45 protein-coding genes and 1 rRNA gene (1 of these 46 running past the window's edge) are annotated in these 57,671 nt (G+C 30.6%); 12 read left to right on the top strand and 34 right to left on the bottom strand.

Annotation, left to right across the window (positions count from 1 at the left end; translation table 11 throughout):
• The 13 genes from BMY86_RS00225 to BMY86_RS00165 form a co-directional block, all read right to left on the bottom strand.
• Positions 1–170: the start of an acyltransferase gene (locus BMY86_RS00225; protein WP_091463484.1), read on the bottom strand. 436 nt of this gene lie to the left of the window's left edge; only the first 170 of its 606 coding nucleotides appear in the window; it begins with the start codon at positions 168–170; its stop codon lies beyond the left edge, outside the window.
• Positions 163–1,464: an oligosaccharide flippase family protein gene (locus BMY86_RS00220; RefSeq protein WP_091463482.1), complete on the bottom strand. Its 1,302-nt coding sequence runs from the start codon at positions 1,462–1,464 to the stop codon at positions 163–165. The genes BMY86_RS00225 and BMY86_RS00220 overlap by 8 nt, the downstream gene beginning before the upstream one ends.
• A complete protein-coding gene (locus BMY86_RS00215) occupies positions 1,461–2,615 on the bottom strand; it encodes a glycosyltransferase family 4 protein (protein WP_091463478.1) in 1,155 nt (384 codons plus the stop codon). The genes BMY86_RS00220 and BMY86_RS00215 overlap by 4 nt, the downstream gene beginning before the upstream one ends.
• A gap of 8 nt (positions 2,616–2,623) precedes the next feature.
• Positions 2,624–3,361 (bottom strand): FkbM family methyltransferase, encoded by a 738-nt coding sequence (locus BMY86_RS00210; RefSeq protein ID WP_091463475.1) that lies wholly within the window; start codon positions 3,359–3,361, stop codon positions 2,624–2,626.
• Positions 3,362–3,363: 2 nt separating this feature from the next.
• Complete coding sequence (gene wecC / locus BMY86_RS00205) at positions 3,364–4,572, bottom strand: UDP-N-acetyl-D-mannosamine dehydrogenase (RefSeq protein WP_091465518.1); 1,209 nt, start codon at positions 4,570–4,572, stop codon at positions 3,364–3,366.
• 4 nt (positions 4,573–4,576) lie between these two features.
• Positions 4,577–5,704, bottom strand: a complete 1,128-nt coding sequence (wecB, locus tag BMY86_RS00200) for a non-hydrolyzing UDP-N-acetylglucosamine 2-epimerase (protein WP_091463471.1) — start codon at positions 5,702–5,704, stop codon at positions 4,577–4,579.
• 2 nt (positions 5,705–5,706) lie between these two features.
• Entirely contained in the window at positions 5,707–6,990 is a 1,284-nt protein-coding gene (locus tag BMY86_RS00195; RefSeq protein ID WP_177177095.1) for a nucleotide sugar dehydrogenase, read from the bottom strand.
• A gap of 1 nt (position 6,991) precedes the next feature.
• Positions 6,992–8,380 carry a UDP-glucose 6-dehydrogenase gene (locus tag BMY86_RS00190; protein WP_091463467.1) on the bottom strand — a complete coding sequence of 463 codons (1,389 nt, stop codon included), beginning with the start codon at positions 8,378–8,380 and terminating at the stop codon, positions 6,992–6,994.
• Complete coding sequence (locus BMY86_RS00185) at positions 8,373–9,365, bottom strand: SDR family oxidoreductase (protein WP_091465514.1); 993 nt, start codon at positions 9,363–9,365, stop codon at positions 8,373–8,375. Before BMY86_RS00185 ends, BMY86_RS00190 begins: the two co-directional genes overlap by 8 nt.
• Before the next feature lie 15 nt (positions 9,366–9,380).
• On the bottom strand, positions 9,381–11,855 hold the full coding sequence (locus BMY86_RS00180; protein WP_091463465.1) for an exopolysaccharide transport family protein: 2,475 nt from the start codon (positions 11,853–11,855) through the stop codon (positions 9,381–9,383).
• Positions 11,856–11,861: 6 nt separating this feature from the next.
• On the bottom strand, positions 11,862–12,662 hold the full coding sequence (locus BMY86_RS00175) for a polysaccharide biosynthesis/export family protein (RefSeq protein WP_091463463.1): 801 nt from the start codon (positions 12,660–12,662) through the stop codon (positions 11,862–11,864).
• A 51-nt stretch (positions 12,663–12,713) separates the two neighbouring features.
• Positions 12,714–13,334, bottom strand: a complete 621-nt coding sequence (gene recR, locus BMY86_RS00170; RefSeq protein WP_091463460.1) for a recombination mediator RecR — start codon at positions 13,332–13,334, stop codon at positions 12,714–12,716.
• Between the two features lie 74 nt (positions 13,335–13,408).
• Entirely contained in the window at positions 13,409–13,897 is a 489-nt protein-coding gene (locus BMY86_RS00165; RefSeq protein WP_091463458.1) for a hypothetical protein, read from the bottom strand.
• A gap of 81 nt (positions 13,898–13,978) precedes the next feature.
• Here BMY86_RS00165 and BMY86_RS00160 point away from each other — a divergent pair, with 81 nt between their 5' ends.
• Positions 13,979–15,478 (top strand): sodium:solute symporter, encoded by a 1,500-nt coding sequence (locus BMY86_RS00160; protein ID WP_091463455.1) that lies wholly within the window; start codon positions 13,979–13,981, stop codon positions 15,476–15,478.
• Here BMY86_RS00160 and BMY86_RS00155 read toward each other — a convergent pair whose 3' ends face one another.
• On the bottom strand, positions 15,479–15,835 hold the full coding sequence (locus tag BMY86_RS00155) for a CoA-binding protein (RefSeq protein ID WP_091463453.1): 357 nt from the start codon (positions 15,833–15,835) through the stop codon (positions 15,479–15,481).
• 109 nt (positions 15,836–15,944) lie between these two features.
• Between BMY86_RS00155 and BMY86_RS00150 the strand changes: the two genes are divergently transcribed.
• Positions 15,945–16,586 carry a MarC family NAAT transporter gene (locus BMY86_RS00150; protein ID WP_091463450.1) on the top strand — a complete coding sequence of 214 codons (642 nt, stop codon included), beginning with the start codon at positions 15,945–15,947 and terminating at the stop codon, positions 16,584–16,586.
• Between the two features lie 83 nt (positions 16,587–16,669).
• On the opposite strand, the gene ctlX is transcribed toward BMY86_RS00150, so the two are convergent.
• Both ctlX and rocF read right to left on the bottom strand, forming a co-directional pair.
• Positions 16,670–17,608 carry a citrulline utilization hydrolase CtlX gene (gene ctlX / locus BMY86_RS00145; protein WP_091463446.1) on the bottom strand — a complete coding sequence of 313 codons (939 nt, stop codon included), beginning with the start codon at positions 17,606–17,608 and terminating at the stop codon, positions 16,670–16,672.
• Between the two features lie 3 nt (positions 17,609–17,611).
• The gene (rocF, locus tag BMY86_RS00140) at positions 17,612–18,565 is read right to left on the bottom strand and encodes an arginase (protein ID WP_091463443.1); all 954 of its coding nucleotides are present in this window, start codon (positions 18,563–18,565) and stop codon (positions 17,612–17,614) included.
• Between the two features lie 188 nt (positions 18,566–18,753).
• On the opposite strand from rocF, the gene BMY86_RS00135 reads away from it, so the two are divergent.
• Entirely contained in the window at positions 18,754–19,128 is a 375-nt protein-coding gene (locus BMY86_RS00135) for a hypothetical protein (RefSeq protein ID WP_091463439.1), read from the top strand.
• A gap of 32 nt (positions 19,129–19,160) precedes the next feature.
• Here the strand turns inward: BMY86_RS00135 and BMY86_RS00130 are convergent, their stop codons facing one another.
• The 9 genes from BMY86_RS00130 to porU form a co-directional block, all read right to left on the bottom strand.
• Entirely contained in the window at positions 19,161–20,219 is a 1,059-nt protein-coding gene (locus BMY86_RS00130) for a mannose-1-phosphate guanylyltransferase (RefSeq protein ID WP_091463438.1), read from the bottom strand.
• A 39-nt stretch (positions 20,220–20,258) separates the two neighbouring features.
• Positions 20,259–20,861, bottom strand: a complete 603-nt coding sequence (locus tag BMY86_RS00125; RefSeq protein ID WP_091463436.1) for a SprT-like domain-containing protein — start codon at positions 20,859–20,861, stop codon at positions 20,259–20,261.
• 1 nt (position 20,862) lies between these two features.
• Positions 20,863–21,546 (bottom strand): SDR family NAD(P)-dependent oxidoreductase, encoded by a 684-nt coding sequence (locus BMY86_RS00120; protein ID WP_091463434.1) that lies wholly within the window; start codon positions 21,544–21,546, stop codon positions 20,863–20,865.
• Positions 21,536–22,525 (bottom strand): M28 family metallopeptidase, encoded by a 990-nt coding sequence (locus BMY86_RS00115; RefSeq protein WP_091463432.1) that lies wholly within the window; start codon positions 22,523–22,525, stop codon positions 21,536–21,538. Before BMY86_RS00115 ends, BMY86_RS00120 begins: the two co-directional genes overlap by 11 nt.
• 81 nt (positions 22,526–22,606) lie before the next feature.
• Entirely contained in the window at positions 22,607–24,214 is a 1,608-nt protein-coding gene (locus BMY86_RS00110; RefSeq protein ID WP_091463431.1) for a pyruvate dehydrogenase complex dihydrolipoamide acetyltransferase, read from the bottom strand.
• Between the two features lie 3 nt (positions 24,215–24,217).
• Entirely contained in the window at positions 24,218–25,219 is a 1,002-nt protein-coding gene (gene pdhA / locus BMY86_RS00105; RefSeq protein WP_091463429.1) for a pyruvate dehydrogenase (acetyl-transferring) E1 component subunit alpha, read from the bottom strand.
• Between the two features lie 131 nt (positions 25,220–25,350).
• Positions 25,351–25,833 carry a cytidine deaminase gene (gene cdd / locus BMY86_RS00100; protein ID WP_091463427.1) on the bottom strand — a complete coding sequence of 161 codons (483 nt, stop codon included), beginning with the start codon at positions 25,831–25,833 and terminating at the stop codon, positions 25,351–25,353.
• 92 nt (positions 25,834–25,925) lie between these two features.
• On the bottom strand, positions 25,926–27,122 hold the full coding sequence (gene porV / locus BMY86_RS00095) for a type IX secretion system outer membrane channel protein PorV (RefSeq protein ID WP_091463425.1): 1,197 nt from the start codon (positions 27,120–27,122) through the stop codon (positions 25,926–25,928).
• A 92-nt stretch (positions 27,123–27,214) separates the two neighbouring features.
• The gene (gene porU / locus BMY86_RS00090) at positions 27,215–31,090 is read right to left on the bottom strand and encodes a type IX secretion system sortase PorU (RefSeq protein WP_091463423.1); all 3,876 of its coding nucleotides are present in this window, start codon (positions 31,088–31,090) and stop codon (positions 27,215–27,217) included.
• Between the two features lie 195 nt (positions 31,091–31,285).
• Here porU and gldJ point away from each other — a divergent pair, with 195 nt between their 5' ends.
• The gene (gene gldJ / locus BMY86_RS00085) at positions 31,286–33,022 is read left to right on the top strand and encodes a gliding motility lipoprotein GldJ (RefSeq protein WP_091463421.1); all 1,737 of its coding nucleotides are present in this window, start codon (positions 31,286–31,288) and stop codon (positions 33,020–33,022) included.
• 66 nt (positions 33,023–33,088) lie between these two features.
• On the top strand, positions 33,089–34,372 hold the full coding sequence (locus tag BMY86_RS00080; RefSeq protein WP_091463419.1) for a UDP-N-acetylmuramoyl-tripeptide--D-alanyl-D-alanine ligase: 1,284 nt from the start codon (positions 33,089–33,091) through the stop codon (positions 34,370–34,372).
• A gap of 41 nt (positions 34,373–34,413) precedes the next feature.
• On the opposite strand, the gene BMY86_RS00075 is transcribed toward BMY86_RS00080, so the two are convergent.
• Positions 34,414–37,953 carry a reprolysin-like metallopeptidase gene (locus tag BMY86_RS00075; protein WP_177177094.1) on the bottom strand — a complete coding sequence of 1,180 codons (3,540 nt, stop codon included), beginning with the start codon at positions 37,951–37,953 and terminating at the stop codon, positions 34,414–34,416.
• Positions 37,954–38,593: 640 nt separating this feature from the next.
• On the opposite strand from BMY86_RS00075, the gene BMY86_RS00070 reads away from it, so the two are divergent.
• Positions 38,594–43,783: an Ig-like domain-containing protein gene (locus tag BMY86_RS00070; protein ID WP_091463415.1), complete on the top strand. Its 5,190-nt coding sequence runs from the start codon at positions 38,594–38,596 to the stop codon at positions 43,781–43,783.
• Between the two features lie 68 nt (positions 43,784–43,851).
• On the opposite strand, the gene BMY86_RS00065 is transcribed toward BMY86_RS00070, so the two are convergent.
• Positions 43,852–44,991 carry an acyl-CoA dehydrogenase gene (locus BMY86_RS00065; RefSeq protein WP_091463413.1) on the bottom strand — a complete coding sequence of 380 codons (1,140 nt, stop codon included), beginning with the start codon at positions 44,989–44,991 and terminating at the stop codon, positions 43,852–43,854.
• A 95-nt stretch (positions 44,992–45,086) separates the two neighbouring features.
• Here BMY86_RS00065 and BMY86_RS00060 point away from each other — a divergent pair, with 95 nt between their 5' ends.
• The gene (locus BMY86_RS00060; RefSeq protein WP_091463411.1) at positions 45,087–46,151 is read left to right on the top strand and encodes an anhydro-N-acetylmuramic acid kinase; all 1,065 of its coding nucleotides are present in this window, start codon (positions 45,087–45,089) and stop codon (positions 46,149–46,151) included.
• 187 nt (positions 46,152–46,338) lie between these two features.
• On the opposite strand, the gene BMY86_RS00055 is transcribed toward BMY86_RS00060, so the two are convergent.
• Complete coding sequence (locus tag BMY86_RS00055) at positions 46,339–47,175, bottom strand: alpha/beta hydrolase (RefSeq protein WP_091463409.1); 837 nt, start codon at positions 47,173–47,175, stop codon at positions 46,339–46,341.
• A gap of 50 nt (positions 47,176–47,225) precedes the next feature.
• Positions 47,226–47,819, bottom strand: a complete 594-nt coding sequence (locus BMY86_RS00050) for a TetR/AcrR family transcriptional regulator (RefSeq protein WP_091463407.1) — start codon at positions 47,817–47,819, stop codon at positions 47,226–47,228.
• Between the two features lie 105 nt (positions 47,820–47,924).
• Here BMY86_RS00050 and BMY86_RS00045 point away from each other — a divergent pair, with 105 nt between their 5' ends.
• The 3 genes from BMY86_RS00045 to pepT all read left to right on the top strand — a co-directional run bounded on the left by BMY86_RS00045 (position 47,925) and on the right by pepT (position 51,721).
• Complete coding sequence (locus BMY86_RS00045; RefSeq protein ID WP_091463405.1) at positions 47,925–49,151, top strand: Glu/Leu/Phe/Val dehydrogenase dimerization domain-containing protein; 1,227 nt, start codon at positions 47,925–47,927, stop codon at positions 49,149–49,151.
• 242 nt (positions 49,152–49,393) lie between these two features.
• Positions 49,394–50,389: an energy transducer TonB gene (locus BMY86_RS00040; protein ID WP_245745573.1), complete on the top strand. Its 996-nt coding sequence runs from the start codon at positions 49,394–49,396 to the stop codon at positions 50,387–50,389.
• 84 nt (positions 50,390–50,473) lie between these two features.
• A complete protein-coding gene (gene pepT, locus BMY86_RS00035) occupies positions 50,474–51,721 on the top strand; it encodes a peptidase T (RefSeq protein ID WP_091463403.1) in 1,248 nt (415 codons plus the stop codon).
• Positions 51,722–51,831: 110 nt separating this feature from the next.
• Here the strand turns inward: pepT and yajC are convergent, their stop codons facing one another.
• The 4 genes from yajC to BMY86_RS00015 form a co-directional block, all read right to left on the bottom strand.
• Positions 51,832–52,104 carry a preprotein translocase subunit YajC gene (yajC, locus tag BMY86_RS00030; protein WP_091463400.1) on the bottom strand — a complete coding sequence of 91 codons (273 nt, stop codon included), beginning with the start codon at positions 52,102–52,104 and terminating at the stop codon, positions 51,832–51,834.
• A 6-nt stretch (positions 52,105–52,110) separates the two neighbouring features.
• Positions 52,111–52,560: a DUF1573 domain-containing protein gene (locus tag BMY86_RS00025; protein ID WP_091463398.1), complete on the bottom strand. Its 450-nt coding sequence runs from the start codon at positions 52,558–52,560 to the stop codon at positions 52,111–52,113.
• 11 nt (positions 52,561–52,571) lie between these two features.
• Positions 52,572–53,513 carry a transcription antitermination factor NusB gene (nusB, locus tag BMY86_RS00020; protein ID WP_177177093.1) on the bottom strand — a complete coding sequence of 314 codons (942 nt, stop codon included), beginning with the start codon at positions 53,511–53,513 and terminating at the stop codon, positions 52,572–52,574.
• A gap of 80 nt (positions 53,514–53,593) precedes the next feature.
• Positions 53,594–54,700: a Glu/Leu/Phe/Val family dehydrogenase gene (locus tag BMY86_RS00015; RefSeq protein WP_091463394.1), complete on the bottom strand. Its 1,107-nt coding sequence runs from the start codon at positions 54,698–54,700 to the stop codon at positions 53,594–53,596.
• Between the two features lie 176 nt (positions 54,701–54,876).
• Between BMY86_RS00015 and BMY86_RS00010 the strand changes: the two genes are divergently transcribed.
• Together BMY86_RS00010 and BMY86_RS00005 are read left to right on the top strand one after the other, a co-directional pair.
• A complete protein-coding gene (locus BMY86_RS00010) occupies positions 54,877–56,640 on the top strand; it encodes an ABC transporter ATP-binding protein (RefSeq protein ID WP_091463392.1) in 1,764 nt (587 codons plus the stop codon).
• A 70-nt stretch (positions 56,641–56,710) separates the two neighbouring features.
• Positions 56,711–57,091 (top strand): PUR family DNA/RNA-binding protein, encoded by a 381-nt coding sequence (locus tag BMY86_RS00005; RefSeq protein ID WP_091463391.1) that lies wholly within the window; start codon positions 56,711–56,713, stop codon positions 57,089–57,091.
• Positions 57,092–57,585: 494 nt separating this feature from the next.
• Here the strand turns inward: BMY86_RS00005 and rrf are convergent.
• Positions 57,586–57,671 (bottom strand): 5S ribosomal RNA (gene rrf, locus BMY86_RS13225); the annotation flags it as partial.

The following is a 57,671-nucleotide window of genomic DNA, read 5'->3' as shown; positions in this document are numbered from 1 at the left end:
AAAGTAATATAAGTATTTTTCCCAATTCTTGCCCCTTTTACAATAGCAATTTGCCTATTAATTTCAGCCAAAAAATGATTATAAAAACGGGGTAAAATACCAATTAAAAACTTTAAGGTAGATCTAGATTGAATTTTATTTTTATAATTAGAATAATCTATATTATTCATTTGCTTTAGAATTATAGTAATATTTTAAACTTGTTAATACTAATATAGCAATAAACATACTTAACATATATCCCATACCACCTAAATTAGCATAAGATAAATTTACATAAATTAAAGCGATAAATATACTATTCCAAAAAATAGAAATATAGAAATTCGTCCAAGCTTTACCTTTTGCAATTAGACTTTGATCCATAACACTAGCAATTACGAAAAAAGGAATGGATATATAAGCATAAAAAGAAGTCCAAAAGTCGACTTGAAAATCTTTACCAAAAAGTTTCATTATATCATTTGAAAAAAACAAAAACGGAATAATACAAATAAGTGCAATTCCGAAATTTAACTGCATACTTTTTTTCAAATAATTTTTATATTGATTATTATCATCATTCTTTGAAAGTGTGTTACTCAAAAGTGGCAACGTTACTAAGCTAATATAACTTGGAATAATAAGGATCAAGCTTCTAATTTGCATTATTGCTCCAATTTTTCCATTTTCTATCATACCTGCAAATGTTACCAACAAAACTTGTGAATACCAAAAGAATGGAGCTTCAATAATTGATGCCAACAAAATTGGAATTGACATCTTAGACAATTGTGAAAAATGAAAAATATTTGAGTCAAAAACAAATAAAGAAATATGTTCTTTTTTCAATTTTACATACAAATAAACTGCAGTTATGAGTGTCATAAACACTGTAAAAATCAAATATCCTAAAATAGCTCCATACACACCTTTACTCATAGAAAATAGAGGCACAAACAGTAAAAAAGAAATAGCTCCAATGGCTTGAACTATCCCTAAAGCTTTAAACCATTCAAAACCTCTAAAAACAGCTTCATTTAACGGATAAATAACACCAAAAAACAAAACAACAACACTTAATTGAATTTCTTCAGTAAGTTGAGGCGTTTTTAAAACAGAAGTACTTAAATAGGGTGCGATGAAATAAACTACAACAGCCAAAACTACAGTCATTATTAAAACAAAAACATAATTTTGAGTTACTAACTGTGCGCATTTTTTTTTGTCAGATTCTCTAAACTCTGAAATATATTTGGTTAGAACTGTTCCGATATTTAGACCGGCAATCGTTAAAATTAAATTGATTGTACTTCTTGTAATTCCGAATTCCCCGTATTTTTCAACACCTAAAATATTAGCACACCAAACAGTACCAATCATCATAAATAAGCGAGAAAATCCATTACCAAGAAGCGTCCAAAAAACACCCGAAAGCAATCTAGAGTTATTAATTCTATTTTTAAGTTGTACAATCAAACTCATTTTATTTCGATATTAAATTTCAATAATTCGTTTGAAAGTATTTTTTCAAAATTTGCTTCAGAATAATCATTTATTCTCAATAATGCATTTTCTGAAAATTGTTTTAGAATTTCTCTATTTTCGTTTAAATACAAAATTCTTTTTACTATAGAATTCGCATCATCTTCAATAAAACCATTGCTGTTTTCTTGTACAACTGTAGCACAATTTGGACTGGCAATTACAGGAATTCCATAAGACATCGCTTCTAATTGAACCATCCCAAAACCATCACATTGAGTTGGAAAAACCAAGACATCCATATTTTGATAGGCTACACTAAGATTTTTCATTGACATATGCCCTGTAAATTTTATAAATTCAGAAGCATTATCAATATAGTTTTCCGAAAAATGCGATGTTCCAATTGCTGTAAAGTTACAAATACCTTTCAATTGTTTAGCGACATCTAAAAAAATAGGAAAACCTTTCATTTCGTTAATATTTCCAACGAATCCTATTGTTAAAACAGGATTAAAGTGTTTCTTTTTGATATTAGAAGTTACGTTGTATATTAGAGGTACAACAATTATCTTGTCAGCATTAACCTGATATTTTTCTAAACATTTTTTGGAAAATTCTGAATTCACCAAAATCGCATCGGCTAATTTCCATTCTTCTTGAATGTTTTTTAAAAATTGTTCTTTGTAAGTAGAATTTTCACCATTTTCAATATCATAATACACAATACCTGGATCAATTTGGTTGTGTAAAAAAAAGACATTTTGATTTTTTTTAAGTCTTTTCAATATTTTCAAATTTCCTCCTGTATAACCCCATAAGAGTATTTTTTCAGTTGAATCTATTTTATTTAATATTTTTTTTAATGCAAAGTTTGTAAAATAGTTACCGGTAAAATTCCAAATTCGGAATTTATTAGACATTAATTTTATACAAACCTCAACAAAAAAAATTTGTAAAATAGAATACGAAATAATTTGATTAGATTGAATGTTTTTATTGAATCTTCTAGAAAATTTATTAGTAAAAAAAGTAGATTTAGAACGTTTCCAATAATCAGTTATCAAACAAAGTAATAGATTTCTTTTAGAGAAAAATTCTCCAATACTATAATAATCCCTTGCACCAATATGATAAACAATTATTTTCATTTATACCTTTATTTTTTGGCAACAATGTTTCCAGCATATTGATCAACAATTGTAAATCCAAATGCTTTCATTTTAGCAATCATCGTTTCAGGTGTTATTAAATTACCATCTATTTCAATGTCATGTAATTCAATAATAATCATACTACAATTTTTAAAAACTGATTCATCCGAATTTAACAAAACAAAATATTCTGCACCTTCAATATCAGAAATTAATACAAAATCATCATCGATTTTATATCGATCTAAAATATCATTTAAATTAACATTTTTAGAATTGTTTTGATTGGACTTTTGAATTTTACCTTTTGTATTATCTTCACCAATAAAGAATTCATACCCATTTACGCCAATAATTTCATTAAAAGCACTAACATTTGTAATGTTATTAATTTTATGATTATTTTGAATTATTGGGATAAATCTAGAATCTGCTTCAAAAGCTAAAATCTTAGAATTCGGATTATTTTTAGAAATAAAAGAAGACATCACGCCAATACTTGAACCTAATTCTATAATTGTTCCAGAATAATTATTTAAATATTTTTCAATAAATCTAATTTCAGAAGATTCGTAGGTTTTGAAAAATAAAGCAGCTGCTATTTTCTTTCTAATAATTTTATAATTAATATTAATTTTTAATCCATGAAAAGTAATTGTTCCTTTATAAAAAAGGAACAATAAAAATCCAGTTATATTATTTACTAATAACTTTGAGATTAAAATTTTAATACGCAATAACATAATTAAAAATTTGAATGTACTCCACAAAAATCTAAAACAACTTTATCCGATTTGATATCTAAGTTTTTAAATTCTTGATGATTAACTAAAAACACAATTATATCTGCTTTTTCTACAGCTTCTTTATAATGGGTTAATTTGAATACTTGATGTGATGTAATATTTGGCTCAACAATATAAAACTCTTCATTTTGAGCATCTTGTAAAACTTTTTGAGCTATATATTTTGCTGGAGATTCTCTTAAATCGTCGATATTTGGTTTAAAAGCTAATCCCATTAAAGCTATACTTGGTTTTTTGCCATGTTTCAATTGAAATTCTAACTTCGTAGTTTTCACTTTTTCGGCACACCAAAAAGATTTATAATTATTAATTTCCCTTGCTTTTCCAATTAATTGTGACTCCATTGGATAGTCGGCAACTATAAAATAAGGATCAACTGCAATACAATGTCCTCCTACTCCACAACCAGGTTGTAAAATATTAACTCGAGGATGTTTATTAGCTAAATTTATCAATTCCCAAACATTAATATTTGCTTTATCACAAATTAATGAAAGCTCGTTGGCAAAAGCAATTTGAACATCACGAGAAGAATTTTCAGTTAATTTGCACATTTCAGCAGTTCGTGCATTAGTACCATGTAAATTACCGTTTACAAAATGTTTATAAAACGCTAATGCTTTTTGTGTTGAAATATCATTTACACCACCAATTACTCTATCATTATGTACTAATTCGTACATTATATTTCCTGGTAAAACTCGTTCAGGACAATAAGCAATAAATATTTCGTTTGTAAGTTCTGGTCTTTCTGAAAAGATTAAATCCATCATTTTTTCAGTAGTTCCAATTGGAGATGTAGATTCGATAATATATAAATCTCCTTTTTTCAAATAAGGGATAACTGCTTTAGTTGCAGCACTAACGAAAGAAATATCTGGTTCATTTTTCGATTTAAATGGAGTTGGAACAACTATTAAATACACATCACCAGATTCAATAGAAGTACTAGCTTTTAAAAATCCTTTTCTAACAACTTCTTCTACAACTTCTTCTAAAGATGGTTCTACAATATGAATTTTTCCTTCATTAATTGTATGTACAACATTTTCATTTAAATCTACTCCATGAACAGCAATTCCATTTTTAGCAATTAATGCTGAAGTTGGCAATCCAATATATCCTAAACCAAGAGTTACAACTTTCATAAATTTAATTAATAAATTGATTTTCAATAAACTCAATTATTTTTTTACTAGCTAAGCCATCTCCATAAGGATTGTGCGTTTTAGTCATTTTCAAATATATTGAGTTATTATCTAATAATTCTGAACAAGTTTTAATTATTGCATTTTTATCTGTACCCACTAAAATAACTGTTCCAGCTTTTACGGCTTCAGGTCTTTCTGTTGTATCCCTTAAAACTAATACAGGTTTACCTAAACTTGGTGCTTCTTCTTGTACACCACCACTATCTGTTAAAATTAAATATGATTGATTCATAAGCCACACAAAAGCAGGATATGATAATGGATGAATTAACTTAATATTAGAATGATTACCTAACATTTCATTTACTGTATCCTTAATATTTGGATTAAGATGAACTGGATAAATGATTTGAACTGTATCTTTATAAGAATTAGCAATATCAATTAAAGCATTACATATATTTTGAATTCCTTTACCATGATTTTCTCTTCTATGACCTGTAACAAGAATTATTTTCTTAGATGAATCGATAATTTCTTCTAGAAAATTTATTTCATCATTTTTATAGTTAAGTAATTTGCTTTTACTAAACAACAGAGCGTCAATAACCGTATTTCCAGTTACAAGAATAGAATCATTTTTTACATTTTCAATTAGTAAATTATTTTTAGATTCAATAGTTGGAGAAAAATGAAAATCGGCAATTCTACCTGTAATTTGTCTGTTCATTTCTTCTGGAAAAGGCGATAATTTATTATTTGTACGCAATCCAGCTTCCACATGGCATACTTTAGCTCCACTATAAAAAGAAGCTAAACTTACAGCCATAGAAGTTGTTGTATCTCCATGAACATAAACAAAATCAGGCTTAAACTCTTCTAAAATAGGTTTTAGATTTATTATGATATCTGAAGTTAATGAAAATAAGTTTTGGTCTTTTTTCATTAAGTTTAAATCGTAATCAGGAATGATTTCAAAAAAATCTAAAACCTGATCTAACATTTCTCTATGTTGCGCCGTAACACAAACTTTAGTATGAAAATTTTTATTTAATAAAAAATTTTTCACCAAAGGAGCCATTTTTATGGCTTCTGGTCTTGTTCCAAAAACAATTAAATTTCTTATCATAATTATAATCTACCATCAACTTCAGTTGAAAGGAAACCTTTAACATCATAAATAACATTATTTTCTTTTGTTAAAGAACCGATATTTAATTCATTGAAAACCTCATGAGAAACACCTAATACAACAGCATCATATTTTGTTTCATTATTTAGTTCGGAATGACAAACAATTCCATATTCATGAAGCACTTCTTCTGGTTTTGCCCATGGATCATAAATGGTAATATTAATTCCGTATTCTTTTAAGGAATGAACGATATCTACAATTTTGGTATTTCGAACATCGGGACAATTTTCTTTAAAAGTAACACCTAAAAGTAACAATTCGGCTTTATGTAAAACGATTTCTTTTTTGATCATCAATTTTACTACTTCAGAAGCAACATATTCTCCCATACTGTCATTCATTCGACGACCTGCCAAAATAATTTCAGGATGGTAACCCGCTTCCATCGCTTTTTGTGCTAAATAATAAGGATCCACACCAATGCAATGACCGCCTACTAAACCTGGTTTAAAAGGCAAGAAGTTCCATTTTGTGCCAGCGGCTTCTAAAACATCTTGGGTATTAATATCCAAAATATTAAAAATTTTAGCTAATTCATTTACGAAAGCAATATTGATATCTCTTTGAGAATTTTCAATAACTTTTGCCGCTTCTGCTACTTTAATTGTTGGTGCTAAATGAGTTCCAGCAGTAATCACACTCTTATATAAAGCATCTACTTTTTGTCCGATTTCTAGAGTGGAACCAGCGGTTACTTTTAAAATTTTATCAACAGTATGTTCTTTATCACCTGGATTGATTCTTTCAGGAGAATAACCAGCGAAAAAGTCGAAATTAAATTTTAATCCTGATAATTTTTCTAAAACAGGCACACATTCCTCTTCTGTAACGCCAGGATACACGGTTGATTCGTATATAACTATATCACCTTTTTTCAACACTTTAGCTACCGTTTCACTGGCTTTGTAAAGAGGTGTTAAATCGGGCTTATTATGTTTATCTACAGGTGTTGGAACTGTAACGATATAATAATTACAATCGGCAATATCTTCTAATTTATTAGAACATAAAAGATAATTGGAACTTGAAGAATTTTGACTTTTTAAAACTGATTTTAATAAATCTTCTTCAACTTCTAAAGTTAAATCGATACCATTATTTAATTCGGAAATTCTTTGTTCATTGATATCAAAACCAACAACTGGGAATTTCGTAGCAAACAATCTTGCTAACGGAAGTCCAACATATCCTAATCCTATAACGGCAATTTTTATATTCATGTTATTTTCCAATTGCTTGATAAATAAATCCAATTTTTTCTAATTTTTCTCCATCTAATAAGTTTCTACCATCAAAAACAAAAGCTGGTTTTAACATATTATCATAAATTTTTTGCCAATCGTAAGATTTAAATTCATCCCATTCAGTTAAAATAGCAATAGCATGTGCATTTTTACAAGCATCATAACCATTACTTTCAATAGCAATGTATTTTTTATTTTCAGAATCTGAACGTGTTTCCAAATAATTTAAGTCGAAATGAATTTGATCAGCTTCAACTTTTGGATCGAAAACTGCCACATTTGCTTGTTCACTAATTAAATCATCAGCAACATAAATGGCTGCAGATTCACGAGTATCATTGGTGTCTTTTTTAAAAGCCCAACCTAAGAAAGCAATTTTCTTTCCAGAAACAGTATTATATAAAGTACTGATAATATTTTTTGAGAAACGACGTTTTTGGTGGTCGTTCATAATAATTACTTGTTCCCAATAATCTGCAACTTCGTTTAATCCGTATGATTTTGCGATATAAACCAAGTTTAAAATATCTTTTTGGAAACAAGATCCACCAAAACCTACAGAAGATTTCAAAAATTTTGATCCAATTCTACTATCTAAACCAATTGCTTTTGCAACTTCATTAACATCTGCACCCGTTTTTTCACATAATTCACTCATCGCATTAATAGATGAAACACGTTGTGCTAAGAAAGCATTTGCAGTTAATTTTGATAATTCTGAAGACCAAACATTAGTGGTTAAAATATTATCTCTGTTTACCCAATTTGCATAAACATCAACTAATTTCTGAATTGCCTTTTGACCTTCTGGACTTGTATCGCCACCAATAAGAACTCTATCTGGAGCAAATAAATCTTCAATAGCTGTTCCTTCTGCTAAAAATTCTGGGTTAGATAAAATTTGAAAGTTAACTCCGTTGCCAGTATGATCCAAAATATCCTTAATGGCTTGAGCTGTTCTTACTGGTAAAGTTGATTTTTCTATTACAATTTTATCCGATTTAGCCACGCGAGCAATTTGTCTGGCACATAATTCAATATATTTTAAATCAGCAGCCATACCTTTACCAACTCCATAGGTTTTGGTTGGTGTATTTACTGAAATAAAAATTGCATCTGCTTCATCAATCGCTTTATCTACTTCAGTTGAAAAGAATAAATTTCTTCCACGTGCTTCACCAACAACAGTATCTAAACCAGGTTCATATATAGGTAACAAACTTAAATCTTCATGATTCCAAGCATTTATTCTATCTTGATTTAAATCTACTACTGTAACTTTAATATGTGGACATTTTTGAGCAATAACTGCCATTGTTGGTCCACCAACATATCCAGCGCCAATACAACAAATATTTTTAATCATTTTGTTCTTTTTTTAAATTTTTCCAATACCAATCGATAGATTCTTTCAATCCTTCTTTAATTGAAAATTTCGGATTATACCCCAATAAATCTTTAGCTTTATCAATACTTGCTAAAGAATGTGGAATATCTCCACTTCTATTCGGACCATAAACACAAGAAATAGTTGCAATTTCAGAATCGTATGGTGTTAGAAATTCTTTTATATATTTTATTAATTCGTTTAAAGTTGTACGTTCTCCAAAAGCAGTATTATATACTTGATTAATCGCTTCTGAATTTTGAGCCTGCAAAGCTAATTCATTCATTTGAATTACATTGTCTATATAGGTAAAATCTCTTGAATAATTTCCATCTCCATTTATTACAGGACTTTCGTGATTGATAAATAAGGAAATAAACTTCGGAATTACAGCTGCATAAGCTCCATTCGGTGTTTGATGTCTTCCGAAAACATTAAAATAACGTAACCCTATTGTTTCAATTCCATACGTTTTACTAAATACATCTGCATATAATTCATTTACATATTTTGTGATGGCATAAGGAGATAATGGTTTCCCTATTTTATCTTCTACTTTAGGTAAAGCTTCTGAATCACCATAAGTGGAAGAACTAGCTGCATAAACAAATCGTTTTACATTGGCATCTTTTGAAGCTTGTAACATGTTTAAAAATCCAGAAACATTTACTTCGTTTGATGTAATTGGGTCATTTATGGAACGAGGAACACTTCCTAAAGCAGCCTGATGCAATACATAATCTGCGTTTTCAACAGCTTTTTTACAAGTTTCAAAATTTCTAATATCACCTTCAATTAATGTAAAATTAGGATGATTTAAAAAAGGTTCAATATTATGTTTAAATCCAGTTGAAAAATTATCTAAGCAAACAATTTGGTTATTTTGGTTCAAAAAATAATTACACAAATTAGAGCCGATAAAACCGGCTCCACCTGTAATTACAATTTTTTTATTTTGAATAATATCACTCACTTTTTATTAATCTCTTCTTTTTGGAAAATTGATATAATCTAAAAATTTCTCTTTTAATGTTTTAGGCTTTTTGTCTTCTTCATAATAAGCACCATATCCATATCCGTATGCACCATATCCATATCCGTAACCATAACCATAACCATATTTAGCTTTATTTTGGAAACCATTGAAAATGATGCTTACATTTTTAAGCTCTCCTCTCAAGTGTTTTTCATTTACAACAGAAAGCATTCCACGTTTTGTATATGCTTGTCTTACAACATACAAAGTAGCGTCAGCATAATGAGATAATTCTAAAGCATCAGCAACTAAACCAACTGGCGGTGTATCTAAAATAATGTAATCGTATTTCGTTTTTAATTCATTAATTAAATCTTCCATTGCTTCACTCATCAATAATTCAGATGGGTTTGGAGGAATTGGACCTGATGTAATAATATCTAAATTCGGAATATGAGATTTATAAATAATTTCATCCACTGTTTTTTGTCCGACTAAATAATTTACAACTCCAACATTATTATCCACTTTAAAATCACCAAAAATCTTTGGTTTTCTTAAATCTAGTCCAACAATAACGGTTTTCTTTTCACTTAAAGCAAAAACCGTTGCTAAATTGATGGAACAAAATGATTTACCTTCTCCAGAAATGGAAGATGTTAACATTAATATTTTAGTACCTTCTAAATTATGTTTTTTAGACAAAAACTGTAAAGAAGAACGTACCGCTCTAAATGATTCTGCTAAAGGCGCTTTTGGTTTTTCAAAAACAGATAAATTATTTTCAGTATTTTTCTTACCAATAACACCAATAATTGGAATTTTTGTTAGTTGTGTAATTTCCTGAGTAGTATTAATATTTGTATCTGATAATGCTTTGATTAATACATATAAAAAGGGTAAAAAGAAACCAACTATAATGGCTAAAACATAATTAATTGATCGCTTTGGACCTCTAAATCCGCCACCCACATCTTTAGCAGAATCGATAAATTCTATATCAGAAACACTTGCCGCTTTTACGATATCTGCTTCACTTCGTTTTTCTAAAAATGTACTATAAATTTTTTCTTTTAAATCGTATTTTCTAGAAATATTAATATAATCTTGTTGTTTATCTGGCAACTGACTAATAGAACCTTCTGCTTTATTAATTCTATTATTAATACTTTTTAAATCAATTGATAAAGCACTTTTAGAACTTTCAATATTATTTAAAAGTACTTTTTTTACAGATTCCATTTGAGAATCTAATTCTTTGTATAAATTTTGATTTTTAACTGTAAATGTTTTTTCAGCTCTATCAATAGATAATTGAATTAATTTAGAAACATTTGAAACAATATTAGGATCATCAATTCCTGCTACAGCAGGTGCTGGTAATTTAGAATAATCGGTATTTTTTTCTAAATAACTTTTTAAGAAATTATAAAAAGCCAATTTTCGCTTAATATTGTCTTGTTCTAAATCTAAATTTGATATTTCTTCAGTAAATTTTAAACCACCAGTTTCTAATTCATAAACATTAGTATTTTTTCTAAAGTTTTTTAAATCAGATTCCGTATCTTTTAACTGTCCTTCTATTACATTTAAAGTACTATCAATAAATCTAATGGTATTTACTGCAAATAAATTTTTACTATTTAATTCATTTTCTCTTAGGATATCTACTGTAGAATTTAAATATTCAACTAAACGAGCTTTATTAGGTCCTTGCATATCTAACACAATAACAGAAGCTGCTTTTGCATCAGCATTTACACCTATTCCTCTATAAGAACCAACTGTTCCATTAAAATCATCAAATCGTATATAAATATCTTCATTTAAGTTTAACGGTTTTGAAGAATCTAAAGTAATTTGACCGTTAAAAAATGGTAAGTCAATTTCTTGATTAAATCTAAATCTATTAAAATATTTTTTACCGTTAGTAGGAACAAAACTTGTTGAATTATCAACATAATGATAAAGCATAACTTCTTTAGCTTCACCAAAATCAGCTTCAAACTCAAATTGTGTATTTGAAATTGGCTTTATTCTAATAAGCATATTAGCTAATTGCCCTCTTTGCTTATTAATTACAGCTTTAAAAGGTATGGTTCCATAAGCATCTGGGTAAAAATAATCTCCTTTTCTCAAATACTTAATGTAAAATTGCAATTTATCAACAACTCTTTCATTGTGAGTTCTAGAACGTAAAGTAGTAATAACCGTTTGAACTTTATCTGATGTACCTCCCCAATTGAATGTTAAATTGGTATTATTAGAGAACATTGGATTGCTTTCATCTTTTACAACAATTGAAGCATCCATCCCATAAATACTTTCTTTTCTAATATTTACGTAATAAGCCCAATAAAGTGCAACAGAAATAAAAAGCACAAATAATTTCCAATGTCCAAGTAATTTTACAAGAAAAGCTTTTACATCAAAACTAGCACCTTCTGCTAATGATTTTAAATCTTTAGTATCAAACATTATTTATTATAAGCTTTTGATTAGTAAGTAAGTCGTTGTAAGCACTCCAAATACCGAAAGTACAGTAGTAACAGTTTGTATACCATTTAGTCCAAAACCTGTAGTTTTTTGTTTTAATGGTTTAACATAGATATAATCGTGTGGTTTTAAATAAAAAAATTGAGAATTAATTACATTGGCATCTGTTAAATCCAACGTTTCCGATTGATAACCAGTTGGAATTTTTCTCATTACGACTACTTCTTTTTTATTTCCTGTCAAATTAATATCTCCAGAATTAGCAATGGCTTCCAACACATTTAATTTATCTTGAAAAACCGTTTTAGTTCCTGTACTACCAACTTCACCATTAATTGTGTATCGAATACCTGCTAATTTCACAATTACAAATAGATTAGAATTAGGTGTAAAATATTCTTCTAACAATTTTTTTTCTAACAATTTTGAAACTTCTTCAACCGTTTGTCCTTGAACATTTACTGATCCTAAAACAGGAATTCTAATATTTCCAAAACCATCAACTTGATACCCATCAAAATATAACTGATCTTGATTGATTATATTATTTCCTGATACGTCTTTCTTTTTGCTAAATATTTCAACATCTTTCGCATTATTTGACCTAATATCTATAGATAAAATATCATCAACTTGTAATCTGTATGGCTTGTAAGCATCCGCATTTATTTCAATATCAGCAACTTTATCTTTGTTTTTTTCTAAATAAAGAGTGTCTTTATGAGAAATACAAGATGTTAATTGTAAAGAAACTGTAATTATATATAATATATGTTTAAAAAACTTCATAGCATTATTTTAGATGTTACAAATATACTTTTTCTAGGTAAATTAAAAAATTTACATCGGTTTAATTGATGATTCAAATGGTATTCTGTGTAATAAACTTCTTCCAAGTGTAACTTCATCTGCATATTCTAATTCATCACCTACAGAAATTCCTCGTGCAATTGTTGAAATATTTACTTTATATTCTTTAATTTGTTTATAAATATAGAAATTGGTTGTATCGCCCTCCATAGTAGAACTTAAAGCAAAAATTATTTCTGAAACTTTATTTTCTTTAACTTTCTGAATTAATGAATTAATGTTTAATTGACTTGGCGAAATACCTTCAATTGGCGAAATTTTCCCACCCAAAACATGGTAAATTCCTTTAAACATTCTTGTATTTTCAATAGCCATAACATCTCTCACATCTTCAACAACACAAACTATTGAATGATCGCGACTTGGATTATTACATATTTCACAAATTACATTATCGGAAATATTATGACAATTTTGACAATAAATAATTTCGTTTCTCATTTTAGTTAACGCTTCTGTTAACATTTGAGTTTGTTCATTTGGTTGTTTTAACAAATGCAAAACTAAACGCATAGCTGTACGTTTTCCAATTCCTGGTAACATAGCAACTTCATTTACTGCATTTTCTAATAATTTCGACGAAAATTCCATAATGCAAATATATCAAAAAGAAAAAACCTATTTACATTAAGCAAATAGGTTTCTAACTGTTTATTTTAAAAAATTTAATCTATGACTTTAGCAGACAAAATTGCTTTTTTAGCTTCCTTTTCATATTTAGTTTTTACACCTACTTCATACATAGAAGTAACCATTAAACAAGAATCATCAACAACTTTTTTCACCATTACTTCTACATAAACTTCTTCGTTATTTTGATTCATGATTCCAGTACATGCAAAATATTTCACACCATTTTCTGTAAATTCTTGAACTTTAAAATTCTTTAAATCTGGTTCCATTGATTTTTTTAATTCTGCTTTTCCAGACTCATAACTTTGAGGAACAACCATCGCCATTAATACTGCTTTTGGCGTTTCAGACATATACATGTTTCCAAAATTATTAGCATATAAAGATTTATTAAAATCCATATCAATCACAACTTCTGGTGCTTCTTCAACTACTTCTTCTCCATCCTGAGCTACAGCAGAAAATGACACTGTAAATAAAGCTAGTACAAATAATAGCTTTTTAAAAATTTCGTTTTTCATTTTTAATACATTTAATTGTTCCAAATGTAAACAAATATGTTTTGAATTTACATTATTCTGCTATTTTTGTAAAAAAAACTTATGCAACCAAGTACTATCCTTTTATTTTTCCTTTCTTATTTTATTGTATTGTTCGGAATTTCATATTTCATGAACAAAAAAGCGGGAAGTAGCAATGATACTTTTTTTAAAGCCAATAAAAAATCGCCATGGTATTTGGTAGCATTTGGAATGATTGGAACGGCACTTTCAGGTGTAACTTTTATTTCTGTTCCTGGTGCTGTAGATGCCAATCAATTTGCTTATTTTCAGTTTATTTTAGGAAACGCAATTGGATTTATTATAGTTGCAACCGTTTTACTTCCTCTGTATTATAAATTAAACTTAACATCAATTTATACGTATATAGAACAACGTTTAGGTCATTTTAGCTACAAAACTGCTTCATTTATTTTCTTAATGAGTAGAACAATTGGCTCAGCGTTTCGTTTATACTTAGTAGTTTTAGTATTGCAAAATTTTGTGTTTGATAAATTCGGAATTCCGTTCTGGGCAACTGTTTTAATTAGTTTAGGATTGATATTTGCTTATACCTATAAAGGCGGATTAAAAACGATTATCATTACTGACACTTTACAAACCTTATTTTTAGTTGCTTCTGTATTTTTTACGATTTACTTTGTATGTGATAGTTTAGATTTTGGAATTAGCAAAGCTGTAGCTGAAATTGATGCTTCTAAATATTCTAAAATTTTCTTTTTTGAGGATTTCATAGGCTCTGGTCAACATTTTATCAAACAAATTTTAGGCGGAATCTTCGTAACAATTGCAATGGTTGGTTTAGATCAAGATTTAATGCAGAAAAACCTAAGTTGCAAAAACATTAAAGAAGCCCAGAAAAATATGTTTACTTTCACTGGAATTTTTGTAGTTATTAACTTGTTTTTCTTAAGTGTTGGAGCTTTATTATATTTATATGCTACTAAAAACAACATTGCTGTCCCTATGTTAAATGGTGATGTGAGAACCGATTTATTATTTCCAGAAATTGCTTTTAATCATTTTGCTTTAATTCCGGCTGTTGTTTTCTTATTAGGATTAACTGCTGCTACATTTGCAACAACTGATTCGGCATTAACAGCTTTAACCACTTCTTTCTGTATTGATTTCTTAGGAATGGAAAAGAAAGAAGAGACTAAAGAGACTGTTAAAACAAGACATTTAGTTCATATCGGATTTTCTTTAGCCATTTTTATAGTTATCTTAATTTTTAATTCTTTAACCAATCAATCGGTAGTAAAATTAATTTTCAAAGTAGCTTCGTATACGTACGGACCACTTTTAGGATTATTTACATTCGGAATTTTAATTAAAAATCGTTCGGTTAAAGACAAATTGGTTCCATTTATCTGTTTATTATCACCTGCGATAACGTATTTAATTAGTGTAAATTCGGGAATTGATGTAGAAAACCCAAAACTAATTCCTTATGCTTTCGCAGAAGAATTAATCATTGTAAACGGATTGATAACTTTTGTTGGATTGTATCTAATTAGTAAAAAATCGCTTAAAACGGAATAGTTAATATTGTTTAGTTGCAAGCAAAACCAAAGTACAAGCAACTTCAAATTCAATATTATTTTGTTTTAGAATTTCATAAAATTCAGGATTTTCAGTTCCTGGATTGAATATCACACGTCGTGGATGAAGAGAAACGATATAGTCGTAATATTCTTGTTGGTTTTTAGGATTTAAATAAAGTGTAACGGTATCAATCCCAATAAAAGGCACTTTTGTAGTTTCAATTTTAACATCTAAAGCCATACCATCTTTGGTACCAACTGCCACAACTTGGTGACTATTGTCCGTTAGCGCATGAATTGCTTTATACGCATATCTTTCTTTATTTGTGGTTGCTCCTAGGACTAAAGTCTTCATAGTTATGTTGTATTTTTACATAAAAATAGTAAAAGTTTTTTAATTTACATTTATTTAATTCTATTTTAAATTCTATCTTTGGAATACAAGATACTTTTGTAAAAAAACTATGGACATTTTCATTTATTTATTCGTTGCCTTATTTTCAGTATTAAACCCAATAGGAACTGTTCCGATTTTTGTTGGATTAACTCAAGGTTATACCGCTTCGGAACGCTCAAAAACTTCATTAGTAACATCCATTAACGTTTGCGTAATTTTATTGATTTCCTTCTTTGTTGGTCAGTATGTTTTATCGTTTTTTGGGATTACCATAACTGCACTAAGAATTGCTGGTGGAATTATCATTGCAAGTTCTGGATTTTCTTTATTGAATGGTAATTTTAGCAAAAACAAAGGAATCAACAAAAAAGTACAGAAAGAAGTTGAAAAGCGTCAACATATTGCCTTAACACCTTTAGCAATGCCAATGCTAGCCGGACCAGGTTCTATTTCTTTATTAATTGCATATTATCAAGAATTGAGTGAAACAGGAAATGCTATTACTTCATTAGAAATTTTATTCTCATGTTTAGCTATTTTAGCAGTTGCAGCTTTAATTTATATAGTTTTAAGAAGCGCCCATTATTTAGCTAAAATATTAGGTTCTTCTGGAATTGTTGCCATTTCTCGTATCATTGGTTTCTTAACAATTGCAATCGGAATTCAGTATATTATTAGTGCAACATTAAGTATTATTAGAGGAATCTAAGTTAAAAAATTCCAAAAATAAAATCCCAAATTCCAATAAATTGGCATTTGGGATTTTTATTTTAATATTGAGATTTCTTTGATTTATTCTGCTACAGGCAAGAAAACTTCAGCCATCATGCAGCGAGCACTTCCGCCGCCACAAGCTTCAATCGTATCTAAATTAGAATGTAAAATTTCACAATGTTTTTCAATTTTATCTATTTGAACTTGAGTTAAGCTATTAAATGCAGATGAACTCATCACTAAATATCGTTTATCATTAGCTCCTCGAACTTGTAACATATTTCCAGCAAAATGATTTACTTGGTCTTCAGTAATAAAAATCACTTCTTTCCCATCTGCTTTCAAGTTTTCCAACACCATTTTTCGCTCCGATTTATCATCAATAGCATCCGGACATAGAATTGCAAAAGTTTCTGCAATACTCATCATAACATTTGTGTGATAAATTGGTTTTCTTTCTCCATCAACGGTTTGAAAAGCTTCAAAAAGAATGGGTGACATGTCAAAATCTTCACAAAATTCAATCATCAATTCTTCATCAGATCTTGGTGAAATGGCGCAATACGCTTTATTGAATTCTCTGTCTAAAATTAAACTTCCTGTTCCTTCTAAAAACACATTATCCTCTTCCGCTGAAGTATAATCCATTACTTCTGTAATTTCAAATCCTTCATCTTCCAATAGATCTAAAATATCTTCTCTTCTTTCCAATCTTCTATTTTCTGCAAACATTGGATATAAAGCTACATCACCCGTTTCATGAAATGAGATCCAATTATTTGGAAAAATACTATCTGGTGTATCCGTTTCTTTCGTATCCTGAACAACAATTACATTAACTCCAACATTTTTTAGTTTTTCAACTAAAGCATCAAATTCTTGAATAGCTTTAAAATGTACCGTTTCTGGTGTAGTATTTTCAAGTACTTTTTGATAATAATTATTCTCAGTAGTTTGTTCGTTCATACGAAAAGCCACCGGACGAATCATTAAAACGGTATTTGTAGTTTGTCTCATTTCTTAGTTTTTTAATGAGTTCATTACTGACTCAATAATATTCATACTCACCTCAGCCATTTCATTAATTTTTTCATCCAAACATGGATTAACTTCAACTAATTCCATACAAACTGTTTTCGGATTTTTAGCAAAAGAATTTAAAACCGCATTGGCTTCTTCTGGAGTAATTCCGTTTTTAACTGGAGTTCCCGTTCCGTGTGAAGTTAAATCTGGATCCATAGAATCTACATCAAACGAAACATAAATAATATCGCAATTACTTAATTTCGTTTCAATTTCATTTATTACAGTCGCTACACCTTTAGAACGTAATTCATCCACCGAATAATTTCTAATTTGTAAACGATTCATAATATCATTTTCTTGATCTTCTGTATCTCGAACTGCAATGTAAACTATATCTTCAGCATTTATTTTTGGAGCAATTCCGCCTACATGTTTAATTTCTTCCCATAATTTTGAAGTTTCTGCAGATAATTCATTGATTTTACTTGGCAAATTATCTTCATTTAATGCTGTTGCCAAAGGCATACCATGCATATTCCCAGAAGGCGTTGTATAAGGTGTATGAATATCGGCATGAGCATCAATCCAAACCACTCCAAGTCTTTTATCAGGAAAAGCCGATTTAATTCCTGCGATGGTTCCACCTGCTGAACCATGATCGGCAGCTAATAGTAAGGGAAATTTATTATTTGAAAGTAAAGTAGAAACTTTTTCGTTTAGAGAATTGTAAATGGTTAATAATCCATCAATTCGTTTAGCATACGTATGCTCAGTAGGTTGGTCTAAAAGATAATTTACATCTTTTATTTCTTCAATTTGTTGATTTACCAAAAATGATTTTTGGTTCTTCCTGGCGGCTGTTATTATGGCATCTGGACCTAGAGACGCACCACGTGTACCTGCCGTAATTTCTGACCGGTTGATTAAAAGTACTATATCTTTACTCATAAATTTTAAAATGTTCGATAAGTTACAAATATAAAAAAAGGATGTAGAAATGTAGAATTTTTTAATTTAATTAATTAAGAATTTATTTTGTAATTGTTACATAATTGTCAACTCTTTACTACTGTAAAAAATATCTTGCAAATTGATTACTAATCAGTTACCTTTGGTAAAACTAAAAATTATTTATCATGGGATTATCAAATTTTTTTAGCTCATTATTTGGAAAAGCTAAACAAACTGCAGAAACTGCTAGTGAAAATATTTCTGAATTTGCAGATTCTGCTATGGATAAAGCTACAGAAGTAGTAACAGATGTAAAAGAAAAAGTGGAAGAAGTTGCTGAAACTGCTTCTGCAAAATTGGAAGAAATGGGTGTACCAGAACAAGTTTCTCAATTTGTGGATACTGCAAAAGATAAATTAGCTGAAGCTACGGATTGGGCCGAAGAAAAAGCAGCAGTTGCTAAGGAAAAAATTGCCGATGTTGTGGAAACAGTTGAAGCAAAAGTTGACGATTTAACAGGCAACAAAGAAGAAGACGAACCTACAACAGGTGAGGCATAAAACAAAAAAGTCCCGATAAATCGGGACTTTTTTTATTGGTTTAACTTACCAACTATTTTCTTAATATCTTGTTCTTTATTTTTTGGATAAATTAACAATACATTTTCTTTATCTACAATTATGTAATCTTTTAAACCATCGATTACAACCAATTTTTTTCCTTCTGTTCGGATAATATTATGCGTTGCATTTTCTAAATAAACAGAAGCATTAACAATTGCATTATCTGACTCATCTTTATCAAGTTTATCGTATAATGAACCCCAAGTCCCTAAATCATTCCAATCGAAAGTTGCCGATAAAACAAATACATTAGGCGCTTTCTCTAGAATGGCATAATCAATTGAAATATTTTCAGCTAAAGGATAGTTTTCTTCAATAAAGTTTTTTTCAGTTGAAGTATTATAAGCCTCCCAACCTTTTAAGAAATGGTTATACATTTCTGGTTGAAATTTTTCAAAAGCAGAAACAATTGATTTCACACTCCAAATAAAAATACCTGCATTCCATAGGAAATTTCGACTTTGAATAAATTGTCTAGCAGTAGCATAATCTGGTTTTTCTCTAAACTGAACTACTTTTTTAACAGGTCTTCTATCTAATTTATCGTATTCGATATATCCATAACCTGTATTTGGGAATGTTGGTAAAATACCTAATGTCATTAATGTATCTTGCATTTCACAAAACTGAAATGAATTTTCAACATTCGCTACAAATTGTTCTTCATCCTCAATCCAATGGTCGCTTGGCGCAACTAAAACTAAAGCATTCGGATTTTGTTTTTTTATTTTTAAAGAAGCATATAAAATACAAGGTGCTGTATTTCGCATGGCTGGTTCCAAAATAATTTGCTCTTTTTTAACTAAAGGCAATTGTTCTAAAACGATATCATTATAACTCTCATTCGTAAGAATTAAAATATTTTCTTTTGGAATGATTTGCGATAAACGACTAAACGTTTTCTGAATTAACGTTTCACCCGTTCCTAACATATCATGAAATTGCTTAGGATATTCAGCCGTACTAACTGGCCAAAACCTAGAACCTACTCCACCTGCCATTAAAATGGCGTAATAATTTTTATTCATATTTTATATTGCTAAGTAACAAAAATCAATGTTACTAAGTTAATTTGAAATTACTTCTACTTCTGCATTAGGTTGAAACAAAAACATTCTACCTGTACTGACTTCCAAACATTCATAACGTTTTACACGCAATGCCATTTTTTTAAAAACTTTACCATTTTTAATTCGGAATGTACTCCCAAAAGGGATTTCAAAGATATAATTATTCTCTGTATTTCTTTCATCAAATTGTTTTAAAGCAACAGAAAGCTTAGCATCGGTATCAGAACTTGCTTTCGGATTTCTGAAATGTCTTGCCATTAAAGGCAAAATTTGATGTGGGAAAATTTCTGGTCGAATAAATGGAATCATCAAATGCTGAAACGTAATTTTCCATTCCGTTCCATGAGGCATAATATTTCGTCCGTACTTTTCAAAAGCTACCAAATGCGCAATTTCATGAATTAATGTCATCAAAAAACGATATTTATTCAAATTTGCATTTACCGTAATTTGATGAAAACCATCGGGATGCCTTCGATAATCGCCATGACGCGTTTGCCTTTCATTTACAATTTTTAAATGCACATGATTGGCTTTTATCAGTTCGAAAACAGGTTCTACTGCGTGTTCTGGTAAATATTTTTGTAAAACGGCACTCAAATTATGGCGTAGTTGATGAAACTTGTAACACTTTTCCGTTGTAATATTTATTTCCTGTTAAAGCAAAATTAAAAATATAATCGGCCATTTCTTTAGCTGAAAGTGGTGCTTCATAACCAGGAAATGCTTCTTGTAACATTTCTGTATTTACAGCTCCAAGTGCTAACACATTGAAAGCAATTCCTTGTTCTTTGTATTCTTCTGCTAATAATTCTGACAATGTAATTACAGCACCTTTACTTGAACTGTAAGCTGAAAGTCCGGCAAACTTCATACTTCCTTGAATACCGCCCATCGAGCTAATCGTAACAACATGACTTCCTTTTTCCATAAAGGGAATACATATTTTAGTTAATTCTGCTACAGCGAAAACATTGACTTTATAAATATTTTGAAATTCTTGAGTAGAAATTTCAGTGAAATTTTTATGCAATAAACTTCCAGCGTTGTGAATTAAAACGTCGACTTTATTCCAGGATGTTGAAATAAAATCATTGACTTGTTGCAACTGATTTTCATCTGAAATATCAATGGGCAAACAAGTAATATTTTGATGTTCGATTAAAGCTTGTGGCGTTTTACGTGAAATTGCTAACACATTATGTCCGGCATTTGCAAATTGTAACGCCATTTCATAACCAATTCCGCGAGAAGTTCCTGTGATAATAATATTTTTACTTAACATTTAATTTAATTTCTTTAGTTGGTGCATTCATCATTTTCTCTAAAACTGGAATAGTTTTATTAACCACATTGGCGATATGTTTCGTATCCATTAATTCAAATTCATCATCAGGTTGATGGTAATATTGAAAATTCTCAAAATCGAAAGTCGAAACCGTTTGTGCAGGAACATTAAATTCGTCGTAAAACGGAAAATTATCCGAAGCTCTAAACAACATATATTTGGTTTCGATTGGCAAATATCCTACTAATTTTTCACCTGAATATTCATTCATTTTAGCCGCCATATTACTCTTTCCAAATCCAGTTATATACATTAACATATCTCTGTTTTGCATTGGAACACCCACCATTTCATAATTAAACATAAAATACAAATTCATGTTTTGTTGTTTCAATTTCGCAGCTAAGTGCTTTGAACCTAGCAATCCTTTTTCTTCAGCAGAAAAGAAAACAAATAATAAACTTCTTTTGTTGGATTTTGATTGTCCGAAATATTTTGCGACTTCAGAAACCGCAGTTGTTCCGGCAGCATTATCGTTTGCTCCATTCGCAATATCATCACCATTAACAGCAGCAATTTTTCCGATATGATCGTAATGCGCTCCAATAATTACAAATTCATTTTTTAATTTCGGATCTGTTCCTTCAATATAACCAACAATATTGTAAGATGTCTTTTCAAAATTTGAAAGCGTATCTCTATAGGTTTTAAAGTATGGTTTAATGTTATTTTCTCGAAGTATATTTTCTAAATAAACAGAAGCTTTTTCTATTCCTTTACTACCAGAATCTCTACCCTCTAATTCATCTGACGTTAAATATTTTAATGTTTTTGCAACATTTTCTTCTTTAGCAATAGTTAATTCTTCAACTGGTTTATTATCTGAACTTGTTTGTATTTCTGGAGTAACCAACATTTTTGATGGACCACACGACAAAACAACAAAACCAAGAGCGCAAAGGAAAATTTTGTTCATATTTTTAAATTTTAGTAAAAATAAAAAAATCCCATCAAGTATTGACAAGATGGGATTCTAATTTATGTTTTTTATGAAAAATTACGCTAACATTGTAACTGGATTTTCCATAAATGCTTTAAATGTTTGTAAGAATTGAGCTCCAGTAGCACCATCAACAGTTCTGTGATCGCATGCTAAAGTAACTGTCATTGTATTTCCAACAACGATTTGTCCGTTCTTAACTACAGGTTTTTCAATAATCGCTCCAACAGATAAAATAGCTGAATTTGGTTGGTTAATAATTGAAGTAAACGATTGAATTCCGAACATTCCTAAATTAGAAATTGTAAATGTGCTTCCTTCCATTTCAGCTGGTTGGATTTTTTTCGATTTTGCTTTTCCAGCTAAATCTTTAACACTTACACCAATTTGAGTTAAGCTCATTTGGTCTGTAAATTTCAATACCGGAACCATTAAACCATCTTCTACAGCAACTGCTACACCAATATTTACATGGTGATTAATTACCATTGCATCTTCTCTCCATTGAGAATTTACTTGAGGATGTTTTTTCAATGCCATTGCAGAAGCTTTAATAACCATATCATTGAATGATACTTTAGTTTCTGGTAAGCTATTGATCATATTTCTTGAAGCAATCGCATTATCCATATCTAACTCAATTGTTAAATAGTAATGCGGTGCTGTAAATTTAGATTCCGATAAACGTCTCGCAATGGTTTTACGCATTTGAGAGTTTTTAATTTCTTCTTGGAAAACTTCTCCAGCAGGAACAAATGGTTTTACTTCTGAAACAGAACTTGTAGCTTGAGACACTGATTGCGCTGGTGTACTTGCTGCAGACGGAGTAAAGTTTTCTACATCTGATTTTGTAATTCTTCCGTTTTCACCCGAACCTTTTACTTGAGCTAAATTGATTCCTTTATCTTGAGCAATTTTCTTAGCTAATGGTGAAGCGAAAATTCTACCTGATGCATTTGTATTTGTTTGAACTTCTGCAATAACTGGAGCAGGAGCCGAATTTGTTTCTACAACTTTTGGAGCTTCAGCAGTTCCACCAACTGTAAAGTTAGCTACCACACCAGAAACATCTGTTCCAGCTGGACCTAAGATTGCTAAAATTGTATCAACAGGAGCTGTTCCTCCTTCTTCAACACCAATATATAATAAAGTACCTGCATTGAAAGATTCGAATTCCATAGTAGCTTTATCTGTTTCGATTTCCGCTAAAATATCTCCTTCTTTTACAGCATCTCCTACTTTTTTCAACCAAGTGGCAACTGTTCCTGTTGTCATTGTATCAGACAAACGAGGCATCGTTACTACTTTTACTCCTGCAGGAATTTCTGCTTTAGCAGTTGCAACTGGAGCTTCAGATTTTACTTCAGCAACTGGAGCTGCTTCCGCTTTTGGAACACCACCTGCTAATAAAGCTGAAAAATCTTCACCTGCTTTTCCAACGATTGCTAATAATGAATCAACTGGAGCAGTTTCGCCTTCTTGAATTCCGATATGTAATAAAACACCATCATAGAATGATTCAAATTCCATAGTTGCTTTATCAGTTTCAATTTCAGCTAAAATTTCACCTGTTTTAATTGTATCACCCACTTTTTTCAACCAAGTCGCCACAACTCCTTCAGTCATGGTATCACTTAAACGGGGCATTGTAATTACTGTTGCCATAATTTATAGTCTATGTGGAATAAATGGATAATTTTCTTGTTCGTATACAACATCATATAATTGTTGTGCTTCTGGGAATGGAGATTCTTCAGCGAATTTTTCACATTCTGCAACTAAATCATTTACTCTTTGATCGATAGCTTCAATCTCAGCATCAGTTGCATATTTATTTTCTTTGATGATGTCTAACACTTGAGTAATTGGGTCGATTTTTTTGTATTCTTCTACCTCTTCTTTTGTTCTATAGTGTTGCGCATCCGACATAGAGTGACCTCTATATCTATACGTTTTCATTTCTAAGAAAGTTGGTCCTTCTCCTCTTCTAGCTCTTTCCATTGCTTCATGCATTGCTTCAGCAACTTTTACTGGATTCATACCATCTACTGGTCCGCAAGGCATTTCATACCCTAAACCTAATTTCCAAATATCAGTATGATTGGCAGTTCTTTCTACTGAAGTTCCCATTGCGTATCCATTGTTTTCACAGATAAATACTACAGGTAATTTCCAGTTCATCGCCATATTGAATGCTTCGTGTAAAGAACCTTGACGTGCAGCACCATCACCAAAATAAGTTAACGTAACGCCACCCGTTTCAAAATATTTATCAGCGAAAGCCATACCAGCTCCTACAGGAATTTGAGCTCCAACGATACCATGTCCTCCGTAGAACCCGTGTTCTTTAGAGAAAATATGCATCGAACCACCCATTCCTTTTGATGTACCAGTAACTTTTCCTAATAATTCTGCCATTACTGCTTTAGGATCAACACCCATACCAATTGGTTGAACGTGATTTCTATATGCTGTAATCATTTTATCTTTTCCGCCTAACTCCATAGCATGTAATGCACCTGCTAAAACAGCTTCTTGTCCATTATATAAATGAAGAAATCCTCTTACTTTTTGTTGTATATATAATGCAGCTAATTTGTCTTCAAACTTTCTCCAAAACTGCATGTCTTCATACCATTTTAGATATACTTCTTTTGTAATTGGTTTCATTATCTTATATTAATTTTAATTATTTTTTAAATAGAACGACAAAAATACTACTTCGATTTATATTGAAAAAATTTAATAGCACCAATTTTTACAATTTTATCAAAATATAACATTTTTTTATATCGAACTTGTTACAAACTTGCTTTATCAAACATAAACGGCAATAAATTCTTCAAAGAATCCGACTTATAAATCTGCCCTTTTGCACCCATAAAATAGATTTCAATTGGCAAGTCTTGTTTAATTTCATATTCTGCAATTGATTGTCTACATGCTCCACATGGCGGAATTGGCGTATCAGATTCTCTATCCGATGGTGTAGCAGAAATAAATAATTTTTCAATTTTATTATTAGGATAATTGGCACCTGCATAAAAAATCACGACTCTTTCTGCACATAATCCAGATGGATAAGCGGCGTTTTCTTGATTTGAACCCTGCAAAACAACTCCATTATCCAAAACAATTGCTGCTCCGACTTGAAAATTTGAATAGGGCGCATATGCCTTTTTTCTAATTTCAACTGCTTGAAGCATATATTCTTTTTCTGTTATTGCCAATTCGTCAATTGAATCATAAACTGATAATTTTGTTGCTACTTGAATTTCCTTCATATATTAATTTTACTATTATTTCTAACTTTTTTAGGAAAAAAAATCCAAATTCAAAAAAATGAATTTGGATTTAAATTTAATATTTATCATTATTAATTTTCATCGTACGTATCACCGAAATTAAACGTTAGAGAAAAACGTAATGTATTTTCTAATGGGTTTCTCACTTTTGATGCAGAGAATAGATAAGAAACATCGATTTTAACAACATTGTATTTGAATCCTGCTCCTAAAGTTAAATACTTTCTAGCTCCTTTTTCAATGCTTTCATTAAAATAACCTGTTCTTAAAGCAAATGAATCTTGATACCAATATTCTGCTCCTAATGCCCAAGTAAATTCTTTTAATTCTTCAGAGAATCCGTCTGGCGCATCACCAAAAGATTGAAAAATTCCACTTGTCCAACTTATATTTCTATATTTCTCATTATTAATTGCATTTTGTTCTGCCTGAGTAACATCTTCTGGATCTGTAAAATCACCATCTTGATTTGTATCGATTGGAGATCCTGGAATTTGTGGAGTTGGCACTAACAATTTAGTAGCTTCTCCTATTACACTAACCTTATTATATTCATCAAAAATGAAATCAAATGCAGCCCCTAATCTCATATTAGCTGGCAAAAAGTTTTCATTTAATTGATCGTTATCATATGAAATTTTCGGACCTAAATTTTGGAAATTGAAACCTGCTCTCCATTTACCATTAAAGTTTTCATAAGCTTGCTCTTCAGATTGAAATAAACCTGAAATATCAACAGCAAAAGTTGAAGCTGGCTTTGAATCATTATTTGAATCTGGAATTTTAAGGTTCGAACGAATATAACGTCCGGCAATACCCATACCAAAAGTTTCACTTAATTTTAAGGAATATGATCCATCAATTGCTAACTCATTTGGACTTACCGTTCTTCCTGGATCATCAAAAGAATTTCTTAATTCAATATCACCTAAACCGAAATAACGTAAACTTCCTGCAAAGGCACTTCTCTCGTTAATTCTATTGTAATAGGTAATTTGACCTAATGAAATATCGTTTGCAATGCTTGTTAAATATGGCGTGTAACTTACCGAAAAACCTTGTTTTTGGTTAATAAATGCATATTTTGATGGATTGTATTGTTGAGAATAAGCATCTGCAGAAGACGCTACACCCATATCTGCCATACCCGCTGAACGAGCATCTGCAGCTATCAATAAGAAAGGCACACCTGTAGTTATTACTCTATCTTGTGCACTTGCAAATTGTGCAATTAAAATAATTGATAAAAATTTTAATAGATTTTTCATCTGTAGTTTTTGGTTTTTAATATTTGTTTTTCAGATGTAATTTTATGTCAATGGTCTTTTTTTTATAGTAAGCCGACAAATATACATTTTTTTTATAGGATTACAAGTTTTTCTACTTTTTCTGCTTTTTTACCTGTAACGGTTGATTTCACTGTTAGTTTGTATACATAAACACCTTTTCCAATTCTGTCTCCAAAATCATCTTTGCCATCCCATTTTACATCCCTTGAGTTAAACCCTTCACTTACAATAGTTTGATTAATTGTTTTCACCAATTTACCACTAATAGTTAAGATTTGAACTTGGACATCTAACGGCTCAAAAGGCCTATTATGATTGAACCAAAACTCTGTATAACTTACAAAAGGATTTGGATAATTTAACACATGTTCAAGTGATAATTCTTCGTTTCCTATAACCACAAACTGAATTTCAGCCGTAATAATATTGTTATAAACATCCCAAGCTTTAAATAAAATTGTATGCAAACCTGGTGTTAAATTCTGAAATGGATACGTTACTTTTCCTTTAGTATAATCATCATTCTCTGTTTCATAATAATCATTTAAAATATAAGGATTATTTTCATCACCATCTAAAATTGCAACAATATCATGTCCGATTCCACTAGCCGTATTGATTCCGTGTTCATCTTCAAGAAAAGCTAAAAAAATTGGATTTTCATTGGTAATACCACCATTAACAAAATTAGTATCATTCATATACAATTTTACTTTTGGAGGAGTTGTGTCGGCAGGCGCTGTTAAATTCACACCTCCAACTTTAATTTGCGTATTAAAACCTCTTTGATCTTCTAAAACAGGATTTGTTCTTTTTGCATAAAAACTAACTCTACCACTTCCAATTGGAATTTGAATATCTTGAGGAACGATAAAACTAAATTCAAATTTACCATTTACAACAGATGCATTTCCTCTATAAATAACTTCTCCTAAAGTTTCAAATTGTAATTTTGGTTGATTATAAGGTGGTAATGATACATTATCGTTATCTAAGGTTAACCTATTTAAATCTTTATCATAAACTTGAACTGCTAAATCTCCATTATATGTTGACATTAACACATTATTTTGATCTAAAACTTCACCTTTTAATGTTGCCATTGACAAAGCTTGAAGAGATAAAGTGGTAGTATTAATATCTTCTCCATTAACATGTGTTAAAACAATATTTGGTTTTGGAATAGCTAATTTTAATGCTGGATCACCAATATAAAAAACAACACGTTTATTCGTACTACCTACCGCAATTTTAGAACGTCGAAAAGCTTCAGCAATAGACAAATAAGAATTATTTTCCATTACAAATAAATGATCATAAATTTCTTCATTTAATTGAATCCCTAAAGATTGACCAATTTGTCTTGTAGTTGCTAGTAACGAAATTGCGCCTCCGGCCTTATTCCAATACATGTATTCCCCACCTGTTGGACGATTTGGATCATCGAATCGTGTAAATTCACATGTAATTGTTATAAAAAGAGGATACTTATTTTTATTATGCAAAGCTTGAGCATCTGCTTTTTCAAAAATTCTTTCAATAGCAAAACTTTCTTCGTTACCATGTCCGTAATAATTTAATACCAATGCTCCTAATTCTATTGTATCAATAAAATCTTTCTTCGCCTGAGGATAACGTGGACCACCAGCGCTAACTTGTTGCATATAAGCGTCTGTTAGTATCTTTTTAGTATTAAAAAAAGGATAAGCATCAGAAACATCATCCGCTAAATTATTCAAATCAACTTGCAAATAATAATCTCCTGATTTAAAAGGATCTGGATCATCCGCATAATAAGCTAAATTCAACCTCCATCTTCCATAAGATTTTTCATCATGGTAATCATAAACTTTATTTACCATATCAGATGCCTGACCATTTGAAGAAACTAACATTCTTCCTACAGCAATATCCAAACCATCTGGAATTAAGTTATCCATTTGTCCTTCATTATTATCCATCATTACATAAAAATCATCCGACATAAATGAATTGAATAATGAAAAGTTGGTAGTGTTATTTGGACTTAATGAATTTGATGGATAAAACCCGTGAAATACAGGAACAATGTTTGTATTATTATTAATTCTATTTTTATAATCATAGGATGCATCTCCGAAAAGATTGACATATTTTACTTGATCATTCGGAAAAGAGGGATTGTTATTATAAACATATCTAATAAAATTTCGAATGGCAGCTATATCTTGTTTTCCACCTCCAAATTCAGCATAAATAGAATTTAAAGTAACCACTTTAACTCTCATACCCGAATTATTTCTATGAAAATTAGCTAGATTTTCAGCTTGAGCTACTAATGAATTAGGAGTAATAATTAAATAATCTATGTCTTTATTTTCACCTAGATTATTTTGAAATATTGTTCCTTTTAAATTTTGATTCGCAACATTTGAATCAGTTACCGTTAAAGGCGAATACAAATCGGCATAATCAACAACCACAAATTTTCTTTTTTGCCCCAATGGTAACTTGAAAGACAGCGAATTTTGTGTATTATCAATCTTTGTAACATTATACAAATCAGTAATTTCCCAAACCGATTTAATATTTGAAGCATTAGAAATTGTAAATTGTCCAATACCTATATTCGTTTCAACTGAACTATTTGAAAACAAAAACTGTTTCCCATATCCTTTTAATTCAGCATTATATTTCAAAGTAATATAATCTAAGTAACCTCTTGAAGAAGGCACTCCACCATCATCGTATTCTACATTAATTGTTACTGAATTATTCGTAGGAATAAAATTTGTATTTAGAATATTTTCAAAACCTAATACTCCAGGATTAGTAGCTAAAGACAAAATGGGTGCATTTCCAATACTAGTTCCGTTTGCTTTTATTTTAAAAGAGGAATTCCCAAAAGAAATAGCACAAAAGTTACCAAAGAAATTAACTGGAGAACCCGCAACATAATTAGGCAAATTAAAATCGAAATTCTGACTTTCTTCAAGATCGAAGTTTTCACCAAACCAACGTCTACCAATTTTTCCAGGATTTACTAAATCAATTTCATGAAATACATAGCCATCATAATTAGTTAAATTCAAACTTGAAGAACCTGATGGTTCAATGTAATTTTGAATTCTTTTACCTGCTCCACCATCAGAAGTAATGAAATAATATGATTTTTCCTCAAATAAATTAACATGGGTTACACTTTCTTCATTATAAGTATCTACACCTTCCGCGTAAAACAAAATATAATCACTATCATTAAAAACACCATCTTCCTCACCAATAAATTGAATTGCATTTTCCGCTAAGTCCTCAGGGTAATATACACTATTTAACAAAGGCAACATTCGCCCTCCATTTCCAAAAACTTTAATGTTTCTTGGATCTACATTCGTATTAACCCCAATACTTTGAAGGAAACTCTTACTTAATTTATATACTCCTGATTTTTCAACATAAAACTTTTTCCAAACACCATTTGCTAAAACAGAATTATAAATAGAATTAGTAACATTTGAATTTTTACCTGTAGTATTAAAATTATACTCAACGATAAACGACTTAACTTTTTTATACGATAAGCCATCCTTAATAATAGGATTAAAAGAAAAAGCCAAATAAGCATCATTTCTTGCAAGGGTAGATTTCGCTTTAAAATCTAAATTAGAAGAGATTTTATGAACATTTAAATCTCCTAAATAAGAAGGATCAACATTTTCAAATTTTACATTTTTAAGAACAACTGAAGATTCAGCAACTAAATTCTCAACTTTTATAGCAGCAATAAATTTAATTGTTCTATTGTCTGTATTGAACTCAAAATATTCATTTTGAAATTGTGGAATTGAAAATTTCGTATTAACTACATTAATCTTATTTGTATTAGACCATGTAAGCGAAAACTCTTTAGAATTCTGTGAAAACCCTAAAAAAGCGCAAAAAACTAAAGTTAAAAATATCTTTTTCATTGTCATATTTAACGCAAAATAAAGTAAAATATTGTAATTAATCTTAAAAAAATCATAAGTTTAAACAATAATTAACGTGACTATTACGTTAATAAAATATCGAGCGAAAAAAAGTTTAATTTTTTTTTAATTTTTTTGTTGCATATTAATGGTTTATTATTATCTTGCGGCACTTAAATTATTACCTACTAAAGTATGAAAGTTACTAAGATTATGGCTTTAAAATTGTTAATGACGTTATCATTAGCAATAGGTTTTACAAGTTGTAGCAAAAAGGGGAGCACAAAGGGAGGTTCTACTGCAACTGGTTGGAAAATCAACGATAAAAAAGGTGGTTTCCAATATAACACGAAGTTCAAAAAACAAGAAACACCACCAGGAATGGTTTCAATTGAAGGTGGAACGTTTACTATGGGAAAAGTTGAAGACGACGTAATGCACGATTGGAACAACACTCCAACTAAACAACACGTTCAATCTTTCTTCATGGATGAAACTGAAGTTACAAACATGATGTATTCAGAATATTTATTCTGGGTTAAGTCTGTATATCCTCCAACGGAAGATAATTACAAACACATTTATAACGGAGCAATTCCAGATACTTTAGTATGGAGAAATCGTTTAGGTTATAACGAAACGATGACTAACAACTACTTAAGACATCCTGCTTATGCTAACTACCCAGTAGTAGGTGTAAACTGGATTCAAGCAACTGAGTTTTGTGAGTGGAGAACTAACCGTGTTAACGAAAATATCTTAGAAAAAGAAGGATATTTAAAGAAAGATAACAAAATTAGTTTAGGTCAAGATGTAACTGCTGAATCAAACTTTGATACAGAATCATACATCAACTCACCTTCAAAAACTTTTGCTGGTAACGAAGAAATTGTACTTAAAAAACAAATGGGTCAAAAAAGTGGAAGAAGAGCACCAAAAGGAGCTACTGCTGCTGACGGATCTACTTCTGAAGCTAAAAATGTTTACGCTCAAAGAAGTTCAGGTATCATTTTACCTGAGTACAGATTACCAACTGAAGCTGAATGGGAATATGCTGCTTTAGCATTAGTAGGAAATAGAGAATACAATATCTATAAAGGTCAAAAGAAATATCCTTGGAAAGGACAATACACTCGTTCTGGAAAAAGACAATATAGAGGTGACCAATTAGCTAACTTCAAACAAGGAAGAGGAGATTACGGTGGTATCGCTGGATGGTCTGATGATGGTGCAGATATTACTAACTATGTAAAAGCTTATTCTCCAAATGATTTTGGTTTATATGATATGGCTGGTAACGTTGCTGAGTGGGTACAAGATGTTTACAGACCTATCGTTGATGATGAAGCAAACGACTTCAACTACTTCAGAGGTAACGTATATACTAAAAATAAAATTGGTGAAGACGGAACTGTAGAAATGGTTACTGTTGACAACATTAAATATGATACATTAAGCAACGGTAAAATTATGGCTAGAAGTTTCCCTGGTCAAATTGCACAAGTTCCTGTTGATGATAATGAAACATACTTAAGAACTCAATTCTCTACTTCTGACAATAGAAATTACAGAGATGGTGACAGACAATCTTCTAAATACTTTGATTTCGGTTCATCTGAAGAAGAAGCAAAAGAAGCTAATGATCCTAAAAAGAGAATGTACCAAGCTCCAATTCACAAAATTGATGTTGATAGTGCTGGAAGCATGTCTAAAAAATACGACAGAGATAACAACAGAACTACTTTAATCGATGATAACGTAAGAGTTTACAAAGGTGGTTCATGGAGAGATAGAGCTTACTGGTTAGATCCAGCTTCAAGAAGATATTTCCCACAAGATATGGCAACTGACTACATTGGATTTAGATGTGCAATGTCTAAAGTTGGTCCAAAATCTAACAAGAAAACTCCAAGAGGAAACGTAAAAGGATAATAATTCTTTTTAAAATAAATCAAAAAAGCCCTTTATTTTTAAAGGGCTTTTTTTTATTTTAGCACTATGGAAATCAAAGAAATCTACAATTACTATTTGCAATCTTCTGGTATTGCAACTGACAATAGAAAAATAAATCCCGATAATATATTTGTAGCCTTAAAGGGGGACAATTTTAACGGAAATAAATTCGCATTAAGCGCATTAGAAAATGGTGCGAAATATGCAATTATTGATGAAGCAGAATACAAATTAGACAATCGATTTATTCTAGTTGAAAATTCTCTACTAGCTCTTCAACGATTAGCCAATTACCACAGAAAACAATTAAATATCACAATAGTTGGATTAACAGGAAGTAACGGAAAGACCACAACTAAAGAGTTAATTAATGCTGTTTTATCTCAAAAATACAATACAAAAGCAACATTAGGTAATTTAAATAATCACATTGGAGTGCCATTAACTTTACTTTCTTTTGATAACACAACTGAAATGGGAATTGTTGAAATGGGCGCCAATCACCAAAAAGAAATTGAAATGCTTTGTGAAATATGTGAACCTGATTTTGGATATATCACCAATTTTGGAAAAGCACACTTAGAAGGATTTGGAGGAACTGAAGGTGTTATAAAAGGTAAAAGCGAACTTTACAATTTTTTGGCTTCAAATAACAAAACAGCTATTGTTAATATTGATGATACAATTCAAAATGAAAAAACACAAAATCTAAACAGAATTACTTTTGGATTGAACAACAATGATTGTTTCGTTAATATAAAAAATATCGAAACGAATCCTATGGTGAAAATTGAATTTGAAAACATAACAATTCAATCGCATTTAATAGGCTTATACAATGCAAACAACATTAATGCTGCTATCACTATTGGAAAACATTTCGGAGTTTCGAATGAGCAAATTAAATTCGGACTTGAAAATTATATTCCAAACAATAATCGTTCACAATTATTAGAAAAAAATTCAAATAAAATTATACTTGACGCATACAATGCTAATCCAAGTAGCATGAATGCCGCATTAACTAATTTCTTTCAATTAGAAGAACAAAACAAAGTCGCTATTTTAGGTGATATGTTTGAATTAGGAAATGAAAGTTCAGATGAGCACCGAAAACTAATTGAATTCTGTTTCAATCATGAAGAAATTACTTTCTATTTTGTTGGTCATGATTTTAACAATCATAAAAATTCAAATTCTAATATGCACTTTTACGAATCCTTTGAAACTTTTAAAACTGCTTTTTCTGAAATAAAAAAGGAAAACAATTTTATACTTATTAAAGGATCAAGAGGAATGAGTTTAGAAAGAACTTTAGAATTAATATAATAAAAAAAAGCTTTTCAAATTGAAAAGCTTTTTTTTTATAATTATTCTTTAATGAAACGCTTCACTCCTACTGAATTGTTATTAGCAATTTGTACAAAATAAATCCCAGTAGTTAAAGAACTTACATTAATTGAGTCGTTTTCAATAGTTCCTTTAAAAATTTCTTGTCCCATTTGGTTGAAAATTTTAAAACTAGAATTCGAATCTAATCCTGATAAATAGATAATTCCGTCTTTAACTGGATTTGGATATAATTTAAAATCTAAAACCTCAACTTCTGATTTTATAGCATTTTCGTCTTGAGCTATGTTTTCATCCTGAGCTACATCTTCATTTTCTCCTTTAACATTACCTTCTTTAATTCTTACAACTGCATTATTTACAATATTAACAGTATAATCTTCAACTTCACCTCTAGCAAATACTTCACAAGCAGAAGAATTTGCATTATATTTCATAGAAACCCTCATTCTTGTTGAACCATTTATAGCAGTAGTTGGGATTGTAAATGAACCAGAAACCGAAGAAGATTTTGATTTAGATTTTGTAAATACTAATTCATTTGCATCAAATTTTCCATTTTGATCATAATCTATCCAAACATTATAGCCTTCTGCAGCAGTTGTACCAACCCATGCCGGAAAAATTGTAATTGTTACAACACTACCTACATTTACATTAGTAGACATTGCAGTAAAATTACCATATCCACCATTATTTCCAGAATTATTAACTATAGAGGCAAATTGAACTTTATTAATATATTCATAAGTAGTCGAACCACTTGAATTACAATATACTAAAGCTGGTGCTAAAGTAATTACATTTAAAGTATTACTTGCTGAAGAAACATTTCCAGCAGCATCGCTTGCCACAACATAAAAACTATAAGTAGTTGATGAAGATAATCCAGAAACAACTATAGAAGTTGAAGATGTTGTTGAAATTAACACTCCATTTTGATACACTTTATATGCTGTTACAGCTACATTATCAGTTGAAACATTCCAAGATAAATTTGTACTATTAGTAGTTGTACCTGAAGCAGAAACAACAGTAGCAGTTGGAGCAGTAGTATCAGCTGGAGTTAAAGTTGTAACATTAACCGTATTACTTGCAACAGAATTATTTCCCGCAGCATCATAAGCAATTACATAAAAATTATATGTAGTAGAAGCAGATAATCCAGAAACTGGTAAAGAAGTAGTTGATGCTGTAGTTTTTAAAATTCCATTTTGATATACCTTATAACCAATAACTCCAATATTATCAGTAGATATATTCCAAGTTAAATTAGTACTTGATGTAGTTGTCCCAGAAGCAGAAACAATAGTAGCAGTTGGAGCAGTAGTATCTGCTGGAGTTAAAGTTGTAACATTTACAGCATTACTTGATACTGATGAGTTTCCAGCAGCATCATATGAAGTTACATAAAAACTATATGATGTTGATGCTGTTAAACCTGTTACTAATAAAGAAGTTTCCGATGTTGTCGTTTTTAAAACGCCATTTTGATACACTTTATATCCTGCAACTCCTACATTATCTGATGAAGCATTCCAAGTTAAATTAGTACTTGAAGTTGTAGTTCCTGAAGCTGAAAGTGTAGAAGCAATAGGAGCAACTGTATCAGCTTGTCCTGAACCAATAATTGTAAAATTAGCATTATTAATATCAAAGAAAATGTGATTGCTTCCTTTAACCATAATTCTATTTGTAGATCCAGATACATTTGGAATTACAACAGATTGTGATCCATCATTAGGAGTATTTGCAACTAAAGTAATTGGAAATGTAACACCACCATCAGTAGATAATAAAACATCAACATTCGTACAATTTACTCCATTTGCATTGGTACCTGCTACAGTCCAATTAATTGTTTGAGATGTACCAGCAGTATAAGTTACAGCTGTATTTTGTGTATCAACTGTAAACGGACCTGCTACACCATCAACATAAACAACCATATCATCAGAACTATTTGCACCACCACCTAATTTATTATCTCTTACTGTTAATCTAAAATTTAAAGTTCTAGCAACCATCGGTAACGTTTCTGAAACAATTCTATAACCAGCAGTTGAAGTAGCTCCACTTAAAATAGTATTTAAAGCAGGGAAAAAACGTGTTGGAGAAGTTGTTGGGTTGTATGATCTAAATAAAGAACCAGTAGTATTTGTACTAGTTGGGACAGTAGTTGTTGCATTTCCTAAATCCATTTGCTCCCAAGTATACGTTAATTGATCAGCAGTATTAGCGTCAGTAGCACTACCTGATAACATAAACGGAGTTCCTTTAGGAATTGTATAATCTAATCCTGCATTTACAACAGGAACAGCATTCCCAGTTAAAGTCACTGTTCCACAAGTTAAAGTTTTAATTTTGTCTGTAACTTGCTCTATACTAATTGCGTGAAAATAATAGTCATAATACGCTTGAATATCTTTAACTGTTTTACCAGCATAACTCATAATTGTTGATCCACTTCCTGGTTCCATTTGAGCAGCATTACTACTTTCAGTAACATAAGTAAAAGTATGTTTTGCACCCATTTGATGTGCTAATTCATGACAAACAAATTGAACATCATATAAATCTCCAGCTGGATTACTTTTAGATGAATATCCTCTACCTTTTGAATTTGTAATACCGATAAGTCCACCAGAACTTCCACCTGCATTTGTATTATCAAATAAATGACCTAAATCAAAATTTACATCACCAATAACAGTATTTAAATTAGTTTGTAATTCATTTGAAAAATATGCAGAAGTTGAAAACGGATCTGTTGTAGCGTCTGTATAAACGATAGCATCATTGTTACCAACTAAAACAAAACGTACTCCGAAATCTCTTTCAAAAATTCCATTAACACGGGTAATGCTATTATTGATTGCAGATAAAGCAGCTGCTTTAGTTCCACCAAAATATGCAGCATATTCTCCAGTACAAGAAATTGCTAAACGATACGTACGTAATTTTGAATCATCTGCACCTCTCATTAACTCAGAAGAATTAGAAGCAATTTTATTTGTTAAATCGATAGCAACAGCTTCATCATTACATTCAAATTTTGAAAAAGCTCTTTTTCTATCGTTTGATTTATAAATAGTATAATTTAAGTTATCAGCTGTAATTGGCTCAATAAAAACCGTTTCTTTGTTAGGATAAATAATCATAGATTTAAATCCTAATGAAGAACTACTTAAATAAGCACGTACTGATGGGTTATCCACACCAACTGCAACATATGATTTAATTTCAGGATATTTAGCTGCTAATTCAGGAGCTAAAATTGAATTTTCAAACACTTCAAATCGTTCCATTTTACCTTCAACAGTAGGCAAAGTAATTATTGTATTTGAATTTTTACTTTTAATGTCTCTTTTAGGAGAAGTTTTTAAAGCCTTTTTTAAAGATTCAAAATCTAAATTAAAAATGTTTTCTTGAGGAAAATTTGACTTTTCATTATTAATAATAGTTTTATTAGAATTGTTTCTTTTCCATAATCCATTTTCATTTTGTGCAATTGTAATTCCACTAACGAATAATAATGTTAAACAAATTAATTTTTTCATAGTTGTGTGTTTAATTTTTTTTATAACTGGCTCAAAACTAAACATTTAAAAAAATATAATCGACATAATTAACAAAAAAATCGATGAAATACACTGTTTTTTATTGTTTTGTAGGGGAATTAATATCGTTTTTTTAGTGAATTTTAACTATTTAAAAAAACACATGCTAATTGTTTGATTTATAACTATTTACGTTTATAAATTTATTCTTACACTTATTTAGATTAAATAAATTAAATGCAATAAAAATTGTACAAAAATTTAAAAAAGACACCATTTTTTTATCGATTTAAATACACTTTTTAAACAGGTTATTGTTATTCATCGATAATAGTTCACATCGAAAAGTTAATAAAAAACCAAAGTCTGTAATCCGCTAAACTAAAACTTAAATTAGTGTTAAATTTGTACAGAAAATTAATGTAAGCCCCAATTACGACACTCTATAATTGAATTACTAGTATAACCGAATAATACTTCTAATACAATTAAATCGAAATTGACTTTATTAAATCTGTAATAAAGTTTTCATTACTACTCTCATTTATATTCTTCTTAAAATTTCAATGTTCATTGAAAACCAGTAACTCGTTTACTTTAAACAGATTGTCATGTATATGGCATTCATAAAAATATTATCATGAAAAAAAATATTTTACTTCTATTAAAAAAAATCCTTTTATTAATTGGTGACACATACCATTTAACAAAGGTATATTTAAACTATTTATGTAGTAGCTGGTCTCAGTATTCTAGATTTAGTAACTATATTATGGTTTTTAGTTTTGTCATTTTACTATTAAATAATAATTTAACCTATAGTCAAATTGTTATTGATGGTAATCCTTCCGAATGGCCAGGAGTTTTAAACAATGCTGCAAATACTAAAAAAGCATTTAAACATGACCCATTTAATGCTACAGGTGTAGATGATCAATGGACCCAAGGTTCTAAAGATACCGACGCTTCACCCACTACAAATTGGAAATGGGTTTATGGAAATTCAAATGACAAAGGTGATATCGGTAATGCTGGTGCTGTATTATTAGGAACAAAACTTTACTTCTTTGGTGACAGAGCAGCCTTTAATGGTGATTCTCAAATAGGTTTTTGGTTTTTCCTAGATGATGTAATGCCAACAGGGTCTGGCGCTAGTGCTAGTCCGTTTACAGGTGAACATTCTAACGGAGACATCTTAATCATTAGTAACTTTACAAATGGTGGGGGTATAGTACAACCTTTAGTGTATATGTGGTCTGGAAAAACAGCAAACAACCCCGGAGCATTAGTACAAGTTAACCCTAATACTGTATTAGCTACTTTGGCTTCAAATGATCAATCTTATAATGTACCTGGTGGTGCGAATGGAACTCAAATGTTTAATGGAGATGTTTGGACATTCAGTCCAAAATCTGGACCCGCAAATACCTATCCTGTACCGTTATTCTTTGAAGGAAGTTTAGATTTAGCTACCATACAAGGAATAAGTCCATGTTTTAAAAGATTCTTATTAGAAACTAGAAACTCACAATCATTAACTGCATCTTTACAAGATTTAGCAGCTGGTGGTTTTTCTGGAGTTCCTCCAGCACCTAGTGTTGTGGCAGGTAACCGATGTGGTCCAGGAAGTGTAACTTTAAGTGCTTCCGGATGTTTAGGCACTCTTAATTGGTATGCAAATGCTACAGGCGGTGCTTCATTAGGAACTGGGCCATCATTTAATACGACTTCGATTTCACAAACAACCACATTTTATGTTTCTTGTACGGTAGATGGATGTGAAGGATCTAGAGCACCTGTTATTGCAACAATAAACCCGACTCCTAGTGCTTCCGCTAGTTATACGCCAATTAATTGTTATGGCGGAAATTCTACAATAACGGTAAGCGCCTCTGGAGGTACACCTTCTTACACTTATTCATTAGATAACGTAACGTTCCAGGCCGGAAATACTTTTGTAGTACCTGCAGGATCTTATACAGTATATGTAAAAGATTCTAAAGGATGTCCTGGAGAATATCAAGTAAACATTTCTCAACCCGACCCAAGTCAACCAGACATTTCAATAGGACCTTTTGCAAAATCTTATTGTGGACTTCCTTTTACCGAAGCTCAATCACAATTAAATGCAGATTTTACAAGTTGGTTAAACTCAATACAAATCATAAACACAGGTACTTTACCTTATACCTTAGTAAGAAGCCCACAAAACCCTACACCACCAGCAGTAAATGGTGGAGAAACTAGCGTTTCATGGACAATTACAGATGCTTGTGGTAAAAGCGAAACAATTAGTGAAATATTTACAGTATTAGGTTGTAATATTATATGTGAGCTAGATACAGATCCAACTCCTTGTAATGTTGCAGGTTCTATAACTGCAAGTGGATCGGGTGGATTCCCACAATATTCATTTAAATTATATTTAACTAGTGATGTAACGTTTACAAATCAAATTGGCGCAACATTATTTTCAGCAAATAACCCTGGAATAGTAACATTCACAGGTTTAGCTGCAGGTGATTATACTGTTTTAATATTTGATCAAGTACAAAATACAAATGACTCTGCTTCTGCATGTAGTATTTTAGTAACAAGAGATCCTCCTCCTTTAGTAACTACACATTGTTCTAATGATCAATTTAATGCTTGTGGACAAACTCAAGAAGCTTTAAATGCCGATTATACAAGTTGGTTTAATAGTTTAGCTCCAACAGGTGGAACTAATTTACAATACAGTATTGAAGTAAAAGACGCTCAAGGAAATGTAGTAGATATTGATGGTATATTTGCACCAAATAAATGTGGTGCTGTGTATACTGCAACTGTTACTTATTCTGACGCCTGTGCTCAATCTGGAAGTTGTCAAGGAGTTTACACTGTTGTTGGCGACACTCAACCTCCTGTAATTACTACTCAAAATCAAAGTGGTGATTTAGGCTGTAATCCGACATCAATAGTGGCTCCATCATTTGGATATACTGATAATTGTGATTCAAATCTACAAGTATCTGTAAGTGATGGTGGTGTACAAACCAATGGTTGTGGACGTAGTAGAACTTGGACAGCAACACTTTCAGATGGCTGTGGAAATGCGGCAACACCTGTTAGTATTACTTACACTTGGAAAGTAGATACGCAAGCACCAGTAATTTCAACTCAAAATCAAAGTGGCGACCTAGGCTGTAACCCTCAATCCATTCCTACTCCAACATTTAGTTATACCGATAATTGTGATAACAATTTACAAGTATCCGTTAACGATGGTGGATTACAAACTAATGGTTGTGGACGTAGCAGAACTTGGACAGCAACACTTTCTGATGGCTGTGGAAATGCTGCTGTTCCTGTTAGTATTACTTATACTTGGAAAGTAGATACGCAAGCTCCAGTAATTTCAACTCAAAGTCAAAGTGGCGACCTAGGCTGTAACCCTCAATCCATTCCTACTCCTTCATTTAGTTATACCGATAATTGTGATAACAATTTACAAGTATCCGTTAACGATGGTGGATTACAAACTAATGGTTGTGGACGAAGCAGAACTTGGACAGCAACACTTTCTGATGGCTGTGGAAATACTGCAATTCCTGTTAGTATTACTTACACTTGGAAAGTAGATACGCAAGCACCAGTAATTTCAACTCAAAGTCAAAGTGGCGATCTTGGCTGTAACCCTCAATCCATTCCTACTCCATCATTTAGTTATACCGATAATTGTGATAACAATTTACAAGTATCCGTTAACGATGGTGGATTACAAACCAATGGTTGTGGAAGAAGCAGAACTTGGACAGCATCTTTAACTGATAGTTGTGGAAATGTTGCAACACCTGTTAGTATTACTTACACTTGGAAAGTAGATACGCAAGCACCAGTAATTTCAACTCAAAGTCAAAGTGGCTATCTTGGCTGTAACCCTCAATCCATTCCTACTCCAACGTTTAGTTATACCGATAATTGTGATAATAATTTACAAGTATCTGTTAGCGATGGTGGATTACAAACTAATGGTTGTGGACGAAGCAGAACTTGGACAGCTTCTTTAACTGATAGTTGTGGAAATGCCGCTGTTCCAGTAAGTATTACTTACACTTGGAAAGTAGATACGCAAGCACCAGTAATTTCAACTCAAAGTCAAAGTGGCGATCTTGGCTGTAACCCTCAATCCATTCCTACTCCATCCTTTAGTTATACCGATAATTGTGATAACAATTTACAAGTATCCGTTAACGATGGTGGTGTACAAACAAATGGTTGCGGAAGAAGCAGAACTTGGACAGCTTCATTAACTGATAGTTGTGGAAATGCTGCTGTTCCTGTTAGTATTACCTACACTTGGAAAGTAGATACGCAAGCTCCAGTAATCACATCTCAAAGTCAAAGTGGTGATCTTGGCTGTAATCCTGAATCAATTCCTACTCCATCCTTTAGTTATACAGATAATTGTGATAATAATTTACAAGTATCTGTTAATGATGGCGGAGTACAAAATGAAGGATGTAATTATAGTCATACTTGGACAGCATCTGTAACTGATAGTTGTGGCAATGTAGCTACTCCAAAAAGTATTACTTATAGTTGGAAAGTAGATACTCAAGCTCCAGTTTTCACTTGTCCGGACAATTATACTTTAAATGGATGTGACACACAACCTATAATAGTTTTACCGCTTGCAATTGATAATTGTGATGGAGAAATTATTGTAACAGCAGAACGTTCTGATGATTTAGCGCTAAACGCTCCATTCCCAGTTGATCAAACATTAACCATTACCTATACTGCAGTCGATGGATGTGGAAATACTGCATCTTGTGATTTTACAGTATTTGTAACACCATGTGTTGGAGATACAAACTGTACTTACACACAAGGTTTCTATGGTAATTACAAAGGTAAAGGCTGTTCTCCAACTTTAGGTCAAACTGGTTCTCAAGACATGATGGTATTGGCAGTTAGTAATAATGGTGGGGTTGTAGATTTCGGTTCAGTTCCAAATAATAATTATTTCCGATTATTATTATCTGATATTAATGGAAATCCCGTTGTTGGTTCAAATAACATCTACAAAATGCTTCCTGGTGGAGGAACTCCAAGAGCTTTAATCGGATTTAATACTTATTCTGTAGGTTCAACATGGGCAGATAATGACCCATTAAATGCAGGTGGTTCTAATAAAGGTAAAATCAACAATGTACTTTTAGCTCAAACCATGGCACTATTCTTCAATATGGGCAATGACCCTGCATTAAGTAATGTAAAATTAGAAGAAACGTTTGCTACAGCTGATGTAACTTATTGTGGATCTGATACAATTATCCCTGGTACAACTCAAATATTTAATATTGACATTTCTGTAATTAATTATTTAGATGATCAATATGGGGAAGCAACTGTTGGTACTTTGTATCAATTAGCAAATAAAGCTTTAGGTGGTGGAAGTATTTCTCCATTAAATCATAGCGTTATCAACAGTGCTGTTGACAACATTAATAGAGGATTTGATGAATGTAGAGCACAAGTTTCTGTACCAACTGAAACTATAAGTGTTATTGAAAAAACTACCGATAAAGACTTTACTATTTATCCAGTACCGTTTATTTCAAACTTCAAAATACTTTACAACTTTGATTATAAATCACCAGTTGAAATTCAAGTATTTGATTCTAGAGGTACATTATTATTTAGTAAATACGACAGTGATACATATAAAGGAAAAGAGCTATTAATTGATTTCCCTCTAACGCATCAAAAAGGTGAAGTATTCTTCATTCGAATTGAAACAAATAGAGGACATATTCTTAAAAACATAGTTTCTAGTACAAATTAAAAAACTAATTTAAAAAAAGAAGCCGTTCTGAAATTCGGAACGGCTTTTTATTTTTATATGACTAATAATTATTTTACTAATCCTCTTGAAATTACAATTCTTTGAATTTCTGATGTTCCTTCATAGATTTGAGTAATCTTAGAATCACGCATCATTCTTTCAACATGGTATTCAGAAACATAACCATTTCCTCCATGGATTTGAACTGCATCATTAGCTACTTCTAAAGCAATTTCAGAAGCATATAATTTAGCCATCGCACCAGAATGCGCAATATCTAAACCTTGATCTTTTTCAGAAGCTGCTTTGTGAATTAATAATCTAGCTGCAGTTGTTTTTACATGCATATCCGCTAATTTGAATGCAATAGCTTGGTGGTTGAAAATTGGTTTACCAAAAGCTACACGTTCTTGAGCATATTTTAACGCTAATTCATAAGAACCTTGTGCGATACCTAAAGCTTGAGAAGCAATACCGATACGTCCACCATTTAATGTTGACATCGCGAAAGCAAATCCGAAACCATCAGCACCAATTCTATTTTCTTTAGGAACTTTTACATCATTAAATAATAAAGTATGCGTATCAGATCCACGGATACCCATTTTCTTTTCTTTTGGACCAACTTCAAAACCTGGCATTCCTTTTTCAACAATAAGAACGTTAATTCCTTTGTGTCCTTTAGAAGCATCCGTTTGAGCAATTAATAAATAAGTAGATGCAGTACCACCATTCGTAATCCAGTTTTTAGTACCGTTTACTAAATAATGATCTCCCATATCTACAGCAGTTGTTCTTTGAGAAGTTGCATCAGAACCTGCTTCTGGCTCAGATAAACAGAAAGCTCCAATAACTTCACCTTTAGCAAGTGGTGTTAAATATTTAACTTTTTGTTCTTCAGAACCGTATTTTTCTAAACCAGCACAAACTAATGAATTGTTAACCGACATAATTACAGCTGCAGAAGCATCTACTTTTGCAATTTCTTCCATAGCCAATACATAAGAAATACTGTCTAAACCAGCACCACCATATTTTGGGTCAACCATCATTCCTAAAAATCCTAGTTCTCCCATTTTTTTAACTTGTTCAGTTGGGAAAATAGAGTGTTCATCTCTCTCAATTACACCTGGTAAAAGTTCATTAACAGCAAAATCTCTAGCTGCTTGCTGAATCATTAAGTGTTCTTCGGTTAAATTAAAATCCATATTAATGCGTTATTTTATTTTATATTTTTTAAAAAATGTGCTCAAATGTAGGTAAAAATTATCAAATTTTCAATAACAATTTGTAATTTTAACCCATGCATAAAGAGAACTATAACGTTATCGGAGTGATGTCGGGAACTTCATTGGATGGAGTCGATTTAGCTCACATAAAATTTGAAATTAACAACCACAAATGGTCGTATGAAATTTACGAATGTGATACCATTTCTTATTCGAATGAAATTATTTCAAAACTTAAAAACGGAATCAATTTCAGTAAAGATGAACTTTCAGAATTAAATTTAGAATACACTAATTTATTAGGCAATATAATTTCTGATTTTATTCTAAAAAATAATATTTCAAATTTAGATGCGGTTTGTTCTCACGGTCATACGATTTTGCACCAACCACAAAATGGATTTACGTTACAAATTGGAAATTTACCAGAAATTGCAAAAATTACTCATCAAAAAGTGGTTTGTGATTTCCGTGTTCAAGATGTTAATTTAGGCGGACAAGGCGCACCATTAGTTCCAATTGGTGATAGAATTTTATTTTCAGATTTCGATTACTGTTTGAATTTAGGCGGATTTTCAAATATTTCTTTTGAAGCAAATAACCAACGAATTGCTTTTGATATTTCACCCGTTAATACGGTTTTAAATTTCTATGCAAATACTTTCGGATTAGAATATGATGATAAAGGTAAGATTTCTGCTTCTGGAAATTTGAATTCAGAATTATATGAAGAATTAAATAACTTAGAATTCTTTCATAAATCATATCCAAAATCGTTAGGTTTTGAATTTGTAAAAGAAACCGTTTTACCGATTATAGAACGTTACCAAATTTCAACAGAAGATAAAATGCGAACTTTTACCGAACACATTGCTTTTCAAATTGGTAACGTATTGCAATCAAAATCAGGTAAACTATTAGTTTCTGGCGGTGGTGTTTATAACGATTTTCTTATTGAAAGAATGAAAGCGCAATTACCAACTATTGAAATTATAATTCCTGACGAAAAAACGATAAAATTTAAAGAAGCTTTAATTTTTGCTTTATTAGGTGTATTAAAATTACGTAATGAAATTAATGTTTTAGCAAGTGTAACTGGGGCAAAACACGATCATAGTTCAGGTGAAATTTTTGAATAGTTTTTTGAATATTTTTTTGCCACGAATTCACGAATTTTCTTTTTTTACTTTATTAAAATATCGTTCAATTTTTTTCATCGAAGATGAAAATCGAATTAATTCGGACCTTTTAAAATTATAATTCGTGAATTCGTGGCAAAAACCAACAGAAAACAAGTTTCTTGCTTAAGTTGAAAACAATAATAATTTAATTTAAAACAAATTCTGTAACTTGTTTTACTAATTCTTTACTTTTTAAATCGTGACCTAAACCTTCGGTTAAAATTAATTCGCTATTTTTCCAATGTTTATTTAATCGGATAGAATAATAATAATTTGTAGCCAAATCGTTTTTATCATGTACAATTAATGCCGGAACCATTATACTTTCAGCAAATTTTGCACTTGAAAAATAACTAGGTAATTTCCCTAATTGACTATAAAACTCATCGATAATTAAGTTTAACGATTTTGTTGTTAAACCTAAGGTTTCTTTATAAAAATCGAAGAAATCGGAAGCTTCACCAGGCGCACCCATAATAACCACTTTTTCAATCGTATGTTCTTTATATTGATCTAAAAAATACGTAGTAGCGAATCCACCAATAGAATGACTCACAATTGATTTGATTTCAGAATGCAATTCTAAAAAAGCATTAATCACTTTTGCATACAAAACCACATGTATCGATTTTCCAGAGGATAATCCGTGAGCAGGCGCATCCAACGCATAAACCGTAAAATCATTTTTTATTAAATGCTCAATGTAATTTTTCCAACGAAAAGAATGACTCGCCCATCCATGAACCAATAAAATATGTTTGCTACCACTTCCCCATTTATAGGTTTGAATTTGATATCCTTCTAAATCTAAAACATCAGAAATACCTTTTTGTAAAAATTCTAATTGATGTGGTTTCACTTTTCTAGCGAATGGATTACAAAAAAGTTCAAATCCGTCTTTTTTTAGCTTTTTTGGGTTTACAAATGACAAAAAATTGAAATAAAAACCCATCGATTTTTGCATTATTTTCTTAAAATTCATAATTATTTTCTTTTTAAGATACCAATCGGTATCAAATTTGACAAATTTTTTTACAATAAAATATCGGATACAATCCAATTTTTTAAATGATTTACTACTATCTCAATATCGGAATTTGAATTTTGTAACTTACTCATCATAACACCACCTTCCAAGCTGGAAATCAATACTGTAGCCACAAGTTTTTCATTTACAACAGCTCCAACTTGTTTATGGGTTTTACCATTTATAATAATCTTCTCAACAGATTCTCTAAAAACCGTTAAAGCTTGTTGTGCTTTTTGCTTCAATTCCAAGTTGGTATCATCTACTTCAACAGCCACATTTAATAATGGACAACCACCATTAATAAGCGGATTTGTAATGTAACTTTTAAATAAATCTAACACACAAAAAAGTTTATCACGAGTGTTATTTTCAGCCTTAATTTTTTCATTTAAAGTGATGAAAATAGCCTGCATCATCTTTTGAAAAGCTTCAATTTCAAGGCTCTCTTTACTTTCAAAATGTCTGTAAATTGCACCCTTCGTTAAGCCCGTAGCATCAGTAATATCACTCAACGACGTAGATTTATACCCTTTTGTATTAAAAAGAGTAGTCGCTTCTTTAAGCACTTTAGCTTTGGTTAATTCTGATGATCGCATATGCAAAGATACCAATTGGTATCAAAATTACAAAAAAATACTAAATTTTCTTTTTTCGTCATTTGAAAAAGTTAAATTTGCATATCAAAATTAAGAACATTTATTATGAAAGATTTATTACATAAATTCGAAAATAAAGAACCGGAAATTGTATTCAATTGGAAAGATCCTGAAACGGAAGCTGAAGGTTGGACAGTAATTAATTCTTTACGCGGTGGTGCTGCTGGTGGTGGTACACGTATGAGAAAAGGTTTAGATCAAAACGAAGTACTTTCTTTAGCAAAAACGATGGAAGTAAAATTCTCAGTATCTGGTCCTGCAATTGGTGGAGCAAAATCGGGTATTAATTTTGACCCAGCTGATCCTCGTAAAAAAGGAGTATTAGAGCGTTGGTATAAAGCCGTTTCTCCATTATTGAAAAATTATTATGGAACGGGTGGTGATTTAAATGTAGATGAAATTCACGAAGTTATTCCTATGACTGAAGAATGTGGTGTTTGGCATCCACAAGAAGGTGTTTTTAACGGACACTTTAAACCAACTGAAGCTGACAAAATCAACAGAATTGGACAATTACGTCAAGGTGTAATTAAAGTGATTGAAAATGGAGAATTTACTCCAGATTTGTCAAAAAAATACACTGTTGCTGATATGATTACAGGTTACGGTGTTGCTGAAGCTGTTAAACATTTCTATACAATTTACGGTGGAAGTGTTGTAGGTAAAAAAGCAATTGTACAAGGATTTGGAAATGTAGGTTCTGCTGCAGCCTTTTATTTAGCAAAAATGGGTGCTAAAGTAGTAGGAATTATCGATAGAGATGGTGGAGTAATTAATGAAAATGGATTTACATTTGAAGAAATTACAGAACTATTCAGAAATAAAGATGGAAATAAATTAGTTTCAGATCAAATGATTCCATTTGCTGAAATCAATGAGAAAATTTGGAAAGTTGGCGCTCAAATTTTCGCTCCATGTGCGGCTTCAAGAATTGTATCTAAAGAAAATGTAGATAACATGATTGCAGCTGGATTAGAAGTTATTTCTTGTGGTGCAAATGTACCTTTTGCAGACAAAGAAATCTTCTACGGACCAATTATGGAAGAAACTGACAATAAAGTAAGTTTAATTCCAGACTTCATTTCAAACTGTGGAATGGCAAGAGTATTTGCTTATTTTATGGAGAAAAAAGTTCAAATGACAGACGAAGCAATTTTTAACGATGCTTCTGAAATTATTGGTCGTGCCATTCAAAAAACTTTTGATATCAATTCAAGCAAAACAAACATTAGCGCTAGAGCTTATGAAATTGCATTGAAACAATTGGTATAAACAACACAATTAATTTCTTTGAAAACTATGTTAAATGTATTTTTAACGTAGTTTTTTTATTTTAAAGCCATTCATATTCAATAATAATTGAAGTAATTTATTTACTAACAATCGCTTCTAATTAAAAACTTTTTAGGATAATTTTATTAGAAAAAAGCAATTTACAACTATCTTAACTAAAAAATTCATTGCATTTCAACAATTTTTAGTACTTTTATTCGTTAATAAATCAAACCCAAAGAATGAATGCAATTTTAAAAATACTAAAATTATTATACGAACATGGATTTTTCGGTCTAGTGCTATTTATCATTTTAGCTATTTCTATTTGGGTTGTATTTCATTATGTAAAGAAAACAAAACTAACAGATTCTAAGCAATCTTTAATTGTTACTACACATTCTGTACTTTGTATTATCATTTTATTATTTTTCATTCGATTTTGGCCTCCTTACAACAATAAAACGGCTTTATTAATCGCTGAAGGTGGCGGTGGTGGCGGTGTATCTGTTAATTTCGGAGATACTGATTTTGGAAAAGGAAATGATTATTTAAATGAAACATTGGAAGTAAACATGAAAGAAATTGCTTCTGAACCGGAAGAATCTGTTCCAGATGATATATTAACTCAAGATAATGTTGGAGCAAATGTTACTACTCCACCCAAAACAAATATCAAACCAAAAGATAAAAAACCTACCGAAACCAAACCCGTAGAAAACCCTAAAACACCGGTTAAAAAACCTAACAGTGCTTTATCAAATATGATTAAAGGAAAAAACAAAGGTGGCGATGGAAATTCTAGTTCAAGTGGTAATCAAGGTTCTGCTAATGGTAATTTAAATTCTAATGGATACTATGGAAGCGGCGGTTCTGGTGGCGGAACTGGAGGCGGAAACGGAACGGGTAATGGAACAGGAACAGGTCCTGGAAGTGGCTCTGGTTCTGGAGGCGGAAACGGAAGTGGCATTGGTAAAGGAAATTATAATTTAGCAGGAAGAAGAACTGCATACATTCCACCAACTGATAACGATTGTAATCAATCTGGACGTGTAATAATTGAAGTTACGGTTGATCGTTCAGGAAAAGTAATATCTGCAGTAAATGGAAAAGGTTCTACTGCTGATGCTTGTTTAATTGCACTTGCTAAAAAATATGCTTATCAAACAAGATGGCAACCAAGCGAAACTGCAGCTGAAAAACAAGTTGGAAACATTACATACAATTTTTCATTTTAAAATTTTCACAAACTTTTTACTTTTATCTTTTTACTTTTATCTTAATCAAATCCATTATATTTGCATCTCTTTAAACACAAAAAAATGCAACATATAATCGATCGTTTTATTGGGTATGTTACTGTTGATACAGAATCGGATCCAGAATCAAATACAACTCCAAGTACAGCTAAACAATGGGATTTAGCTAATAAATTAGTAGAAGAATTAAAACAAATTGGTTTATCAGACGTTTCTATTGATGATAAATCGTATGTTATGGCTACTTTACCAAGTAATTTAGATTATGAAGTTCCAACAATCGGATTTGTTTCTCACTTCGATACTACTCCAGATTTCACTGGAAAAGATGTTAAACCACAAATAGTTAAAAATTACGATGGTGGTGATATCGTTTTAAACAAAGAATTGAATATTGTACTTTCTCCATCTTATTTTAAAGATTTGTTATTATACAAAGGTCAGACTTTAATTACTACTGACGGAACGACTTTATTAGGTGCAGACGACAAAGCAGGAATTACAGAAATTATGACTGCTATGGAATATTTAGTTCAAAATCCGCAAATTAAACACGGTACATTAAAAGTGTGTTTTACACCAGATGAAGAAATTGGTCGTGGTGCAGATCATTTTGATGTTGAAAAGTTTGGTGCAGATTGGGCCTATACAATGGACGGAAGTCAGATTGGAGAATTAGAATATGAAAACTTTAATGCAGCTGGAGTTAAAATCAGATTTAAAGGAAAGAGTGTTCACCCAGGATATGCAAAAGGTAAAATGATCAATTCAATGCTATTAGCGAACAAATTCATCAGTAAATTACCGAAAGACGAAACTCCAGAAACAACTAAAAATTACGAAGGATTTTTCCATGTAACGAATATTCAAGGTAGTATTGAAGATACTTTAGTTCAATTAATTATTAGAGATCACAACCGAAATAAATTCGAAAAACGTAAAGAATATGTTGAAGAAGTGGTTGCTAAAATCAACAAAAAATACCAAAAACAATTTGGTGAAGACATTGCTATTTTAGAAATCAAAGATCAATATTACAACATGCGTGATAAGGTTGCTCCAGTTATGCATATTGTAAAATTAGCAGAGCAAGCAATGAAAGAATTGAACATTAAACCATTAATTAAACCTATTCGTGGTGGAACAGATGGTTCGCGTTTATCTTTTATGGGATTACCTTGTCCGAATATTTTTGCTGGCGGACATAATTTCCATGGAAAATACGAATATGTTCCTGTAGAAAGTATGCAAAAAGCGGTAGAAGTAATTGTTAAGATTGCTGAATTAAACGCAATTCAGAATAAGAAATAAAAACTACAAATATCAAATTCCAAATTCCAAAATTTCGGAATTTTATAGCATAAAAAAATCCCAAATTCAATATTGAATTTGGGATTTTTTATATTGAATTATTAAAAAAACTATTTCGTTTCTTTCAATTTTAAACTCATTTCTGCAGAAATAGAACTCTTTTCAATTTTTAATTTTCCTGACATTGTTTCCATAACAATTGTAGTTTCAGAAATTTCAGCAACTTTACCATGAATACCAGCAATAGTGATTACTTTATCACCCACTTTTAAATTCGTTAAAAATTCCTTTTCTAATTTTATTTTTTTGTTTTTAGGCATAATGATTAAGAAGTAAAACACTGCTACCATTAACACCAATTGAATAATTACTGTAGTATTCATATTAAATTATTTTGCTTTTATACTTACTTTGATTTTTACTTGTTCGATTGCATTTTCGGTATTACAACGAATATTAATTGTTTTAGTTAGATCACCTTTTTTTCCGTTTGAATCGAATTTTACATTAATTGGAGTAGAATCACCAGGCTTAACAACATCTTTTTCAACTTGAGGAACCGTACAACCACAAGAACCATGGGCATCTAAAATATACAAGTCGTTATCACCAACGTTTTTAATATGGAACGTAGTTTCAACCACTTCACCTTGTTCAATTTTACCAAAATTATGTACTAATCGGTCAAATTCAACTTTAGTTTTACCCACTTCGCTTTCTACGTATGGTTTTGCTTCGTTTTGCATTTCTGAATTTGAAATAGCATTTTCATCTTTCTTTTTACATGAAAATGATACTAAAAGGCATCCAACTAAAAGTGTTCTAATTAATTTTTTCATCAAATAAAATTTTATAATAAACCTCTACCTGTTTTTTTAATTTTTTCTTCCGTTTGAAATTCTTTCACTAAATTATCTAGAATTCCATTGATAAATATACTACTTTTTGGTGTAGAATATTCTTTAGCAATTTCTAAATATTCATTCATTGTTACTTTAACTGGAATAGAAGGGAATTTCAACAACTCACAAATTGCCATTTTAAGAATGATAGTATCTAATTCTGCAATACGTTCTTTATCCCAATTTGGCGTTTTATTTTCGTAAGCCGCTGCAAATTCTAGTTCATTTAAAACAGTTTTTCTAAATAAATTTCTAACAAATTCTTTATCGTCTAAATCTTTGAAAACGTTAGGTAATTCTAATACGTCGTCAGCAGATTTAATACTTTTAATTTGTTTAGAAATTAAAGTATTAATTACAGGAATATCATCTACCCAAGTAATTTTATAGTCTTCTAAATAATCGTATAATTTCTCATTTGGAGCAATCACTTCATTGAAAATATCAAACATAAATAAGATATCTTTTCTGAAATCTACTTCTTCAATTGACATGTATCTTTTGTACAATTCCGAGTCTTTTATCGCCTCTAACACAAATAAAACACAATCGTCATTAAGTTTCCAATTCGTAATTTTTCTTTCTTCTAAACGGTCATAAAAAACGCTATTATTAGAAATAATTTTAAAGAAACTATTATTAACAAATTTTAAATTTGGGTTTCGTTCTGCTTTTGTAGCTAAGTGTTTTTTGGATGCTACTTCTAAGTATGCTCTTTCTTTTAATTGTAATTCATCAAATAAAGCAATCATAAGAAGGTATAAGTCTTGAGAATTTTCAATACTTTGAAACAAGAATTTTTCTTCTTTATCTAATGAATCAGATTCGTGTTGATGCATTGCGTAAATGGTTTGCATCACTTTTACTCTAAAATGTCTTCTGTTGAGCATGGCTAAGAACTTTAAAAAAATTAATCCCGTTGATTAAACAAAATCAACGGGACAAATTTACGATTTTTTATTTTAAAGAATTATTTGTTTTGTAATTCTTTTTTTCTGTCATCAATTCTTTTTTGAGCAATGTTCAATGCAGCTTGATGAGTTGTAATATTATTTGCTTCAGATAAATTGAAAATATCCATTGCTGTGTTGTAGATATTTTCAGTTTTCTCCATTACTTGAGCAGAAGTTAAATTCGCTAATTCTGAATAAACATTAATTACACCACCAGCATTGATTAAGAAATCAGGAGCATATAAAATTCCTTTTTCTTTTAATAATTTACCGTGAACCACTTCGTTTGCTAATTGGTTATTAGCAGCACCAGCAATAACTTTAGCTTGAATTTTACTAATTGTATCATCGTTAATTGTAGCTCCTAAAGCACAAGGTGCATAAATATCTACATCTAAACTATATAAATCGTTTCCAGTAAAAATTTTAGCCCCATATTTAGAACCCACATCATGTAATCTTCCTTCATTAATATCTGAAATAGTTACAATAGCACCTTCATTTGTTAAGTGTTGTACTAATACTTCACCAACGTGACCAATACCTTGAACTAATACTTTTTTACCTTCTAAAGTGTCTACTCCAAATTTATATTTTGCAGCAGCTTTCATACCCATGAATACACCATAAGCTGTAATTGGAGAAGGATTTCCAGAACCACCACGGCTTTCAGAAATTCCCGTTACATAAGGAGTAACGTCTCTTACTGTGTCCATGTCTTTAGTTTCCATTCCTACATCTTCAGCAGTAATATACTTTCCAGATAAAGAATGTACATACTCACCAAATTTTCTCATTAATTCAGGAGTTTTCTCAGTTTTAGCGTCACCAATGATAACCGCTTTACCTCCACCTAAATTTAATCCAGAAATTGATGATTTGAATGACATTCCACGAGATAATCTTAAAACGTCGTTTAACGCTTCCCACTCGTTAGAATATTTCCACATTCTTGTTCCACCTAAAGCTGGTCCAAGAACTGTGTTATGAATTCCAATAATTGCTTTCAATCCTGTATCTTTGTCATTACAAAAAACAACTTGCTCGTGTCCGTCAAAAGAAACTTGACCAAAAACAGGATCTACTTTATGTAGCTCATTTGTATTAATTAAATCTGCTGTCATGAGTAATATTGATTTATTTTCAATGTTTAGATACAAAAATAAATATAAATTCTAAATAATTCATGTTTTTTGTATTATTTTTATTAAATCAATAATTTCATAAATTGCAAATAATTTCAATTTTTTGCTAATTTTATACCATAAACAACTGAATTAATTTTACATTCTTACCATAAATGAAAGAATTACAATATTTAAATAAATATTTCATAAAATACAAGTATCGATTTTTGCTAGGTATTATCATTACAATTGTAGCTCAAATCTTCTCTTTATACACTCCAGAACTAATTGGAAAATCAATAAAAGCAATTGAAATTTATTTAAAATCTCAAAATCACGACACGGTTTCCTTAAAAAAAGAATTATTTAAGAACATCGCTTTAATTTTTGCCTGTACTTTAATTGCAGGTTTCCTAACATTCTTAATGCGACAAACGTTAATTGTTATGTCGAGATATGTTGAATTCGATTTAAAAAATGAAATCTTTAATCATTACCAAAATCTGTCTCAAAACTTTTATAAAAAGAATAGAACAGGAGATTTAATGAATCGTATTAGTGAAGATGTTGGCAAAGTAAGAATGTATGTTGGTCCGGCTGTAATGTATACGATAAATACTGCAATTCGTTTTGCTGCTATTATTATTAGTATGTCTGCTATCAATGTAAAGTTGACGATATATTCTTTATTACCACTTCCAATTTTATCTTATAGCATTTTTGTTTTAAGTAAACGAATCAATAAAAAAAGTACCGCTTATCAACAAAATTTATCTACACTTTCATCCTTTACACAAGAATTTTTCTCCGGAATTAGAGTCATAAAAGCCTATTCTTTAGAAAATGACAGAATTCATGAATTTGAAAAACTTTCAACAATCAGTAAAGAAAAAAACTTATCATTAGCTAAAACACAAGCCTTATTTGGACCTTTAATGGTATTATTAATTGGATTAAGTTATTTGATTGTAATTTATGTGGGCGGACAAATGTATACCCGAGGCGAAATTAAAGACATTGGAGTCATTGCTCAATTCCTTTTATATATAGGCATGTTAGTTTGGCCCGTTGCATCTTTTGGCTGGGTGTCTTCATTAGTTCAAGAGGCTGAAGCGTCACAAAAAAGAATTAACGAGTTTTTACAAGAACAACCTGAAATACAAAATATTGGTTCAATATCTAATCCTATTGAAGGAAACATTACATTTGAAAATGTAAGTTATACGTATGACGATACAAATATTATAGCATTAGACAATATTAGTTTTACGATAGAAAAGGAACAAACAATAGCTATTTTAGGAAATACTGGTTCTGGAAAATCTACAATATTATCATTGTTAACGAGAATACACGATGTAAATGGTGTTTCAAAAATAAAAATTGATGGTACTGATTTAAAAGATTATGATTTAAATCATTTAAGGAATAGTATCAGTGTTGTTCCTCAAGATCCTTTTTTATTTTCAGACACTATTAAAAACAACATCAAATTTGGTAACAACAATGCTTCTGATGAAGAAATAATTGAGGCAGCAAAAATGGCCGTTGTACATGATAATATAAATTCTTTTTCAAATAAATACGAAACTATTTTAGGGGAAAGAGGAATTACACTTTCTGGCGGACAAAAGCAACGTGTTTCTATTGCAAGGGCAATTATTAAAGAGGCACCTTTATTAATTTTAGATGATTGCTTAAGTGCTGTTGATACTGAAACAGAAGAAAAAATCTTAAACAATTTTAAGAAGCTATTTAAAGATAAAACTACAATTATAGTAACACATCGAGCTTCAGCTGCCAAAAACGCTAATAAAATTATTGTTTTAGAAGACGGTAAAATTATTCAGGAAGGTACTCATAACCAATTAGTAAACATTGAAGGTTATTATAAAAAATTATATTTCAAACAACTTTCAGAAAAAGAAAATGCCTAAAAAATTGGTTCGTATTATTTTTTTTTAGATTTTTGAATAACTTAACCAATTAATTATCGTAAGCAGGATTATGAATGATAAAGATTTATTAGAAAAAGATATTTTTTCTAAAGTATTAAGAGCAGGAAGAAGAACGTATTTTTTTGATGTTAGAGCTACAAAAGCAGACGATTACTACATTACAATTACAGAAAGTAAGAAGTTTACAGAAGAAGATGGTTCTTATCACTTTAAAAAACATAAAATCTATTTATACAAAGAAGATTTTGCTGCTTTTAATGAAATATTAAATGAAATGACACAATATGTAGTAAACCATAAGGGCGAAGAAGTTATTTCAGAAAGACACCAAAAAGATTTCAAAAAAGAATCTTTTGTAGAAAGAATTATTGAAGAAACTACTACTTCTTCAAAAAACAGTTTTACAGATGTAGATTTTGATGATATTTAATAAATAAAAAAATCCCGAACAATGTTCGGGATTTTTTTTACCTCTTTTTAAATTTAGTATCGCTCTAATTTCAACAACCTTCTAATATTGAACCATTTATTTTCAGGATACTTTTATTCTCCAATAATCTATTCGACTGGTATTTAATAATTATTTTGGGCGTTCCCTCGTTTAAGAGGTATCCTTTTCAAAAAAGGTTTAGCTTTAAACGAGGTCGTGTGTTTTCTCTATCTTTTTTATTCCTTCCTTCTTCCTTGTAGATAAAAAAGGATGCCGCTTCACCCACTAACGCATTGGTTTCCACAAGACCATTTTATTATAAAAACAAAAATCGTCTATATAAGACGATATAGAATAAAAAAAAAGTCCTTCAAATAAAACTTGAAGGACTTAATAAAAGAAGGCAGCGAACCGAACTTGTTAAAAAACAAGTGAACACGCCGTACCAATAACAAAAAAAAGTCCTTCAAGTAAAACTTGAAGGACTTAATAAAAGAAGGCGGCGACATACTCTCCCACAAAAATGCAGTACCATCTGCGCAGTTGGGCTTAACTTCTCTGTTCGGAAAGGTAAGAGGTG

The organism is Flavobacterium urocaniciphilum (assembly GCF_900110615.1).
In the GTDB taxonomy this organism is placed as follows: Bacteria; Bacteroidota; Bacteroidia; order Flavobacteriales; family Flavobacteriaceae; genus Flavobacterium; species Flavobacterium urocaniciphilum.
This window is presented reverse-complemented; position numbering and strand designations above follow the sequence as displayed.

Coding starts and splice junctions, on each gene's coding strand:
- BMY86_RS00220 (WP_091463482.1), bottom strand. CDS start 1,464: ATGAGTTTGATTGTACAACTTAAAAATAGAATTAATAACTCTAGATTG.
- BMY86_RS00215 (WP_091463478.1), bottom strand. CDS start 2,615: ATGAAAATAATTGTTTATCATATTGGTGCAAGGGATTATTATAGTATT.
- BMY86_RS00210 (WP_091463475.1), bottom strand. CDS start 3,361: ATGTTATTGCGTATTAAAATTTTAATCTCAAAGTTATTAGTAAATAAT.
- wecC (WP_091465518.1), bottom strand. CDS start 4,572: ATGAAAGTTGTAACTCTTGGTTTAGGATATATTGGATTGCCAACTTCA.
- wecB (WP_091463471.1), bottom strand. CDS start 5,704: ATGATAAGAAATTTAATTGTTTTTGGAACAAGACCAGAAGCCATAAAA.
- BMY86_RS00195 (WP_177177095.1), bottom strand. CDS start 6,990: ATGAATATAAAAATTGCCGTTATAGGATTAGGATATGTTGGACTTCCG.
- BMY86_RS00190 (WP_091463467.1), bottom strand. CDS start 8,380: ATGATTAAAAATATTTGTTGTATTGGCGCTGGATATGTTGGTGGACCA.
- BMY86_RS00180 (WP_091463465.1), bottom strand. CDS start 11,855: ATGTTTGATACTAAAGATTTAAAATCATTAGCAGAAGGTGCTAGTTTT.
- BMY86_RS00175 (WP_091463463.1), bottom strand. CDS start 12,662: ATGAAGTTTTTTAAACATATATTATATATAATTACAGTTTCTTTACAA.
- recR (WP_091463460.1), bottom strand. CDS start 13,334: ATGGAATTTTCGTCGAAATTATTAGAAAATGCAGTAAATGAAGTTGCT.
- BMY86_RS00165 (WP_091463458.1), bottom strand. CDS start 13,897: ATGAAAAACGAAATTTTTAAAAAGCTATTATTTGTACTAGCTTTATTT.
- BMY86_RS00160 (WP_091463455.1), top strand. CDS start 13,979: ATGCAACCAAGTACTATCCTTTTATTTTTCCTTTCTTATTTTATTGTA.
- BMY86_RS00155 (WP_091463453.1), bottom strand. CDS start 15,835: ATGAAGACTTTAGTCCTAGGAGCAACCACAAATAAAGAAAGATATGCG.
- BMY86_RS00150 (WP_091463450.1), top strand. CDS start 15,945: ATGGACATTTTCATTTATTTATTCGTTGCCTTATTTTCAGTATTAAAC.
- ctlX (WP_091463446.1), bottom strand. CDS start 17,608: ATGAGACAAACTACAAATACCGTTTTAATGATTCGTCCGGTGGCTTTT.
- rocF (WP_091463443.1), bottom strand. CDS start 18,565: ATGAGTAAAGATATAGTACTTTTAATCAACCGGTCAGAAATTACGGCA.
- BMY86_RS00135 (WP_091463439.1), top strand. CDS start 18,754: ATGGGATTATCAAATTTTTTTAGCTCATTATTTGGAAAAGCTAAACAA.
- BMY86_RS00130 (WP_091463438.1), bottom strand. CDS start 20,219: ATGAATAAAAATTATTACGCCATTTTAATGGCAGGTGGAGTAGGTTCT.
- BMY86_RS00120 (WP_091463434.1), bottom strand. CDS start 21,546: ATGTTAAGTAAAAATATTATTATCACAGGAACTTCTCGCGGAATTGGT.
- BMY86_RS00115 (WP_091463432.1), bottom strand. CDS start 22,525: ATGAACAAAATTTTCCTTTGCGCTCTTGGTTTTGTTGTTTTGTCGTGT.
- BMY86_RS00110 (WP_091463431.1), bottom strand. CDS start 24,214: ATGGCAACAGTAATTACAATGCCCCGTTTAAGTGATACCATGACTGAA.
- pdhA (WP_091463429.1), bottom strand. CDS start 25,219: ATGAAACCAATTACAAAAGAAGTATATCTAAAATGGTATGAAGACATG.
- cdd (WP_091463427.1), bottom strand. CDS start 25,833: ATGAAGGAAATTCAAGTAGCAACAAAATTATCAGTTTATGATTCAATT.
- porV (WP_091463425.1), bottom strand. CDS start 27,122: ATGAAAAATCTATTAAAATTTTTATCAATTATTTTAATTGCACAATTT.
- porU (WP_091463423.1), bottom strand. CDS start 31,090: ATGAAAAAGATATTTTTAACTTTAGTTTTTTGCGCTTTTTTAGGGTTT.
- gldJ (WP_091463421.1), top strand. CDS start 31,286: ATGAAAGTTACTAAGATTATGGCTTTAAAATTGTTAATGACGTTATCA.
- BMY86_RS00080 (WP_091463419.1), top strand. CDS start 33,089: ATGGAAATCAAAGAAATCTACAATTACTATTTGCAATCTTCTGGTATT.
- BMY86_RS00075 (WP_177177094.1), bottom strand. CDS start 37,953: ATGAAAAAATTAATTTGTTTAACATTATTATTCGTTAGTGGAATTACA.
- BMY86_RS00070 (WP_091463415.1), top strand. CDS start 38,594: ATGAAAAAAAATATTTTACTTCTATTAAAAAAAATCCTTTTATTAATT.
- BMY86_RS00065 (WP_091463413.1), bottom strand. CDS start 44,991: ATGGATTTTAATTTAACCGAAGAACACTTAATGATTCAGCAAGCAGCT.
- BMY86_RS00060 (WP_091463411.1), top strand. CDS start 45,087: ATGCATAAAGAGAACTATAACGTTATCGGAGTGATGTCGGGAACTTCA.
- BMY86_RS00055 (WP_091463409.1), bottom strand. CDS start 47,175: ATGAATTTTAAGAAAATAATGCAAAAATCGATGGGTTTTTATTTCAAT.
- BMY86_RS00050 (WP_091463407.1), bottom strand. CDS start 47,819: ATGCGATCATCAGAATTAACCAAAGCTAAAGTGCTTAAAGAAGCGACT.
- BMY86_RS00045 (WP_091463405.1), top strand. CDS start 47,925: ATGAAAGATTTATTACATAAATTCGAAAATAAAGAACCGGAAATTGTA.
- BMY86_RS00040 (WP_245745573.1), top strand. CDS start 49,394: ATGAATGCAATTTTAAAAATACTAAAATTATTATACGAACATGGATTT.
- pepT (WP_091463403.1), top strand. CDS start 50,474: ATGCAACATATAATCGATCGTTTTATTGGGTATGTTACTGTTGATACA.
- yajC (WP_091463400.1), bottom strand. CDS start 52,104: ATGAATACTACAGTAATTATTCAATTGGTGTTAATGGTAGCAGTGTTT.
- BMY86_RS00025 (WP_091463398.1), bottom strand. CDS start 52,560: ATGAAAAAATTAATTAGAACACTTTTAGTTGGATGCCTTTTAGTATCA.
- nusB (WP_177177093.1), bottom strand. CDS start 53,513: ATGCTCAACAGAAGACATTTTAGAGTAAAAGTGATGCAAACCATTTAC.
- BMY86_RS00015 (WP_091463394.1), bottom strand. CDS start 54,700: ATGACAGCAGATTTAATTAATACAAATGAGCTACATAAAGTAGATCCT.
- BMY86_RS00010 (WP_091463392.1), top strand. CDS start 54,877: ATGAAAGAATTACAATATTTAAATAAATATTTCATAAAATACAAGTAT.
- BMY86_RS00005 (WP_091463391.1), top strand. CDS start 56,711: ATGAATGATAAAGATTTATTAGAAAAAGATATTTTTTCTAAAGTATTA.